Consider the following 50,953-nt stretch of genomic DNA (forward strand, 5'->3'; position numbering starts at 1 on the left):
ACAGTGTGGCTCTAGTTTGACTAACCCACGATAAACGCAGGAGGTCGGCACTTTCACCAGGGATCATTATGTCTATACGTTTCTCATGGATAGATGGAATAATCTAAAATCGCACTTCGAAAAAGATGGCTCACTGAGAGACATCATTGTAACTTCAGATTCTTATGAATCTTGGAGCCTATTTTTTGCTGCCCTAATATCTGCTGAATATTCCCACACTTTTAAACACGGTGATATTGTTTGTACTTTGCCAAATTCAATTGATTCAATTTGGGGCTTACAAAATACGGAGCCTACTTTACTTTCAATAGAAGTCGGTGAATTACTAATTAACTGCCACTTTTTCAAAAGCTATGAAATTGAATTCGATTTAGATCCTAAAGATATAAACTCTAAAAGTGACTTTGTTGTTTTACTTAACTTCTTAACATGGTTAAATAAATCAATTAAAAGTAGTGTTGTTTTAACTCACGAGAACTCCAGAGATGAGGTCATTTTTAGCGTTGAGTAAAAACGTATAACAAGCTGTTCAAGCGGGACAATGTAGTTGATCCGATTCAGTAGACACTTCATTCAAACAAGATGAGGTGTTTATGCCAGCTTATAAAACAGGTAAAAAGACTCAGCAATATTCGGTGGAGTTTAAGGCCACTGCCGTCAAATTAACTCACCTAGCGAGTGTTACAGTTAAAGGGGTAGCGGAGTCTCTTGATACCCATCCATTAATGTTACAGCCGCTCTCCGAACACTCCCGACAAGCCTATCTACCCTTTGCATATCTACTTTTGGTGTAGCTAACAATACTGTGATGTTCGCATTCAAGTTGCAGATCTAGCTTTCACAAATCTCTATTGATTCATTTGTTATTTAAATAGTAATGCGAGTAAAAAATGTTATTCTGATTTTTATAACATGACTGATAAGAGGGATCTTATGACTACACATAAGAAGAAAGGATTCACCCTGTTAGCGATTAACTTTGTAGTACTAATCATCGCTTATGTGCTGTTAAAGCTTGAGATAGGAGGCTTGCTTCCTGGGATTTTAATGGTTAGTGAGTTTTTTGTAATAATCATGATTGCAGTTCGCTATTTTGTTTATGACGAGAATGAAACGCCCCAGTCGGTGCTAGATGACTTTGCAAAAGATGTGGCTAAATCTGAGACGGATGCTTACAAAATTCGTTCAGGTCGAGATTGATGAGTTACCATTGCAGCACACGGTTTATAAATACAAACCGGCTAATAAGCTACTCCAAGGGGTAAAATGGAGCAGCCCTCAGCAAGGCTTAAGTTGTAGATTCTTTTTGTTCAAAAGCGTTTAAGAACGCCAGTGTAAACCTTACCCCTGCCATTCTCTTGTCACGCACTTTCGTCAAACTGATTGTATTGCCACCAATATATTCAATAGCTGTTTGGCTAGTTAGCTGAGAGAACGCCCCGTAAGCGACAGTAGCCTCTCGATTGCCGAACGAATAAATCATAGATAACAAGGTATTAAACGTTATGGGGAGCTGTACTTTTACATACGTTTAATGATAAAACCCACATCAAATAGTTACACAACAAGGTTCTATATAAATGAAAGGCGCAGGTGGAAGTTCTGGTGGCATTGGGCACTTTTTTATTGGTTTAGTCATGATGTGTGGTGGTTTCTACATGCTGCTAAACGCCATTTCGGTTACGTCTAACTTTGGTATGGGATCGAGGTTATATCACTTTAGTGCCTTAGGTGGATTTAGTGTTACCAGCGGTACCGTTATGATCCCTTTTATTTTTGGTGTGGGCTTAATTTTTTACAACTCGAAAAACATCTTAGGTTGGGTACTGTCTATAGGCTCTCTTGCTGCACTGTTATTTGGTGTTATATCTAGTGTTCGCTTTAGCATGCGCACCATGAGCTCTTTTGATCTTATCGTTATTTTGGTTCTTGCTGTGGGTGGTTTAGGGCTATTTTTACGCTCACTTAAAACCTTAGACGCACGTTATAGCTAGTAAAAATCTACGCTTAACCAACTAAACCAAAAGCTGCAACACAAGGTGCTTTAGCTAGCGAATTAAGACAGTGATGGCTTAACGATAAGTCGGTAATAATATTACCGACTACGCTCAGTGAATGATGAGGCCTCGAGTCACCAAAGGATGATGGCTGCAATGCATGGCCTCTAAGCGAGTAATGCTATTTGACGCCAAACGGTAGCGAATTGAACCAGACAAATTGCCTGCTAAAAACCCCGTATTCCAATCACTATAGATGTACTCGAACAACTAGCTGTGCTCGAAAGTGGTAAGTTAAATAATTGAAATTTTAACGGTATGTGTTGTTAGTCGCTGTTTAATTAACGTAAACCCACACTTCCCCGCTTTTGCTTAACCCAAGCTAAACCATCATTTTTGTATGATTATTAAGTAAGTCCCTCAATGGTGCTATCGGCATAGTTAGGCCTTTCATGCTTAAGGCCTGTATCTGAACTAAGCTCACAAATTATTTATATGTATTATTAAATTATATTAATACGATCACTTTTAATTGCTATTTATTGAGTAAGATATTGGTAGCTTATTTTCTGCTCAACTAACACTAAACAAAGAAAAGGAGATTCTATGTACCCTAGAAAGTGCTTATCCGTTGTTCTGGGTTTAATTCTTGTAGGATGTAATAGCAGCACCGATTCCCCTACTACGCCAAGCGCCCCTGTTGATCCGCCGGTGGTGATAGACCCACCCACTGAGCCCGATCCCTCTACGCCAGATCCCACCGTTCCAGAACCGAGCTTTGGTTTACCCGAAGGTGTACTCACGGTGCCAGATGTTTCATGTAGCCAAGTATTTGATTCAACATCAGCACTGGTAGATGCCACCTCAAAAGAAATGGAAGCTGGCACTACTCTTTGCTTAGCCGACGGCGAATACAGTGGTGATTTTGCATTTAGCTTTGGCGGCGCTGGCACACTAGAACAGCCCATTACCATTGCTGCACAAAATCCCGGTAAAGCGATTCTAAAAGGCGGAGAAGTGGGCATTAATATGGGCGGTTCTTACACCCAGCTGCAAGGCCTTATTTTTGATGGGGTGGAATATGGCAGTAACCTCATTGCCACCCGCTTTGGTACTAACGATTTATGTCACCATTGCCGGATTAGCGAAATCACCATTGTTGATGCTAAGGCGCAAGATGACTATGGCATTTTGGTACATATTTATGGCAAAAATGTCTGGCTTGATCATAGCGTGATTAGCGGTAAAACCGTGGCAAACCCTATGATATCGTTTAACCGTTGGGTAGATGATGCTTGGGATGAAGCCACTAAACTGGCCGAGCTTGCACAAGGCATTGTGGTGTACAACAACTACATTGCTAACCGCCCGCCAGCAAACAATAAAATGTATGCGGGCAGCAGTGATAATGATTATGAAGCGATTCGTACCGGCTTAAGTTTTACCCACCATTACCCAGGTGATTCTTTTATTGTGCGAAACGTGTTTGAACGCATTCAAGGCGAAGCCGAGGTTATCTCTAACAAGGGCTCTAATAACCTTATTGCTTACAATACCATTCGCAATAGCTATGGCTCGCTCACCAATCGCCATGGCAATAGCAACAAAATTGAACACAACTTTATTCTTAGTGAAGATTACCCGCTCGCTGGGGGAATTCGTATAGCTGACGACGGCCACTCGGTAGTGAATAACTACATTGAGGGAGCGCGTTATCAAAATACTAGCCATCATGGCGGTATTGTTTTGCTTGGTTATGATGGCGCGGGAGATGGCGACAACGGCTATCAGCAAGTAGAAAACGTGCACGTTGCCAACAACACCATTGTAGACAGCGTAAATAGCTTAAATATTGATGGTGGGGGTAAGCCTCAGCAACCAAAGAATATTTACTTAGCTAACAACTTGATAGACCACGCCATTGGGCCGGTAATCACCCAAGCTGAGCGCGGCATGCTGCCCGATTCTAACGTGGTAGGAAATATCTTTTACGGCCAATCTTTTGCCGATGATGATGCCGTAGCATTAGGCACAGCAGGCATTGAGTTTTACAGCGCCAACTTGGAAAAAGGCGAAGAAAATTTATATCGCCCTTCTGCTAGCTCCCCCAATTTGGATGCGGTAAGTGACTACAACAAAGCAGATTTTGCCAATGTTAGCCTAGATATGGACGGCCAAACACGCTCAACCATTAGTAGCGTGGGCGCCGACGAAGTACTCGCTAGCAGCATTGCCTTAACACCGTTGAGTTATGAAGACGTAGGCCCAAGTAGCTACCGTTTGAGCAAGCCACAAGCCACCATGCTTGAGACCAGCATTAGTAACCCCGCCTTTGATGATGGTTTAACAACTTGGGCCAACAGCGGCGCAGAGTTAGTGAATGGCAGTGAGGCCTTTTCGCGTAACGCCAGCGCCAAGGTGAGTGGCACTAGTCGCCTAAGCCAAACGGTTTCACTTACGGCCAATACGCCTTATGTAATATCGGCCTTTGTTAAAGGCAGTTATCAGCTTGCCTTGGGCGATTTGGTCAAGCACTCGGGTGTTGCTTCTAGCAGTAAATATCAGTGGGTAAGCGCCGAGTTTAACTCTGGCAGCGTAACTGAAGCAGACATAAGCTTAAGTTTGCCCGAGCAAATTACCACCGATACCGAACTAGCAGACGGTCACTTAGGTGAGTTTCGTAGCAACAGTGGCTCAAGTACGGTTTGGCTACAAAATGAGGGTGACAGCGCAGGCTTAGGTGATGTAGGCAGCTCTGGCGATACCGCCTTTAGTGATAGCGGCTCTGCTAGCAGTGGCTCGGCACGGATCCGCTTTAAGAAAAGCGGCACTAATCACAACTTTGCCGCTACCCCTGGTTTATCGCAAATGGTGGCGAATATTCCGCAAAATACAGATTTACGCTATTCACTTTATTACTGTGATAACAAAGGTGATAACTCATTAAGTACATTACATTACGGGCTTAAAGATTCTTCTGGCGACATTGTTGCTGAAGCTTTCGCTCATGTAAAAGATCTTAATGATGCACCACAAGGCGATGTAAAAAGCTGCTTTAAGCAGGTGAGTTTAAGTGTTAACTCTGCAGCCAATACCAGCCTAGAAGTGTTTGCTTACATGACACTAGATACCAGCACTTACAGCGAGGCTGAGATCTATGCTCACCAGCAATTTACTGACGACGAAGTGGAAGTGCGGATTGACGAATTTAGCTTAACTTACTCGGCAGCACCGAATGGCGCTAGCGAAGGTTATTTTGACGATATTCGATTAATGAGCCGCCAAGATTAGCCCACCCCAACAAAAGAGCAGTAGCTAGCTACTGCTCTTTATTGCTATTTAGCGACACGCCTATTCAATTAGTTAACTATTTGCTTAGCCATTATTGGCAAGTGTAACCAGATACAACATTGCCGTTTTTATCGTAATACTGCGGCGCATTACCAGTGCCGTTAAACGCACTTTGGTTGTAGCGAATATTAGTATTAGTACCACGTGCAGTACTTGTGCTTAAGCCACAAGGCACATTGTAAAATGACGCGGTAACTTGATAAGGATTACGCGTGGTAAATTGCGACGCATCATTGTCTTGAATCACCAAGTTAGAAAAACCAAAACCTAAGATGGTGTTCTCACCAGTGCCCTTAAAAGTATTTCTTACCAAGGTAATATTTTTACTGGCTTGTGCGTGATTTAACGGTGCGTGATGGTCTTGAAAAGACAGTACATTAATTCCAGTGGCAAAGTTACCCGACGCACCCACCGTAATGGTATTACTGTCGACAACAATATTGGCAGCGTTGTGTTCTACGTTAATGCCAGCGGTAAAGTTGTTTTCGATATCAGCTGAAGAGTTAATATCATCTTCAGTGGTACTTACAGTGTTACCAGACACACTTAAATTAGCCACTGTAGCCAGCGCAATACCAAACTCATTCGCCCCTTCCACTATGTTGGAATTAACCTGAGAGCCGTTAGCAAACACCACTGGTTTATCACTAAACTGAGCACGAGCAGCTGCATCAAAGAAAGGAATATTGGTAAAACTTGGCGGTACATACACGCCATCGTTACCGGCATCTACCGAGATACCCAAACGCACTCGATTACCACGAATTCGGTTATTAGAAATGTTTAATGTGCCGCCATTTAGCACCACGTTATTGGCATTCACATTCCATACATTGTAAACACGACCAACATCGCGAAGCAGCTCCACGCTGCGATTCACTTTTATAAAATCGTTGTTACTAATGGTGAGGTTGTGAGGGATCAAACCAGAAGACGCAATACCCACAGGTGTGTTTTCAAAGGTATTGTTCTCAATGGTGATATTAGTAATTTGCTGATAAGCATCTTCGTAAGGAATGTTAATTAATCGCGCATTTGAATGATCATTACCGGCCTCTGCGGCTACTTGCGTATTGGTATTTTGACCATTTTGGTCAATCAGCAATAAGTTGCGAATGGTTACGTTCGGGCTTTGAATATTAAACAAAGGCTGGAAACCGTCTGTAGACGTTCTTATCACCCTGCTTACTCGAAAGCCTGAATCACCTTGAATTATCACCGGTGTTTGTACATCAATCTGTTGGCCAGTAAATATACTGCCTTGAATGGTAATAACGTCAACACCAGGTCCATTATTGGCGGCATCAGCTAACCGTGCTGATAACTGAGATGCGCTATTTGCCGTAAAGTTTGCTGCGCTCACTCCATGACTAAGTGCTAAACCCGCCACCAAGGCAATTAAGCTGGGCTTGAATAGGCAACGAGGTGACAAAGATGTATTCCAATTTTTATGCGCAATCATAGACATGAATGACTCTCCTTTGGTTAAATTCAACGCAAAGCTAACACCACTCATCAACAAAAAGAACACAATTGGATTACCAATTTTATCTTTTGTTAACCTATCTGCAGAAAATTTTATTTATCTATTTTAATAATGAAACTGAGAACTCAATCACTACAATCTTCCGTAAGCAATGCTTAAGGAGCAAATAAAGCCAACTAAACCACTAATAAATAGTGAAAATACAGGCAAGAACAGTTATGGACCAATGACTTGGTTTACGCTAAGTAAAAGGGAAGTATTGTTGAATGGGGGAATCTAGAAGGTGAACAAAAAAGGTTAACCAAATTGACCTTTAGTTAACGCTGGCAGCTCTTTTGTTGATACATTAATTGATCGGCTTGCTCTAAGGCGCTTTCAATGCTTGGGAAAGCAGCAAAATCTACGTCTAATAAGCCAAAGCTAAAACGTAATTTATACGCGAGCTTATTCTCTTCTGCAGCCGCTTCTAAGTCTGCGGCAAAGCGCTGCAAAATCTCTTTGGCATCGGCAGCTTCGGTGTCGGTAAACAACACCACAAACTCATCGCCGCCCATACGAGCAAACAAATCAGACTCGCGAAACGAACCACACATTTGCTCAGCAAATAGTTTTAGCGCTCTGTCTCCTTCAGCATGACCATGCTCATCGTTAATCGGTTTAAACTGGTCTAAATCCATGTAGGCAATAGCCAAGGAAATCTTTTGGCGACGACACATGGCATAAGAGTAGTCAGCCAACTTCATAAAACCACGTCGGTTTGAAATACAGGTTAACTCGTCGGTGCTGGCCAGCTGTAAGGCTGCTAACTCTTGTTCCACCATAACCGCTAAGTCGTCTAAGGCGATTAAATCGTCGGCACTTAAACTTTTCGGTTTAGTGTCAATAATGCATAAGGTTCCAATTTTTTCGCCATCGGGGGTGGATAACGGATGACCAGCATAAAAGCGAATGTTTGGGTAACCGGTAACTAGAGGATTATCGGCAAAACGAGGATCGCTAAGCGCATCTTCAATTTGAAAGGTTTCATCACCCAATATTGCATGGCCACAAAAAGAGATGTCGCGAGGTGTTTCACTGGCATCAACGCCGAAACATGATTTAAACCACTGACGGTTTTCATCAACCAAGCTCACCAAGGCAATCGGCACGTCGAATAGTCGTTTAGCCATGCGCGTAATGCGATCGAATCGCTCTTCTGGCTGGGTGTCCAAAATATCGAGCTCTTTTAACGATTTAAGCCGACTATCTTCATTTACTGGTGTACTTGGTGCTTGCATATCCAACTTCTACATTGGCCGTAAGATTCACTATTGGCTGTTAAATCAACATCCTAGTTATCGTATTGCCGTTAACAATCATTCAAATTTAGTATCTACGGCAAGTCAATAAATGGCAAGTTTATTAATAACAAATATGTCTATATGTAACATAATTGTTAAGTAGCCTTACGAGTACCGTTCCTGCCAAGGCAGAGACATTCGCTAACATGGCGGCTTTTGTAAGCTAGGTAGGGCTTTCCATTTTGCAAGCTTGTTGGCCTTAAGCGGGCGTATTTGTCGCCAAATAAACCACCAGGTTAGACGAGAGCAATCTGTTTGCTGGGCTTGCTCTGCTAATCTGGCCCATTTATCGGTACACAGGTATTCACTCAGCTGCTGCGTAGCGCTGTACTCGGTTAATCGTAGATAGACCAAACGGCGCAACTGTTGTTGATTGTTAGACACTAAAGCCTGCACAAACATTACATTGCTAGGCAAAGGATGATGGCGGTAATAAGCCCCTATTCGCCAAAGTAACATCGCCGCTGCAAGCAACACTACAAGGCCAACAGTTAAGCCATATTGATGAGCGCGAAGCCAAGAACTCAAACTGTGTTTTACGCTAAAACTCCGCCCCGGCAGACTCAAAACCTTGAGGCTATTGCTTGATGTATCCCACCAACTTAGCGTTAACGGCGGCAACACTAACTCACCACCGCTTTGCAACAAATACACTTGCTCTTGCTGTTTAAGCGAACGGTAGTCTCCACGAGCACTACTATCGTTGAGGTGATTGGGTTTTGGGTACATTTGATAAAGCTGATTGAGCTCATTATCTAAAAGATTGGGCAACAGAATTGATAAGGTATTTTGCCCGGTGATTTGTACCCGTCGAGTAATCGCATCACCGGCAACCAACTCACTATTGCTAAGCACCCACTCTTGGCTTATTTCTATATCGCTAGCCACTGCCCACTGGTCATTTTCATTAAGCAAACCCGTTGGCATCATCGCATTGAGCCTATGTGGCTGAGTGTACACAAATCCGCTGGCCTCTTTACCTGGCGCTGTAGACACTTTAATTTGCAAAGGTATCGCGGGAAGCGTGTACTCACCAGAAGCCTGCGGATATAAGGTTAGCTCCCAGCGCTGGCGAGACCATGTTTCACCATTGCGGCGCTCGGTGTAGTTCGTCGCCAGTAAGTTACGCTGCTTAGCAATCAAGTTAGGCACATCGATATTACCAATGCGCGTTCCACCGGTGAACCAACGTGTGGTAGCCACCTCTATGTATAAAACAGCCTGCTGTTTTACAGCAACGTTTAGCACCTTATCAGAGGGTTCATCGCTATCCCCTAATGCTACCCACGACCTTACTTCCAGTTGCTTATTAGCAATCAGTGAATCTAATTCGTTGGCGATACTTGGAAAGCTACAAAATACTGTACTAACAACCAACACGAACAAGCAATAGTAAGTGTTTACCGCTCTCATCACCCTTCTCCTTTGCTTGCTAGCTCAGCCGCTTTAGACACCGCTTGTTGTTGCTGAACGCGAAATTTGCTTCTTAAAAACAACTTGGGATCGGCTTCAACCCGTTGTAACCATTTATCCGCTAATTCTTCGCTGCCAAGCAGCTGTTCAGCGGTCAGCGTTTGGCTACGCATATCATGAGCCATTACCTGCTCATCGGCGCCGTCTGAAGTTTGTGGCTGGTCATCGGGCAACGCTATAGAGCCTTCAGGCTCATCTGGAGAACTGGTTTGGCTTTCACTAAATTGGTTAATTTCATCAATGATTTTTTGCACTTCTACCAGATTATGCTGAGCAGCTGAATGGTTAGGTGTTTTATCTAAGATATACTGATAGAGATTACGAGCCGCAATATACTCACGCTGATGGGCTAAGGCGTTGGCGGCATAAAACAAAGCATTGTTAGACTCTACTTGTAGGAAGTACTGGTGCGCTAAGTCAAAGCGCTTAGCGTAGTAGTAAGCCACGCCCTTATCCAAAGGCTGAGTATAACGCTCGGCTGCTTTTTCATATTGGTATCGATTAAAATACCACTGGCCTTGTTGGTCGCTGGTTAGCCACAAGTTCATCCAAGCTTGTTGGCTTTTACTCCACAACGTTTCCTCGGTGAGCGGTGCTTGCGCCTTGCTTTCAACCATGGTTGCAAACGCATTCGGTGAGGTGACTAACGATAAACCGACACACCCCACTAAACACCATTGCACTAACCAACCGCGCCTAAACCACAGTAAAATCAAAATGCTAAATGGGAACAGTAGGTAATAGCCCATGTCTTGCCATGGCATGGCGGAGTCGCCACTTAGCTGCATGTGCCGCTCTACTTGCTGGTTTAGCCATTGAACATCGTCTGCGTCGATAGTGACTGGCTGCATACGCCCATTGCTGGCACTTGCGAGCTGCTTTAATGAGGCTATGTCGGCTTGCCCGCTATTGCTGTTGGCCATAGTGAGTATCAACAATTGCTGTGGATGTTTGGCAAAAAATTGCTGGTAAGCACTTATCGCTTCAGTATCAACGCCATCGCTAATTAACAGCACAGACCCAGTTTGTTGGCTTGCTGCAAATTGCTGTTCGATCAACGGTAATGCGCTGGCCGCAGATTTACCACTTAGTGGCATAATATCGGGGTCAATGGCGGCTAGAAATGGCGCAAACACTGCTTTGTCTTCAGTGAGTGGCATGGCTAAATGAGCAGAGCCAGCAAACACCACCAAACCGGTTTTACCTCCTGCACGCAGCGCTAATAAGTCAGAGATTTTCTGTTTTGCCCGCTCAATACGACTGGGGGCAATATCTTGCTCCAACATAGATAAACTGTTGTCGAGAACAATCAATAACGAGGCTTTATCTTCACCAAAAGGCGAGGCCTGTCGCTGCCACGTTGGGCCTGCACTCATTACAATAGCCAGCAGAGCCATTAGCGCCAATAACTTAAGCGGCAATAACTTTTTCCACCCTGCATCCCCAACAGTTAAGGCTTTACGTAGGTGTTTAGGTAACTCAACCAATGCTTGGCTCTGCTGGTCGCGCTGCCAACGAACCCATACAATGGCCGAAAATGGCAGTAAACACAGTAACCACCATGGGCGAATAAAATGAAATTGGCTTATTATTTGTTGCCAAAATAATCCATCAAACATCGGTGTTACCTCTCGCTAGCTGGCGAAAAGTCATCACTGAAAAGGCCAGTAAATACATTACTAATACCAGCGCTATTGGGTAAAAATGCACGGCTTGTTTGGGTCGGTAACTAATACTGTTAAACAACTGGGGTTCCAACTCATCAACTTGTTGGTAAGCCTCATCTAACTGTTGCTGGTCTAAGGCTTGAAAAGAGCGACCGCCACTTAAACTGGCCAAACTATTGATGACATCCATATCTAAGGCTGCTTCTCCAACCGTATTTGGATCGCCCATGGCAATGCTATGAATACGCACACCTTTAGCGGCAGCCACCTTGGCTGCATCTAAGGGCTCTACAAAGCTACCACTGTCATTACCATCGGTAAGCACTATCACCACTTTTTCGCGGTCGGCATCATCGTTATTTTCAAAGCTTTTAATTGCTAAACCCACCGCATCTCCTAAATAGGTGCTCTGCCCCGCCATTGCTACCTCAGCTTGTTGCAACAAGGCTTGCCATACCGTTAAGTCGGCGGTAAATGGGCTTTGAATAAACGCTGCATCACCAAATAAAATCAACCCCAGTCGGTCGCCTTTACGCTGTTCGGCAAAGCTATTCAGCACGCCTTTAGCGGCATCTAAACGACTAATAACTTGCCCTTGTGGCGACATAAAGTCTCGTTCATCCATAGAGCCAGAAAGATCTAATACCATCATTACATCTCGCCCTAATTGCTCTCGAGTTTGCGCTTCGCCCAATAACACCGGCTTAGCTAACGCACTAACCACTAATAACCAACTCAGTAGCAAAATCACCCGTTGCCACCAATGCGGCCGTAATTCACTGGCACCAGAGCTGGGTTTTTCATCTAAGGCTTGCAGTAAAGAGGAAAAAAACGGTACTCGAATTGCGCTTTGCTTGGTGCGATAAGCAGGCAGTAAGCGATAAACCAATAGCGGCAGTGGTAACACCAAAAACCACAGCGGTGCAGTAAACTCTAGGGTGTTGACCCAAGCAATACTAAGCATGATGCGCCGCCTGTTTGCGCCAAAACGCCCGCAGAGAAAATGCCTGAGGCCCTTGGTGGTGGTTTAACCAATGCTCGCTCAGTAGCAATAAGTCGTTCAACTGTTGCTCGCTCAACACTTGCGAAGAATCAAACAAACTACGCTGCCAGCGTTCGCCGAGTGGCTTGTTAAAGCCTCCACCGAAAAACTGATTGCTGAGTAGCGTTGACGACGGACGCTCAACCACGAGTTTTTCATCAAGCAGCCCCAAAAACTCATTGCCACTGGCTTTAGCCATACTAGGTTCCAAATAAGCCAATGCGGTTTTCAGAACAAAAAATACTCGTGTTGCTTGCTGCTCTGTCGGTAACTCGCTAACGCCAGCTAAGGCGCTTAAGGCTTCTTTTCGATAACGGTTTAGCCAACAAAAATGTATGTACTTCGCCAGGTGAAAAACCGCAAACAACACCAAACAAAGGGCGACCAATTGCCAACCTAGGGTTTGAGGCCACCAGCTAACCACTGGTAAAACATCAATTTCAGCAAAGTTTTTTAGCATGTAAGAGCTAGGCGGAATATGAGTGCTCATTTCAAGCCTCCCAAGCTTTTACAAAACTGACTAATGTGCTCACCGCTAGTATCCACTTCAATCAGCGGCAAGTTTTTTAAGGCCATTAGCTGTTTTAGCTGGCTGTGTTTTAACTCACCTTGCTTTGCCAGTTGTTGGTTAGCTTTGGCCAGCTTTGCCACACCTTGTAAGTTAATTTGCGATTGACCGTCACTCAGCACCCAATCTTTACTCTGGCTGGGCACCGCGTATTCCATAGGGTCACTAATCAATACTGCCAATACATCGTTATGTTGCTGTAGGTATTTGAATTGAGACAATTCTTGCTCGCTGGTGTGCTGCCAATCACTCAGTATCACAATGATGTTATCTTTAAGCTTTAAACGCATAAGCTGTTGTAAGCTGGCACTTAGGCTAGATGTTTGAATGTCTTTGCTGTGCGCGCTTAAGGCTTGGTTGTGTTGACTTAAACGCTCCAACGCTGCGAGTAAACGCGCTTGAGCACGCTGCGGCTTTATTGAACTAAAACTGTCACTGCCATTTATCATCCACGCTACGCGGTCGTTATCTTTCAAGCTTCGCCATGCGACTAGTGCCGCTAGTTCAGCAGCTACTACCGACTTCATGGTATCTAAAGAAGAAAAAAACATGCTACTGCCTTGGTCTACACACAGCATCACACTGCGATCTTTCTCTTCGGTATAAGCGCGTACATGTGGTTTACCGGTGCGCAGGGTCACTTTCCAATCTAGGTTTCGAATATCGTCACCTTGCTGATAATGGCGTAACTCTTCAAAGTTAAGTCCTCGCCCACGAAACTTAGAACTATGGCGGCCGCTTAATACACTGCCCGACTTTAGATGCGGCAATAAGGAAAATGCGCCAATTTGGCCGCGCAGCTTAATTAAACGAGAATACTGGGCGTAAATTCGTCCATCACTATTCGGTGATTGCGGTTTTAACAAGCCCTGATTGCTAGCCTCGACCATAGAAACTCCTAGGCAATTAACACATTATCGAGCAAGTCATTGACCAGCTGCTTGGCGTCACAACCATCGGCTAAAGCTTGGTAACTTAGGCTAACTCTATGGCCTAAAACAGCATGAGCAACAGCGCGTACATCGTCTGGCAATACATGCTTACGCCCTTTTAGCCAGGCATGGGCCCGTGCACATTTATCTAAGGCAATGGATGCGCGCGGGCTGGCTCCAACTTCAATCCATTGGGCAAGAGATGTCTCTGGGTAACGTTGCGGATGACGCGTAGCCATTACTAACGCTACAATATAGTTCTCCACTACTTCAGATACCTCAATCTCTGCTAACTCGGCTCGCCCAGCTAAAATCATCTCTGGTGAAATGTGTTCAATTTGCTGCTGTTGCTTCGCTAACTGCTTGGCCGATTCTTCGCCACGCACTAAACGAATAATCTCGCGCTCAGCCTGGTCGTCGGGGTAACTCACCTCCACTTTCATAATGAAGCGATCCATTTGCGCCTCTGGCAGCGGATACGTGCCCTCTTGCTCAACCGGGTTTTGGGTAGCAAGTACCATGAACAGTGGCGGTAGTTGATGAGTTTTATCGCCGACTGTAATGGTGCCCTCGGCCATGGCTTCGAGCAATGCTGCCTGTACTTTGGCTGGCGCTCGGTTAATTTCATCGGCCAAGACAATAGAGTTAAACACTGGGCCGGCTTGAAAACGTAGCTGGGGTTTGCCGTTTAGCTCTTGGTAAACCTCGGTGCCGGTAACATCTGATGGCAGTAAATCAGGCGTAAACTGGATTCGCCCAAAGGAGGTATCTAGCACATCTGCCAGTGCTTTAATCGAGCGAGTTTTAGCGGTACCGGGCAAACCTTCAAGCAATACATGGCCATTGGTTAGCAAACCAATCACCAGCGACTCAACCACATGACGCTGACCAATCACCGCCTGTTCAACTTGAGATATTAACGAGTTAACGGCTAATTGAGTGTGTTCCACAAAACCTCCAAAATATAAAATACTGGCATTACTTACCCCAAAGAGTGCGAAAGTAAGCCGCAAAAACTACAAGGTAGATTGAGAATATTTGTTCTGTAAATCCTGATAGATTGACGCAGGCGCTAATGATTTAAGTTTGGCTAAGCAAGGCTTTGCCAAGGGATCGTTCTGCTGGATATACAAATCACATAGGGCATAAAGATGTTGAGGTGACTGGCTGTTTTCAACGGCATGTTTAAGCAGTGTTATTGCTTGGTGCGGTGCATTTTGCTGAATAAACAAGGCATAAACATAAGAAAATTGCGGGTTATTGGGGCTAAGCTCTACCGCGCGCTTCAGTAAAATACCGGCTTGTTTAAGCTGTTGGTCTCGGTAAAAAGACAAACCCAAGCTATGAGCAATCGCACCACTTTTGGGCATTTCTTCTAAACCGCTCAATAAGGTTTTTATCGCTTTGCTGTTACTTCCTTCCACACGGTAAATCTCGGCCATTTGAATCACCGCCTGTTCAGTTTTAGGCGCTACCGATAACACTTTTTGATAGGCTTTAATGGCTGTAAGATTGCGCTGCTGATATTGAGCCACTAACGCAACTTCTAACCAGGTTGCAACGCTGTCATCAGCTTGCTGAATTTGTCTCAGGTAGTGGTCTACAGCTGGCTGAATAGCTTGTTGCTGCTGACTATTTAATTTTGACCATAGCGGCACCAGGCTTCTACCTGCCGCGGCTTGCACCTCGCCAGATGAATCGTTCACCAGTGGAGAAACCACGTCCCATTTAGCCACCTCACTCCATTGCTCAACAGCGTCAATAGACGCCAAGCGCAGCTCAACATGCTGGTCGCGGCTGGCTCGTGCAATCGCTATTAAGGCATTCGCTCCAGAAAACTGCCCTAATTGGCGAACGGCTTCGCTACGATGTTCAACTGATTTATTGATGTCTTGAGCCAACTGCGATAACGCTAATTCAGATGAGTCTTGCGTATTTTGTTGACTACTTATTGCCGGGCCACTTATTGCAAAGCACGCTAATGCGAGGTGTAAACACAAACTTTTCAGTGATAAAAACGGTGTCATTCAATGCACTCCTAAACCAGGGAATTATTCGTTACAGTGTCTGTTTCGCTAAGCGTTCCGTGCTAACTAACTGACTGTGCAACAAGTAGATCTGGTCGGTTTTAGGGAAGCGGTTATCCTGTAACCATTGGTTCAACCCATATAATAGTTCGGTTTTACTCATCTCACTGATAGACGACTGATTATCTAAGTAACCTAACAAGTTTAGGTCACTCGCCAGCTCAGGCAACGCGGCACTAGGTGCTAATAACGCTTTAAAGCTAGGATGCTCCATCATCTCTATGGTGTCGTAATTGCTTTTAGCTTGAATGTAAGCCGCTTGTGCTTTCTCGAAAGGTTCTTGGCATTCTGGTAACTGCTGCTCACGGTTTTGGCAGCCATTAAATAGCTGCGCATAGGCAGTGTAACGGCTAGACATGGTTTGGTAGGCTAAGCTGGTTTTCTCGCTTAGCGCCTCTTGCGGAAACAACTCATTTGCCGCTGCCAAAGCTGGCTGTAATAGGCCCAGCAATACTGTTACTACAATATATTTTTTCATTTTTTGTTCCGCTTACTTAAAGGTTAAGGCCATTGCCGCGCTGTTAATTTTTTTATGTACTGGGTAACCCATGGCTTTCACCATAATGGTGATGTACGGGTCTATGTGGCGATAGAATTGCTTCCAACCCGTACACAAGTAACTTAGTCCGCGCTCACCCTCTAGGGTTTTAAGTATTCGGTTTTTCGGGCACTCACCAAAACAGGCAAATTGGTAATCACATTGGCGGCATTGCTTCGGTAGGCTGGCTTCTTTGGCTTTGCCAAACTGCTGCTGTTTTTCTGAAAACTGTAGCTGCTCTAAGCTGCTATCGTTAATGTTGCCTAGTTTGTATTCGGGATAAACATAGTGATCGCAAGAAAATACATCACCGTTAGATTCAATCGCTAAACCCTTGCCACACATAGGTGCGTGGGTACATAAAGGGTTAACTCGTCCCATCCATGTTTCAATGCAAGCTTCAAAATAGGGTACGTTGATTACACCCACGTCGCTTTGAAACCACTCGTCGAATACCGCACATAAAAAGTCGCCCCATTGTTTGGCCGATACGCACCACGCTTCCATGATTGAATCTGGGTGACTAGGGTCTGTTTCCGGCATGCCTACAAACGGCGTTTCACTGGCAGACCAACATTGAGGAGCGGTATTACGAAAGCTTTTAGGTTCAACAATAGGGATGAATTGCATTTGCGGTGACTTAACCACATCACGTAAGAAGCGATAAATCTCTACTGGCGCATTGGCCGATACATTATTTACACAGGTCAGGGTGGCAAAATTGACTTTATATTTGTGCAATACCTCAAGGCCCTTCATGGTTTGGCGAAAGGTACCACGCCCCGCCTTATTGGTACGGTAGGTATTGTGGATAAGCTCTGGGCCGTCGATGCTCAAGCCCACTAAAAACTTATGCTTGGCTAAAAAACGCCCCCACTCTGGGGTTAATAAGGTGCCGTTGGTTTGTAGGTTATTTTCAATACTGACACCCGGTGGGCAGTATTTTTTTTGCAAACGCACCACATCACGGAAAAAGTCGACACCAAGCAAGGTGGGTTCGCCGCCCTGCCAATGAAATACGATTTCTGGAAAGTTATGTTGTTCGATGTAACTGCGGATATAGGTTTCTAACATCTCAGCATCCATTGCCGGACTACACCCTTTTTCGTAGTCAAGTAACTGCTCTTTTGAGAGGTAGTAACAATACTTACAATCGATGTTGCACTTTGGACCAATTGGCTTGGTCATTATGTTCATCCGTTGTACTGGTTTTCCCTGAAAAAGCTGAGCTGTTGAACTTGTCATCACGCGTTACCATCATTAATTCTAAAATAAAAAACGCTACCCCTAAATAAATTAGAGGTAACGTCCTTGTTCTCAATTTAGTCGCTAATTGCTACTTGTATTGAGCGTTCTGCCAAATGTTCATTTTCTCTACAATTTTATCGATTGAGAATGAACCAGGCTGCTGACGAGGTGGGAACTCAATAAACGTTTGTAACCACTCACCGGTTACTGCTGCGCCCATGTATAAGTATGGTACGCGGTCAAACATCCACGCTTCATAGGTTCCAGACGTTAGCATTGCGTCTTCGTAAGGGTCTTGGCGAAGGTTAATAATGTAAGGAATGCGTAGTTCTTTCATCGGGCATTGCCATACTTGAAAGCCAGTGCACTCTTGTACGCTATACAGTACTTTCCAATCACCAATACGAACACCTGATACATCGCCGCCATCGGTGACATAGAAGAAGGTTTTACGTGGCCAGTCGCTGTTATCATCAGCAGTAGTGCTTTTGCCTTCTTTCAGCTTCGGTAACAAGTTGTAACCATCTAGATGAACTTTGTAGTCTTTGCCATCAAGTTTGGTGCCTTTTTTAAGATCAGCAGCAATGTTTTCTTCGCCTACTGCCGCCATAAAGGTTGGCATCCAGTCGTTGTGAGCGCCAATTTCATTAACCACCTGACCAGCAGGGATCTGTCCTGGCCAGCGAATCATTGCTGGTACGCGGAAGCCGCCTTCCCAAGTACTGTTCTTCTCGCCGCGGTAACGCGCTGTTGCGCCATCAGGCCATGAGAATTTTTCTGCGCCGTTATCGGTGGTGTAAGACACAATGGTATTGTCGGCAATCTCTAGCTCGTCAAGCTTATCAAGTAGTTGGCCAACCATATTGTCGTGTTCAACTAAACCGTCGCCATACAAACCGCCGCGCTTAGATAAACCTTTAGACTCTTCTTTTAAGTGAGTCCAAACGTGCATACGGGTTGAGTTAAACCAAACAAAGAATGGTTTTTTATCTTGGTGTGCTTTGTCGATAAACTGCAAAGTTGCCGCTAAAAACTCTTCGTCTACGGTTTCCATACGCTTACGCGTTAATGAACCAGTATCCTCAATACGGCCATCAGCGTATGAGTGAATCACCCCACGAGGACCAAATTTTTTCTTAAACTCTGGGTCTTTTGGGTAGTCAGGGTTCTCAGGTTCTTCTTCCGCATTTAAGTGGTAAAGGTTGCCGAAAAACTCATCAAAACCATGGGCGGTAGGTAATTGCTCGTCACGGTCGCCTAAGTGGTTTTTACCAAATTGGCCAGTAACATAACCTTTGTCTTTAAGCATGGTTGCTAGCGTTGGATCTTCAGGGCGCATGCCCTCTTCTGCACCAGGAATACCCACTTTGGTTAAGCCTGTGCGCATTGGGTGCTGGCCAGTAATAAAGGCTGAGCGACCCGCAGTACAAGAGTTTTCACCGTAAAAGTCGGTGAACAATACGCCTTCATTGGCGATACGATCGATGTTTGGCGTCCAGTGCCCTGCTTGACCACGCGTATATGCGCTAAGGTTATCTATCCCAATATCATCTCCCCAAATGGCGAGAATGTTTGGTCGAGATGTATCGGTAGTGGCGAAACTCGCAGTAGCCGTAGAGGCTAACGCAAGCCCTACCGCCATTTGAATTAAGCTTCTTTTTTTAGTTATCAGCATGGAATTGCCTTTTTACAGTCATCAAAACAACAAGGAAGCGTTAATGTAGTGAGCGAGCTTTGGGCTGTAATCAGTAGAACTACGTAAAAAAATGCAGTATTCACCGCCAATGTTATTGAGATCATGTTTTTTGCGGGCTATCGCCAGTAATCGAAAAACCTTGCAGACACTAAATTGCATGCCCAGCTCTGCTTAGTTAGAATCGCCGCGAGCCCCCCATAATGCAGATAGAATGACTAAGCAGAGTTTTGACGCCCAGTTTGAGCAGTTATTGCTTACCCACACCTCGCGTTTAATCGAATTGCCCAACCAGCAATTTGAGAAGATGTTGGAGAAATCTGCTGTAGAAGCACTAGAGTTGTTTAACTTAGATAGACTAAGTTTGTACCCCGCTAGTCGGCCACAAGTAAACCTCAAGCAATACATTACTATGACTCGCGCGGCCGGCATTCCTAACTTTCAATTGTCGTTTTATGAAGACGATGCCGAGAGCTATTTTAACTCGTTGCGCAAGCTAAAAAGTATTACTACCTTTTCTGCGGATGATTTTGCTAAAACCGACAATGGCGTACTTAAACGCTTGGATAAAGAAGGGGTTCGTTGGCACGCCATTATCCCATTAGAAATTCATGGAAAGCTGTGGGGAGGTTTATCTGTAAGTAGTTACGATGAAAAGGTACAAGCCCCCGATCATGAACAGCTATTACGCTTGAAACTACTATGTCAGTTATGGGTATGTTCATGGCGCTACGCGATTTTGTCGCGTAACCTCAGCAAAGAATCTAACGAGATAAGCTACGTAATAGACCCCCTCGCAGCCTTAAGTAAACGGCAGCTGCAGGTACTTAGTCATCTGGCTGCAGGTCGTACGGCTAAGCAATGTGCTGAACTGCTTAACCTTAGTCACCGAACGGTTGAAACCCACAAGTACCGCATCATGGAAGCGATAGGCGTTAAAACCAATACTGAGCTGGTTAAGTTTGCAGCTCAGCATGATTTAATTGCCTACTAAGGCCTTAATCCAAGTTTAAAAACCTACCGCAACACCTAACCAGACGCTGGTATCAGTTTCTATTGGTGAACCGCCATTACCGTTGTAGTGTACTGCCTTTATGTAAGGTGAAATGTTAGAGCCCGCTACGTTTTGCGCATAAAAGCCGAGCTCATGTTCATTCCAGCGATGCCTGTCGTCCACAATCCCTTGCATCGCAAATACATCATCTCGCGTGACATTATGGTGGGTGTAGTCATAAGCCATAGTAATGCCATGCGTTAAATCTACCGCTATACCAGCCTTAGCTTGTAAGTCGGTATAATCGGTCGATTCGCCAAAGCTCATATCATCATAAACGACAGTGCTGCCTTTACCTTGCTCCCAAGCACCACCTAGGTAGAAGCTGAAATGCTCACCGAGTTGTTGGTTAAACAAAGCGGTAGCCATAAAATAGCTATCGCTGCTATGTTCAAATTCTTGCGGCGCGTCAAAGCGGCCATATTCCGCGGCAAACCACATATGGCGGGTATCATCAATATCGACCGTGCCGCTCACTTCTAATGCCGCCCAACCATCATCATCCATCATTAATTGCAGTCGCGCCTGTTCCGATAGCGCCATACTCACACCACCTTCCCAAACACCACTGTCGTTATACTGAAGATAGGCACCAAAATCAGGGTTATATTGATTCTCGATATCGGCGGCATTAACAGTCAATGAGGTAGCGCTTAAAACAGCTAAGGCGATTACAGATTTATTCAAAATGATTCTCTTCTTTATTTTTATAATGTCACTAGGTGACGGTATGCTAGCTCTAATCAAAGCCAAGCTATTTGGTAAATAGTCCTACCCATCGATAACCGTTTGGGCATACCGAACTACTAAATGTTAATGGAGTGTTTCGCCCATCCATCGATACGCAATAACTCCCTGTCGCAGAGCCTCGAATACTGTCAAAAGAGAAAGCATTAGCACTATTAAGCTGAACAACACTGACAAACAGGGCGATTGCTACTCTTTTATAAACACGTTTAGTCATTGTTTAATCCACAAAAAATTGCCCAAGCTCCGAGCATTAGTTTAAGAACAAGTTTTACCCGCCCTTTTCAACGCTAAAGCCAAGCAAGGCTCTACAACGGGCAATAGAATACCTAGAGAGTAGCAGTGGATTAAGGCGACTGAGTGGCAAGGATTGTTTCACTAAATGAAACAATTAAAGAATTGTAAAAAGCCGGCCATAGACTGAGATATCGCTATGGCGGCTAATACGTTTTAACGCTTCTATTTGGGCTGGATAGCTAAAAAGCCTGCAATGTGCTGATTTACTTGCTCACTGTGTTCATATTGCAAAGCATGACCCGCTCCCTGCACCAACACCAGTTCACAATGACTGCCTAAGGCTTCTTTTACTTTGCCAGCCTGTGAAACTGGTAGCTGCTTATCGGCCGTCCCCCATAGTAATAAACATGGGATATTTTTGTCTGCTAAGGCGTAATAGCTCGCCATCATAGGCTCTTGCATTAAGTCGCGCAGAGTAGCCAATAAAGCGCGCCGATAGCCAAAGTAACGTAACGGTGGCTCAAACTGCTCCGCCCAATCCAAGGCATTTTCCGGATTCGATAAATCCTCTAGCTGCTTTTTAGCCAAGTTCGGTACAAAAAAGCTGTAGGCAACATACTCGCCTATTATTGGCGTCGGCATCGGTGAGATATGAGGAGGGGTATTCAGTGGCGCGAGCAAAATCAAGCCTGCAACCCGATGTGGGTACTGCTCTGCAAAACTCACACAAATTGCCCCTCCCATCGAGAGACCCGCCAAATATACCGGCTCTTGAATCTCTTGGTCGTCTAGCAACTCTACGATTTGATCAACAAACAATTGGCGGCTGTAGCAGGTGTTAGGCCTTGCGGAGTATCCTCGACCATACAAATCAAGGCTAATCACTTGGTAACCTTGTTGAACAAGGCTATTCACATTGCGCTCCCACACATATGAGAATGCGGCAAAACCGTGCACCAATATCACCGTAGGAGCGGTTTTCTGCCCTACTCGATGAAAATGCACTACACCGAGGCTTAATTGAACATGCTGACCAGGGAGATCCTCAGGCTCCAATTCGTCAAGTTCAAAGACTTCTTGGTTACGGTAGAAAGGTAAGGCAAGGGCTGCCAGTAGCAGTAAAAACAACAAAAACTCTATCAGATATAGCATCGTCATTCCTCCACTTAAGGGGTAGAACCACTATACAATAAAGCCAGTTAAAAAGGAGTTAATGTTGCTGAAATTATGACCAAGTTAACCTCATTTCAACACTAACTCTTTATCCACACCTAATTGGTGTTATTTGTGTGATCTTAGGCGAGTATCGCGCTTACCACGGTACCTCAATACCCATTTCTTCAATTAAGCGAGCCACTTCTTTCCACGCAGATTTCTTTTGCGTCATATCAAGCTCTTCGCCAATTAAAAAGTCACGGTCGCCAGGTGCATTACCGTGGCCTAACAAGGCTGCAATAGACATCCATACATAGGCTTGTTCTGGATCTTCATCCATATTTTCGCCTTCAAAGTAGCGTAAACCTAATAGATAAGCCGCATCTTTTTGTTTGTTTAAAGCCGCTTGGTTATACCAGTATTCAGCCTGACCAAAATCTTGCTCTGTGCCTAAGCCGTCCCAGTAATGCTCAGCCAATAGAAACTGCGCTTCACCATCTTGTTGCTTAGCCGCAGCGGTTAGCCACTTAACCGCTTCCTCAGCTTGTACTCCCTGGCTGCTTAAGCCTTCACGGTACAACACCGCAAGCTGAGTCATTGCTGCTGGGTTACCCGCTGTAGCAGAAGTTAAATAATGAGCCAAAGCGGTATCGTAGCTTTGTTCTGCGCCTTCGCCCTTATGAAACTGTTGAGCTAATTCGAATTCTGCTTGAGCGCACTCTTGAGAACATTCTACGGCTGGTACTTGTTGGTTTGAACTATCACTAGCGTTATCTGAACTGCTACAACCGGCAATAAACGCCGCTGCAATACAGCTTGCTAGGCAATACATTGTTTTTTTCATTTTTTATCCTTTGTTGACCGTTGCCTAATGACCAAATAAGACAACGCGGCAAAGCTAACACACTAATCCCTTTAGAAAATAGTGAATAAATACTTATTTGCGATGAATCAACTAGGAGAGAAAAAATAAAGAAACAGGTGTTAAGATCACAAAGTTGCTGCTAATCGGCTTTAGCAGCAACCTTAAAGTGAATAAAACGTCTATTTTACGCAGTTATCAAAAAAGGTAACGGTGGCTGGCCAATCGGAAAATACCCCCACTAACTCTAGCTCTTTCTTTAGTACATTAAGTACTTCAAGTTCTGGGTAGTCGGTGTAACGACGTTCAATGGTCCACGTAATTAAGTCTAAACCTTCGGCCTTAAGCTCTTTGGCGTACTCGGTCGCTACAACCACTCCGGCTTGCTGCTCAACCAAAGACGTGTAAATTGGCGCAACAATCTTGATACCTTTAGCGGCAATCTCAGCGGGGCTTGGTACACCATCGAGTAAGTAAATAAGGTAAACCGCTTGTTCACCAAATTCTGGGTTATTAGCAATCCAAAACTCCACGTCTTCAATAGAAAAAGACTGAACGTATACTTGGCTTGGCTCAATGCCCGCCTCAATGTATTCGTCGATCATTTTCTGAGCGAACTCTTGCTGAGTAATACCAGCTGCAGCTAAGTCTTGGGCGCTAGGCGTTTTCAGTTCTGGGGTCATTTTCACACCCAGCTCCTTAAACAAGGCAATGCTCTCTTTGTGAGATAACAAGGTACCTGTATCTGCATATAAATCGCTACGAAAACTCGGTGTGGCATCCATATATTCTTCAACAGTTGTCGCCTGTTTGTTGGCGGCATCCATTTTACCTTGTAAGGATTTATACTCTGCGAGGGTGAAATCAGAAGTACGACACTCCGCAGTGGCATCTACCCCATTTACCGTATCAGCAGGTGTAAATGGAATAGAACATTTAGCCGCCAGCTCAGGCACAGCCAATACATTGGTAGTAGTATGTAAATCAGCATGCGAATGACGACACACCAACTCAGCATCTTTGGTAAAGGCAACGTCACATTCTAATACGCCAGCGCCCATACGGGCTGCGGCAACATAGCTTTCACGCGTATGCTCAGGAAACATTAATGGCGCACCACGGTGACCAATTGAAAAATCACTCACTGCGTAGCTGTTCATATCGTCTACACAAGCTTTTAGGGTGTCTTTTAACTCTCCCTCAGCAAGCTGATCCACCAAAAAGGCTGGGCGAGGACCAAGCTGTACCTTTGAAATAGCACCAGACTTAGCAATTTGTACCGGATTGTCATCGTCATTACAGGCGCTAAGAAGAACAAGTGGGCAGAGAAGCATGCCTAAGTGAGTGAGTTTCATTGGCTAATATCCTTATTTTTAGTTTATTGAGTTGGTTTACTAGCCACCCAGTTAAGTGGGGATTGATTGCAAAATGATGAACAATTGATGTTGAATTTATGTCGCTGAATTTAGTAACAAAAGACTAAATAAAAAGGCCAGCTTATTAAGCTGGCCTTGGTAGTACCTTAAGGGCTTTTAGCGATAATCAGGAATCGAGCGATTCCAAGTGACTAAGCCTTTAGCATTTGCCTTGCTTTGCCAATAGCTGGCTAATCGTGGGTTTACCTCGGTGCCTAAACCTACCCGATAATAATAGGCCAAGGTGTTAGCAGCAGGTTTTGAACCTTGTTCCGCAGCTAAGCTAAATAGTTCAAAGGCTTTTTGATAATTCTGCTCTACTCCACGCCCGTAATGATACATTCTGGCCAACCCCCACATGCCTTCGCTATTGCCGTTTTGCATGGCTTGTTCAAACATTTTCTGCGCTTTACTAAACTCTCGCTCGCCATACACGCCATGGTAATAAAGCAAACCTAATTCGCGGCTAGCGCTAGGGTGCAAACTGTCGCTGGCGACTTTGTAATAGTCAGCGGCTTTTTCAAGATCGGCTGGTTGATAAACACCTCGAGCAGTTACTTTACCAACCCAATAAGCAGATTCAGCTCGACCGTCATCGGCTAATTGCTTGTGTATTAAATAACAGCGTTGTTCTTGATTAGGTTTAGCGCACCAATTTTTAAGTTGTTGGCTAGTCAGATCTGTTTCTGCAGTGGCGTTAAATACGGTGCCGATTAGCAATATAGAGCAAGCTACACACCAAGTGATGAGTCTATTCATGATGTTTGTCCTTCAGCAATAAAGTGCATGTGGGTTAAGGTGGAAACCACGTTAACGCGATCTACCATGCAGTTTTGACACCAAGTATAAAAGCCATATATTACAGCAACATTTCAAAACTAAAATGACACAGACACCCAAAATGAAGCATTAACCACTAACTTAAAGCACCAAAATAGTAATTATTGAAAAGCATAATATATAAAATGAATACCTTAATTCGCCAACACAGCCTTACGCCACTGCAAAGGTGTTTGCTTGAACCACTTCTTAAAACTGCGAATGAAAATAGCCGGTTCTTGGTAGCCCAACATCATAGAAATATCGCCAATAGAGAGTTGGCTATCGAGCAAATAGTCGGTCGCCATGGTTTTACGTGCGCCTTCCAATAAATTGGAATAACTGGTTTGCTTCGCTTTTAAACGCTTTTGTAATACCCGCACTTGAACACCGAACAACTCAGCGACATGCGCAATGCTAGTATTGCCGTCGTATATTAAAGCGGGAAGAATCTGATAAATCAGATCATCGATATCTTCTAATCGATTCAAGGCTTCGTTGCTTTGCTTTCTTAAGGCATAACTCGGGAATACCTGGGCGCCTTTAACGTATGCCCAACGTTTATCAAACACAATGGCATTGGTGGCTTTGTTGGTTTTAATCGGGCAAGCAAACAGCTCAGACAACTCATCCACATGACTAAAAGAATGATCTAACCAAGCTTCGTTAATGCGCCACTCTTCGCCAAACAAGGTTTTAAAGGTTCGAAATACGCTGCCTAACATGGCACGGTGCATCGCATCACAATTGAATTGGTCACTAAAACACAATGAAAACTCAGCGCGTAGGGTATCCCCTTGTTCAACCAGTTCTAGTTCCGTTCCACTCGATTGAGCATTAAGAAAGGCCTTCAGCATGTGAATCATCGCCTCTAAATTTGGCATTTGCTGCACGGCCACGGCCAATACGCCTTGCTTGCGCAACGGCATAGTTAACCCGCATTGAACACTGGCCAAAGGCTTGTCGGCGTATTGATCCGCCACCGTTAGCAATTTGGTGAATTTTACCTGGCTCATCAAACCGCCTTCACGCAGCAATACGCTAGGTGAAATATCAGCCTCGGCTAACAAGCGATATTTGTCTAAGCCTTGTTGCTCTAGTAGCTCAATCACTGATTTAAGCGCTGATACCTGAAATAAGTATTCTTTCACCTTGCACTTCCTTGTCTGGCTCAATCATATAAGTATCTCGGCAATTCGTTAAAAGTCAATTTTAGATTATTGTGCGGTTAAAATAGCTGCAAGTTGAAAAGCCGAGTTGTATTTCAGATTGTTTATTTAGCTGTCCATACACAGCATATATTTAGGATCAATAATGACTAGAACACTTAAAACTATTTTTGCCATTACCTTGCTTAACCTATGCGTAAGCATGCCAGCATTGAGTAAAAGTGCTGCTGAAGAACGCGCGGAGTCAGACCAAATGGTTCAAGAAAGTTTGGCCGACTTTAAAAAAGAAAATGGCGAATTGGCCAGCAAAATTAACGGCGCGGTGGGGTATGCGGTATTTAGTAATGCAGGCATCAACTTGTTTGTTATCTCCGCTGGCGGCGGCCATGGGGTGGCGATAGATAACATCAGTGGTAAACGTACTTACATGAACATGGGCGAAGCTGGTGTAGGATTTGGTGCAGGGGTTAAAGACTTTAGAGCGCTAATGGTGTTTAAAACTCGAGAATCCTACGACAAGTTTGTAGAATCAGGATGGTTATTTGGTGCACAAGCGGATGCTTCAGCTAAAGCGGGTGACAAAGGTGGCTCTGCAGAAAGCGAAGGCGCGGTAGGCGATGTAGAAATCTACCAAATGACTGAAGCAGGTTTATCGTTAGAAGCTACCGTTAAAGGCACTAAGTTCTGGAAAGATAAAGATTTAAACTGAAATAGCTAGGTAAGCTAGCTTTAGCCAACAACTAAAGCTAGTTTTGTTAGTAAACATTTTTCACTCTCTATTTTCTATTTATCGGACACCAACTATGAAGCTATCAACATTAAGCAAAACCCTGAGTGCAACCATTATCACTATTTCTAGCACTGCTGCCTTCGCGCAACCGGTGAGCTCTTTAGACGGTTTCTTCTCTGAGCAAGGCGAACAAGTTACTCCGGCCAGTTACCCTACTGATGAAACCTCTCATCAAATGCTTAAAAACCAAGGTTTGGTAGGCGTGAATACTTTTTTGCACAAGCGCCAACTCACCCCTACCGATAACCAACCAGTAGTACGTATGAACCGCGATACCTACTATTCAATGGCAGTTGTTGATGTCTCTAAAGGTGCTAGCATCATTATTCCTAAGATGCCTGAAGGAAAATATGTATCGGTACAGCCGGTCACCGAGGATCACCGTATTCAGCCAATGTATTACGGCGCTGGCACCTATGAATTGAGCACTCACAGTGGTGACCACCTTTATTTGGTTGTGCGTTTAGACGCCACCTTAAGTGAAGAACAAGCAGCGAAGATTCAAGATCAAATGCAGCTTAAGGCCAACAGCGCTAAAGCATTTAGTGCAGAGCCGGTTAATCAGCAGTCTTTCAAGAAAGTAGAAGATGAACTCAAAGCGCAAATGCTCGCTATATCTGAGCGTGATGGTAAAAACGCCCTTACAGGCATGTTTACCGCACCAAACGACGATTCCAACAAACTGTATACCCAAGAGAAATACCAAGTAGGTGCAGCGGTTGGTTGGGGCGGCGCACAACAAGCAGACAACATTTATGAACTGTCGGGCAATTATCCTGCGGATACCTGTCATCAAGCCACCTTTAAAGACCCCAAAAACCACGCGTTTTGGTCTATTACGGTGTACAACAAAGCGGGTTTTATGTTTAACGACTTAGCCAACCTAAGTTCAAATAACGCTAAGCCAAATAGCGATGGCACGTATACCATTAGCTTTGGTTGTGGCGAAGACGCCATTAATAACATTAAGACCGCCAACGACACCGGGGTGTTTAACCTGGGCGTGCGACATTATCAGCCTAGCGACATGATTAAAGTAGATGGTTATCGCATTGTGCCACTAGTAAAAAGTGTTAATTAGGTCCAGTTAATAAGACCCAAACATCCATAAAAAAGCCGCTTAATAGCGGCTTTTTATTTACATTTAGTCGCAAAATTTGGCAATTAAATACCCGTGCTCATGGTGTACTCAAGCAAGCCAGTATGTTGCTCTATTTGTTCCCCCACTACACTAAAACCCTGCGATAAATAGAACTGGTAGCTCGCAACATTTTGCTTATAGACCGCCAAGGTTAAAATGCTGCGCTGTTGTTTAGCATGAGCAATAAGTTGCTTACCTATTCCCTGCCCTTGGCAGGCTGGATCCACAAATATTGCAGCGATATGTTTCTCACTTAAGGCGTAAAAGCCAACCACCTTACCTGCTTGCTCGTACACATAGGTTTCGGCATTAGGTAAATAAAGGTCTCGCATATTATCTAGTTGGTCTCGCCAAAAGCTGGCTTTTACAAAGTCATGTGCTTTTATCGAAGCGTCTAACCAAATATCTAACACCTGCTGAGTATCTTGATGTTGGAAAGGTCTAATCATTTTGTTGAGTCTTTGTGCGTTCTAATCAATAGATAATACCGCATTTCGACACTTTTGGCGTTTTCATCTCAATGATGTTTTGATGAATGTTCTGTGAGCAAAAAAGGTCTTAGGACCTTAATAAGGATAAGGCTTTGTGTGCGTATTTTGATGAGATAGAATAAGCACTAGTTACCTCTTAAGTGTTAAGCAGCAATGAAACTACTTGCAGATAAAACCGGTGAGCAATTCCTTACTATTCTCGAAGAAGATGGCGATAAGCTTGTTGTACAGTTTATTTCTAACGAGGGTCTTAAAAAAGGTCAGCCATTCAAAGACTCACTACGCAGCCTGTTGTTAGTGGGCTGGACACCCCGAAGCACTTCCACCGCTATTGGTTTATATCGCTTTAAGCAAGGTTATCTAGAAGATGCCCATGTGAGCTTTGCACTGCATCAGCTTTACCCTCTTGGTCGAAAAGTAAAACTGCCTTCGGGAGAAATAGCCCAAATAGCCAGCTATGCCAATACCCATAGCGACGGCTATTACATGTACTTAAGAAACACCCGTGACCAACAATTAAGCCGTTTAAAAATAACTCCAGATTGGCAATTGCTGCCTTCTACAAAGTTACTTGCTTTGCCGTACTTCCCTAAGCCTAAAACTCAACAAGAGCTTGATGTGATTAGCGATTACGACAAATGGGCTTGTGGATTTTAAGGCCGCTGTTTAGCCTTAATTATTGAAATTCTTCACCGTGGTTTTCTAAAGTACGTAGTTGGCATTTTTCACATTCAACATATCGGTCAACAAGGTCTAAGGACGCGCCCACTGCGCTAGCAGTGCCGCCAAAAAAACCTTCTAAAAAGGCTTTAAATTGCTCCATTTTACTGCTGCCATATTTAGAAGGCTTTTGTTTAACGATTTCTTTGTGTTCGGTTACTTTCTCACACTGTTGGCAAAATTGTCTGGCCATACTTCAACTCCATGTTAACTTCTGATAAAACCTTAAGCCATTAAATACAAAGAACAATTCCGTCCTATCATCACCTACTAACAGATTGTGTTAGCAAGCTTTAAAGAGAAATATTCTGTACTTACCCCAAAGCATTATCTAGAAAATATCAGCAAACTCAAATTTAATTGATAAAAACATCATAAGCAAAGATGACACAGATTAAAGAAACGACCAATACAGTATTTAAACCCGCACTTAGTGCCCTTCATTCTCCATTTCCTCTACAAAATCATCGAGTTCTTTTCCAGGGGAGTGACTAAATACGCGTTCTAGGTGGGTGAGTTCGGTGATTCTATCAATGCGGAAATTGCGAAAAGCGTCGCGCAATTCACACCATGCTAATAGCGTCCAAGTACCGCGCCAAAAGTAGATAGCTAAGGGGCGTATGATGCGCTTGCTATCATCGGCCTTGGCATCTTTATAGCTAATCTCTAAGTATTCACGTTGCTGAGCAGCAATACGTAGGGGATCGAGATATTTAAATTCATCCCTATCAATGTAGAAATCGGGGGCGAACATGAGTGATTGGTAAGCCTGTAAGCGCTGTGGTAACACCGCTTCCACTTTTATCATGGCCTGCTTGGCCGCCGAGGAAAGTTCTTTACCCGCCCAGGTTTGCACCATTCGCATGCCAATTTGAATGGCTTCTAGCTCGTGTTCGTTAAACATGAGCGGTGGCACATTCACCTCTTGGCGTAATAAATAACCTACACCCGCTTCGCCTTCAATAGGAATGCCACTTAAGCAAAGGTCTTGTATATCTCGGTAGATGGTTCGGGTGGAAACTTCGAGGCGCTCGGCTAAATCTTGGGCGGTGGTTAAACGCCGCATTCGAAGGATTTGTACTATTTGAAATAGCCTGTCTGCCCGTCTCATAGTTTTTCCATTTTGCTTGAAGAGCAAACACTAGCCCAGACCTGCAGGCTGAGCTAGCTAAATTTGCTGCGCATCATTCAATCTTTACTAATTTGAGTTTATTCAACCTTTGACCATAAACCTACTTTGTTACCTTCGCTGTCTACAAACAAAGCAATGTAACCATGCTCACCCTCGTTAATCGCAGTAAGCGGTAGCAAGATTTGCACACCAGCGTCAGTGATTTTATTTACTAGCGGGCTAAGTTTTTCACTTAAGTGCAAGTACAAAGTACTGCCATCTAAACTTGGCTTCATCATTTCATGTTTGCATAGGCCAATGCTGGCGGCTTCTGGATCTTCGGTCTCTAGAATGGCCATCTCCATATCGCCCATATTCTCACGGCGAAAGGTTAAGTCGAAGTGCTCAGCGTAAAAGGCTAAGGCGCGGTCCATATCGGCGACGGCGATCTCGCCCCAAACTAACGGTGCTACTGCTAACATAATTAACTCCTTGCTGTTACCTACTTAGCCCCCATGGCCAGCAGGTGTTAACACTATAAACACCCCCTACTGACAGCTTACTGTCAGTAGGGTTGCAGCAGTCTGGTTTTATTTCCCTTACCCAAATCTTGTTCTAGCGCTAAGAGTTGGCAACTAGTGGGTAATGCATAGTGCCAAGCTATTGAATATAAGCGGCTTATTTGCAAAAATTCTGGCGACAGATTTATCACTATTAACACAAGGAAATGTGAGTGGCTAAGTATGAGCTAGTAAGTTTAGGCGCGCAAAATGGCAATAATCGTGATAACTACGTGGTGGCTAAGCTATGTAAAGCCTTAGACATTACACCAGCAGCGGCGCAAAAATACCTGCTAGAAGGCAATGTGCTTAAAGAGAACCTGTCTTTAAGTTTGGCCAAAAGTTTAGCCGAAGTTTTTAGTGAGCATGGCTTACAGGTAGAGCTTAGAGAAATGGCCATCAGTGATGCAGAGTTAGCTAAAGCTAAAAGCCATACCGAGACGACTAAGCAAAATACCACTCCCAAACTAAAAGCCGATTTTATAAAACTATTAAGCGGCGAATTCCCGCGCTCTAGCGTAAGCCGTGAATACCGTATTGGTATGGTATGCACCTTACTTATCAGTATGATTGCGCCGGTTATTTACTTAGCCATGTTACTGGGCTTAATTAGCTTCTCAGTGTTTTACTTCTCTGTACTGGTCAACAACATTGGTGATTTTTCTAATGGCATAGCGATTCAAGCGTTACTGGTGGTGCCCTACTTTATTGTTGCCGTACTGATCTTGTTTTTACTTAAACCCTTGTTTGCCACTTACCAACAACCCAAACGTTACCGCCTTCAAGCAAAAAGAGCCCCCGCCCTTTTTAACTTGGTATATGTAATGTGTGACAAGCTTTCAGTGCCTCGCCCTAGCGAGATTTGCTTAGACACCGAGGTAAATGCTTCGGCTGGCGGCTTAGACGGGCTAATGAGCTTACGTAATGGCGAACTGCGCTTAACTATAGGTTTACCCTTGTTAACCGGTATGAATATGCGCCAGCTTAGTGGTATTTTAGCCCACGAATTTGGCCATTTCGCTCAGGCGCAAGCAATGCAAACGCGCTACATTGTGCAAACCACTAACAACTGGTTTTACAGCCGCGCATACCACGCTGATGAGTGGGATTTACGCCTAGAAAAATGGGCTACGCAAGAGCACATGCCCTTGGTTATGCATATAGGGATTATCGCCGCTAAGTTCTCGATTCGCCTTACTCGCTTTATATTTAGTGGCCTGTTTAAACTTAACTTTCGCTTAACCCAATATATGTCTCGCGCCATGGAGTTTGACGCCGACAGCTACGAGAGTCGCTTTGTTGGCAGCGATCAGTTTAAGAACACCGCCATTGAGTTACGCAAACTCGCGCTAGCCGCCCAAAAAGTATCAGATACCAATAAATTAGCGTGGAATGACAACAAACTACTCGCCAATATACCGTTGGCGATTGCCAATTTAGCGGCACAAACCAGCAAAACGCAGTTGAGTAAAATTGAGCAACAAATTCAACGTGGCGAAAGCTCTCCTTGGGATAGCCACCCGGCGGATATAGACCGCATAACATTTGTTACAGAGCGTAACGACAAAGGGATATTTAAGAGCGAGTTACCGGCATCGCTGTTAATTACTGATATAGAGACCTTGTGTGAATCGGTTAGTGCTTTTTCTTACACCAGCCAAGGCATAAAACAACCCAGTAATTACATGGTAAGTAATGATACGCTGATTGAAAATGAGCAACAAAAACAGCAAAGCGGCGAATACCTAAAACTGTTTTTTGGCGATATGTATAGCGGACGCTTTTTCAATCTTTCTACCCTGGTAGAAAGTAAACCTCAGGGTTTAGCCGATTGCATCGAGCAAATAAATACTCGCTATGCTCACGTTGCCACTCAAGAACAAGACTACTTTAAGCAGCTAAACACCTTGCGAGTAAGTTCACTGCTCAAGATTTACTACGAAGCTAATCTCCCCGTAGAGCCTAAAGACTTTGATTTACCTGCCAATAACCGAGTAGATATTGCGAACCTTATTACCGAATCAAAAGCCGCAATAAAGCAACACCAAAATGAGTTTAAGCACTTTGATAAGCTGCTTTATCATCGCATCTTTTTAAGCCGCGCTTTAATGTCTGCGCAGCAAAGTGCCAGATTAGATAGCCTGCTCAGCGCGCTGCAAGGCATGGCCAAGTTAGATCCCATTATTAATAACCTCGAGTGTTTTCACTTTATACTCGACACCCTAGTTAATTTGGACGACCAGTGGCAGGACAAGATTCATTCACGCTTGTTAGGCCAAGCTAACTTATGTGCCTTGGAATCAAACCGTTTAGCCATTGAAGCCAAAAACGTCAGTCTGCCAGACCCTAAATACCCCAACCTTGCAGAGTTTATTGAGGGTTGGAGTGGTGGCGTGCTTGAGTTTTCACCAACAACGCCTCCATCGCAATATATGTATATTTGTGAGCAAAGCTATAAAGCCGCTAGGTACAAACATTATTGGCTGTGTGCCGAACTCAGTCAGCTGTGCATGGAAGTACAACCTGCGCTTGAGCACCCTCTCCTTACCCCATCAAAAGAGGCACAGCTGGAATGTGTGTAGTAGCTGGATAGGGAAAACAATCGCTGTGGGTAGATAAACGCCCCAGCGAATTTAAACTGAAAACGAACAATTTTGTACAAAACCTTCAGCTTGATCTACGTTATGATGAACGCTCAATCGGGCCAGCAAGGAGGTAAGCCAATGGCAGCAGAACAAGCACGTTATCAGCTTGCCGAAGAGCTGGGTGGCATAGAAATTCTTAATGCCCGCTACGAGAAACAAAACTTTTCTCGCCATAGCCACGAAGGCTACACAATAGGTGTGATTCAATCTGGTGCTCAGCAATTCTACCGTACTGGCGGCAACCATATTGCGCCGCAAAATAGCATTATTTTGGTGAATGCCGATGAAGTTCATACTGGTTGCTCAGCCTCTGAAGGCGGATGGTCCTATCAAGCTATGTATCCTACGCCCGAACAATTTGAACAACTCAGCCAAGAGTTAGGTATTAAGTCTCAGGGGGCGCCTTATTTCTCACAAGCCGTGGTAGAAGATGCGCTGGTGGCTAATTCGTTACGCAATACCATTGCTACTCTTGAGCACTCCAGCAATCGCTTATTACGCGAGAGCATGGTCTATTCTAGCTTGAGTTTATTGTTGTCTAGGCACAGTAAAACTCGCCCGCTATCGGTGCTAAAGAAGGTGGCTGACAGCAAGCTAAGCGTAGTGAAGCAGTTTTTAGATGAACAACCCGAAGCAGACGTATCCTTAAGTGAACTGGCAAACCTGGTTAACTTAAGCCCTTGCTATTTAGTTAAACAGTTCTTAAAGCAATATGGCATTCCGCCCCATGCTTACCAAATTCAGGCTAGACTGCGTTTGGCCAAATCCTTTTTACGCCAAGGTAACAAACAACTCGATGTAGCACTACATTGCGGTTTTCATGATCAAAGCCACTTTAGCCGCCACTTTAAACGCGCTTTAGGCATTACGCCTGGCCGTTACGCTAAAGAATTTCAGGTTTAGGCCTTTCCAACCAGCCGCTTTTTTCAAGGAACAATGTGAATAGTACAGAAACCATTCTTCATCTCAATTGGCCAAGCAAGTGTAAAGCTTTTGCCAAAGGCGCGTTAGCCGTTTTACCCTTAACCATAGCGGTTATTCCCTGGGGTATTTTGGCAGGCTCTTATGCAGTAGAAGCAGGCTTAAGCCCGCTGCAAAGCCAAGCAATGTCGGCCATTTTATTTGCGGGCTCTGCCCAACTGGTCGCTACTGGCATGTTTAAGCTGGGTGCTGGATTAATGAGTATGTTGCTCACCACGATGCTTATCACTTCTCGGCATTTTTTGTACAGCATGGCCATGCGCCCTCAAATTAGCCCTTTACCCTTAAAGTGGCGTTTGTTGTTGGGGTATTTACTTACCGATGAGCTGTTTGCCATTGCCAATAAAAACAAAGGACAACGCTTTGATCCTTGGTATGCACTGGGGGGCGGTTTAAGCTTTTATTTGGGGTGGAACATAGCTTCGGCGGTGGGCATTATTGCCGGCGCTAACATTGAAGGTCTAGATAGCTGGGGCTTAGATTTTGCCATTGCCGCTACCTTTATTGCCATTGTGGTGCCTAACATCAAGCAGCCATCTGGCTTATTGTGTGTATTAATTGCCTTGGTTAGCTCGGTGGTGTGCGAGTTATTGGCGATTCCGGGTGGTTTGCTCATCTCGGCGATCTTAGCCATGGGTTTGGCTACCCTGTATGCAAAATGGCGAGGAGAAGAACAATGATTTGGTTAAGTATTTTTGCCATGGCGGCCATTGTATTTGCTAGTCGTTATTTGTTTCTAGAGCCCAAAATACCGTTGCGCTTAAGCAAAACGGCGCTGCAATTCTTAAGTTATTCCGCGCCAGCGGTGCTTACCTCTATATTTGCTCCTATTGTATTTATTCGTGAAGAAGAGCTAAGTATTGGCCTAGATAACCCTTACCTACTGTGCGCGATACTCGCGACTATTTTAGCGGTAAGCACCCGCAATGCTTTAATCACCACAGTAATCAGCATGGCAGTATTTTTTGTTATAAACTAAAAATAAAATAGCTATATATATTGTGAATATTGAATTATCGCTCAAAAACCAGCCGATTAATTCTATAATCTGCTATAATCCTCTTCCACCAATGCACATGTAAGTGATGTATTGGCGCATATAGGCGCTAATATCACGTGCTTTATTTGGCTGTTTACTCCGCGTGGCTCAATCCTACGCAAAGCTTACACATTCATAGATAACCTCGAGTTTGAACGAATGGTACAGCAGTCACCGCTATTCAGTGTCCTGAATACGCGATCCAATATAGAGTTTTTATGAACACTGCTAAACAAATCAACCCACCCGTTTTTTACTCATCGTTAATTATTGCGTTAACGATTGCCCTATTTGCTGCGATCTTCCCTGATATCTCTGGCGCTAGCTTTAATCACATTCAAACCTGGCTAAGTACAAACGTAAGTTGGCTTTACGTATTGTCAGTCGCTATTTTCTTAATGTTTGTTGTATTTGTTATGGTAAGTCGGCTCGGCGATATTAAATTAGGCCCCGACCACTCTGAACCTGACTACAGCAATGTATCTTGGTTTTCTATGCTATTTTCCGCAGGAATGGGCATTGGTTTAATGTTCTTTGGTGTTGCCGAACCCGTAATGCACTACATGTCTCCGCCAGTGGGCGATGCCATAAGCATTGCCGCGGCGCAAGACGCCATGCGTATAACCTTCTTCCATTGGGGTTTGCATGCTTGGGGCATTTACGCAGTAGTCGCTTTAGCATTGGCCTATTTTAGCTACCGCCATAAACTGCCTTTACTGCCTCGCTCTGCCTTGTACCCACTGATTGGCGATAAAATTCATGGCCCTATTGGCCATGCTACCGATACCTTTGCGGTGGTAGGCACCCTATTTGGCGTAGCTACTTCATTAGGCTTTGGCGTTCAGCAGCTAAACGCTGGCCTACATTATCTATTTGGTTTACCACAAACCGAATGGATACAACTGGTACTCGTAGTCGTGGTTATCGCCTTAGCCACGGTGTCGGTAGTGCTAGGTTTAGACGGCGGCATTAAGCGGCTATCTAATCTCAACATTATTCTGGCAGTTGCCCTGCTGGTTGCAGTATTAATCTTTGGCCCTACCGAGTTGTTATTACAATCTTACGTGCAAAATACCGGCACCTATATGAGTGAGTTGGTGAACAGTACTTTCAACTTATACGCCTACGACCGTAAAGAAGATTGGATTGGCGGCTGGACCTTATTGTATTGGGGTTGGTGGGTATCTTGGTCTCCGTTTGTGGGAACCTTTATTGCGCGGGTTTCTCGCGGCCGCACTATTCGTGAATTTATAGTAGGCGTACTATTTATTCCTACTGGTTTCACCTTTTTATGGATGACCGTATTTGGTAATACCGCCATTCATATGATTGCTGGTGACGCTGCTAGCTCACTAGCTTTAGCAGTGAACAATGATGTAGCCACTGCCATTTTTGTGTTCTTTGAACAGCTGCCACTCTCGTCGTTATTATCGGCCATTGCGGTACTGCTTATTACCACCTTCTTTATTACCTCTGCAGATTCTGGTGCCTTGGTGATTGATACTATTACCGCTGGCGGTGAAACCAATACACCAGTATGGCAACGTATTTTCTGGACCTCAGTAATTGGTTTTATTGCCGCTGCATTGTTGTTTGCTGGTGGGTTGTCGGCACTACAAACCTTAACCATTGCCTCGGCATTCCCGTTCATGTTTGTTTTATTGTGTTTCTGTTATGGCTTATTTAAAGCACTTAAACACGACTACATGCTGCAAAATAGTGTGCAAACCCACAATACTTCAGTGCAATTTTCAAAAGCTAATATCTCTTGGAAAGAACGCCTAGATTCGTTGTTAGTTCACCCGCTTAAGCCAGAAGCCGAAAACTTTGTTAGTGACGTAGTGCGCCCAGCACTAACCCAATTAGTAACGCAATTTACCGAGAACGGGCTTAACGCTAAATTGATTGAAGACAGCGACAAGATTCGCTTAACGATTTACAAAGAAGAAGCGGAGAACTTTGCTTACGGGGTGCGTTTACGTCACTTTATGCTACCAAGCTACGCCGATGAAAAGCACAACGATTACTACCGAGCCGAAGTGTTTTTACTGCAAGGCGGTCAGCAATATGACGTATTTGGCTATACCGAAGACCAAATTATTGCAGACGTTATTAGCCAGTATGAACGCCACTTACACTTTTTATACTTGGCCAGCTCTGAGATTTTAGAGAAAGAAGAGAGCCCAATGCAACAAGCTCAGCATGAGGCACAAAACGCGAGCTAACATATGAAAATATAAAAAGCCGGATCTTTTGATCTGGCTTTTTTATTTAGTTCTAGGGTGAAAGCCTAGTCTTCTAGCCATGCTAAGGCGGATTGCTCGTCTTTAAATACTTGCACCTCACCAGCAATAAACCACTTACCTACTTTTGAGGCCCACTCAAGCCACTGCTGATGGCCTAATATGGCAATTTTTTCAAAGCTATGGCCATGTTTCAATCCCAGTTTTAAATCATCCCAGGCAGCGCGCATTTCCCAGCCTTCAAGCTCACTGGCATCAAAAAAACCACGAATTTGAGGGTGTTTAACCTCAGCTAAAGCCGATTCAATAATCGGCGTGATGGTTTGATAATCTTGATGAGTAAGGGTGCCACAAGCTTTAAATGAGACCAGCAAGCGCGTTTCTAGCCGCTCAATGCCCACTGTTATACCGTGTCTGCGAATAGTCATAAGTGCTTCCTTGTTCAGCTAAACTCGCACTACCAGTATGGTAAAGATTGGCGCACACTCAAGCCGAATTGCTTGGCATTAACAACAAGCAATAAAACCCGCGTTTAGGTTTGATGTTTAGCCGATTTAAATGCAAGATCCTACAGATGAAAGATGAACCTCTACACATTCCACTGCCCTCGTTAATTCGTAGAATTGGCGGTAACAATGCCAAACTAGCCAAACAACTGGCAGACGCAAATAGCTGTGCAATAAAGCGTATTCGCCGCTCACGTAATTGGCAGCTAATAGGCTCGGAACAAGCCGCTATAAAACTGTTAAAAAGCTTAAGAGACTTGCAAGATGAAGGCATGCGCTACTTAGTGACTAAGCTAGATGAGCAGCTCAAGGCTTTTCAAGAACAGCAAGAGCCTAAACACGAAAGATTACTGCGTTTAGTGAGTGAGAAACCTAATATTACTTTAAACGAACTCATCGAACGAACAGATTGTACGCTGGCAGAAGCAAGGCTAGCGCGATTTGAATCGGAGCTATAACTTAGCGACAGAAAAAGCCATGACCGATTGTCATGGCTTTAGTTGTGAATCAATCAACCCTAGCTTTTAGTTAGCGAAAATTTATCCGCATTCCATTGCCAGTCACCTGCTTCACCGATACTCATAATACGAATAGTATGCTGGCCTTCGCTCAACGTCACGCTGTCGCTGATTAGGTTAGCCACAAATTCATCCCAAGAGCCGTTATTGCTAATGGCAGCCGTTACTACTGATTGCCCATCGACTAAAACCTCAATGCCCGCATTAGGCATTGTTGTGCCAGCATCAATGCTTAAACGATAAACGCCAGCCTCATTAACGCTAATCACGTAGTCGGCATAATCACCGGTTTGATTGAAGTTAATCGCTGAACCACCATTAACGCTGTAGGTTTGGAAGCCATCATAGGCGCCTCCTGTTACGCTAAAGCTTTCGGCTTCTATCTCTATGACCTGTTCATCGGGGGCAGGGTCGGTGCCGGGCTCAGTGCCACCACTACCACTAATGGGTGTAAACACTAGGTTGTCGGCGTTCCATTGCCACGCATTGGGTTCACCAACACTAATTAAGCGAATAGTTTGTTCACCACTAGCGTCAATCAATAGATTGTCTGCGATTACAAAGTCTTGAAAAGCATCCCAACCACCGGTGGCATTAATGCTAGTCACGCCCGCAGATTGACCATTAACAAACAGCTCTACACCGGCATTAGCCATGGTTGTACCTGCTCGCAATGTCACTGTATAACTAGCCGCAGCCAACTCCACTGTATAGTCTGCGTAGTCGCCAGTTTGGTTAAAGTTGATACCTTGGCCGCCGGCAATGTCATACACCTCAAAACCACCATTATCGCCTCCAGTTGCGACAAAGTTTTGAGCTTGCAGTGTCACTGCAACTGGGTCTGTGCCACCGTCACCTGGATCTGTGCCACCGTCACCTGGATCTGTGCCACCATCACCTGGATCTGTGCCGCCGTCACCTGGGTCTGTGCCGCCATCACCTGGATCTGTGCCGCCGTCACCAGGGTCTGTGCCGCCATCACCTGGATCTGTACCACCGTCACCAGGGTCTGTGCCGCCATCGCCTGGGTCTGTGCCGCCATCACCAGGGTCAACATCACCCTCTAATACTTGAGTAAAGTGCGCGCGGGCGCCATTCCACTGCCAGCCAGAACTACCTGAACTCATCACTCGAACAGTATGAGTACCGGGTTCTACCTCAAACGAGCCTGCCAGATCAGTGCGTTTATTCACGTTCCAATTCCCTGAGGAAGCAATGTCACCGCTAAGAACTTCAACACCATCAATGAATATCGTTACACCAATGCCGTTAGCAATGTCGGTGCCAGCAGAGACTCCTGCCATGTAAGTGCCACCACTGCCAAAATCAACGTCAAAGAAGTCTCCATAGTCGCCACGGGTATTAAAGGTGATTACGCCATTGCCTACGCCCCAGCCAAACACGTTGTCGTTCTCAACCGCTTCCCCGTCTTTACCGGTTGCACCGTAGTTAACCAACTCCAAATCAAAACGCTTACCAATTTGCAGAATATCTGCACTAACACTAATGCTCTTGTTTGGAAGGTCGGCATGGGAACCAGTGAAGGTGACACTACCAGCTGTTTTGGTTGTGACCATGCCAGAGCGATTGATATCAGCAACACTTGGGTCGCTAGATACCCAGTTCATTTGCTTATCGGTAACATTGCTTGGAGTAAATTGTGGAACTAAAACGTAAGGAATATCACTTTGAATCTCGATATGGCTCTGCTTAGCCGCTATGTCTTGCAAAGTGATCACTTCAGGCGAACCACTGACAGGGTTGCCCCATTTTTCACGATACGCTTCGCTACCGCCGTATTCTGCAGCTACACGATTCTCACCGGGTTTTCCGTTTAAGCCGTCACCGCTTTTAATGGTGGGATCCATAAAGTAACGACCACGCCAATTTTGCTCAGTTTGTTCGTTTGTCCACACTCTCACGTATTCAATCTGGTGAGCAAAATCTAGCTCATTGGCACTTGGCATACCAAACCAATCAGGCATAGTTTCGGTATCCAACAACAAGTACAGCGGTGTATGGTAGTAACGGTTTTTCATTGAGCGAATAGGCTTGCCGTCGAAGTACCAGATGATTTCCTCCGGTCCCCAGTAAAAACCGTAGACATGAAAATCATCAGCAAAATCAATGTCGGCTTTCCAGTGGCCACCGTTTTGATACGCAGTGTATTCATTGCCTTCTTCATTCACGTAAGACATTTCTTCGCCTTGGTGAATAAAGACCCACGAGTTCATATTGTAATAAGGCGCCCATTCTGAGCGTCGACCTGACTGCTCATAAACATCTAACTCCAATTTACTCTTAACGTGGCCCGGCTCGTTAAACTGCGATAGAAACTCTTTATCTTCTAAGGTTTCGGCATACAGCCAGAAGCCACTAGAGCCAATGCCCACTTTAGATTTAACTTCAAAATAGCCATAACGAATAGGGTTTACGTTTTGCACACTGGCCGACGTCCAACCGTAGTACCACTCATTCCAAAAGCCGTGTGGCGTATAGGTTTCGTCGCTGCTAATGCTAAGGTGTAGCTTGCCGCCTTCTTGCTTAACATTTTTAGGCGCAAATACTGCTGGTGCTCTTCCACCCCAAATATGATTGTTAGGTAACCATTTACCGGCTTCTTTGCCGATAAGGTTGTACTCATTAAACTGAGGGCTATCAAATTCATCACTAAGTTCTTCTACCTTTGTCCAACCACCTTGGTTGGCTAAATCTGATAGCGGATAGTTTTGATGTTCAGGGCTAGTACGCTTAACTGCATCGGCAGGATCCCAAGGAGATAAGCCATTTCCGGGCACTTGTTCAGGCTCTTCATAAGCTTCTTCTGTCAATTGGCCGTCAGCATCGTAGTAGCTATCGGGGTATTGATGAAATGAGCCTTCCCAGGGGGTATAGATTGCGTTCACTGGTGTACTGCTAAATACCAGTGCCACAGCACTAGATACTGCGAGAGCAATTGGCGTCTTGGGCCATTTGGTAAACATGATCTTCGTCCTTAAATATCACCGCTGTATTGCGGCATAAATGATTAGTGCAAACTTACGCAGCACCGATTAGCTCACCACGAGGGTGAGATCAGTTAGCACTAAACCGGCCACCCAAATGGTGGTGACCAAAGAACGTATAAATTAGGAAAATCTATGCAAAAACAGTGAATAGCCACCGAAATTGAAAAGCTAGTTGACCTATTACTTGTATATTTTTGTTTTTATTTGTGGTGTTGAAAACGCCAAAACCCTTTTTGAAAAGGCTACCAACGATCAACAGTGACCTTTTTACCAACAATTATTTATTTTATGAACAAAAATATTAATAACAATCAGTCGAATAAAAATTCAAATATATTATTAAATTAGCAGTATCTGTTTAACTGAGGGATTTGAAAGCCGTATCAGCAGTGTCAAATTCGCTACACGCTAAGCCAATTGCGGCCAAAGTCGCTCTACCTGCTGAAGCGTACCTGCGTAAGGTAAGTGCTCACAACGGCCAAACCCACTGAGTTGACGTAACTTAAATTTGGTAGACCAAGGGCTGGTAATGCCAGTTAAGAAGCGGCAGGCCATAATCGGGCTTAGCTTGACTTTGTTGCCCGTACTAAGGTGCTGGTGTAACGCCTGTAAGTCACTCAGTATTTGCTCGTCGTTTAGTGCAACGCTTGCGGTGGAATAGGTCAATTTAGCCACTTGACCTCGGCACACGCTGCAATGCCCACATTGCTGGGGCGCATTGTTATCATCAAAATAACGCGCTAACTGATAGCTTAAGCAGCTATCTAGCTCAAAAAAGCGAACGAGCTGAGCGATCCGTTTTATCTCTTTGGTTTGGGTATCATTAAAGTAAGCACTTAAACGGCTAGCCAGTTCTGGCTCTGCTAAGGCTTGGGTATTCACTTGATACACCTCGGTAATTTTTTTGGTTTCCAGCTCAATTAAGCCCTGCTCCGCCAAATACTCTAAGGCGGCAACCACTCTTGAACGCTCGGCTTGGTATTGCTGATACAGCGTATCAAAATTAAGGCTTCCCCAAATTTTCTTCATTTGGGTATGTTCAAAAATGGCTTGAATGAATTGCAAGCGCTCGCCAGAAAAGCGCGCTAATACGGCATTTTTGTCTTGTAAGAATTTGTATTTAAAATCGGCATAATAGGCATATAACGGTTTAACTAAACCTTGTATTTCTAACTGCACCAACAAGGTTTTTAAGGGTAATTGGCGAATATTGCTTAGGTTGCACAGGGTATTTATTTGCACTTCCCACTGCTGGTTTTGGCTTTCTTCTCGAATATTGTTTAGCACACTCTCCACGCCGCTTAATTCTGGCGTATCACCATAAACAAAGTTCTCTACCGTGGTTAAGCCGTCTAAATTTGCGAGCGTTAAACACTGCGACAATTGCCCATCGCGCCCTGCTCGGCCAATTTCTTGGCTGTAGTTTTCTATAGATTTGGGTAAGTCGTAATGCACCACAAAACGAATATTGCTTTTATCTACCCCCATGCCAAAGGCAATGGTGGCTACCACCACTTGCACCTTGTCATTCATAAAATCATTTTGAGTTTGCTGGCGCTGTTCGTTAGCAAAACCGGCATGGTAGGCCACCGCATTTATGCCTTGCTGCTGTAGGTGTTTAGCCACCTCTTCTGCGGTGTGCTGCAAGGTAACGTAAACAATTCCTGCCCCGCTTTGCTGGCTAACAAATTGGCTTAAGGTTTGATGTCTATCAGCACTGCTACAGGCTTGCACCGACAAATCTAAATTAGCGCGATAAAAACCAGTTTGTACAATGTCTTGCTCATTAATCGCAAACCGCGCGGCCATATCTAACTTTACTTTTTTAGTAGCAGTGGCTGTTAACAGCAGCACTAAAGGGATATTAAGCTCTTGGCGATACTGCGGCAGTTTTAGGTAATCCGGCCGAAAGTTATGGCCCCATTCAGAAATACAGTGCGCTTCGTCTACCACTAACATCGACATAGGCACCGATTGAATAAACTGGCGAAAACGCTCGTTTTTGAACCGCTCAACCGAGACCATCAAGATCTTGGTTTTACCGCTGCGAATATCGCTCATTACCTGCTTGCTTTGCTCTGGGCTTAGGGTTGAATCTAAACTGGCTGCGGCGATTCCCTTAGCGTGTAAAAACTCCAACTGATCTTTAATCAACGCCAATAAAGGTGATACCACCAAAGTAAGGTGTGGCAGTTGTAAAGCGGTGAATTGGTAACACAAGGATTTACCCGAACCGGTGGGAAATATCGCTAAACACGAGCGCTGTTCCAGCAAACGTTCTACCACTGGGGCTTGCCCGTGGCGGAAGCTTTCAAAGCCAAAAGTTTGTTGTAACTGGGATAATAAAGCGTCGCTCATGTTGTATTTACTCGTTGAGTGTTTAAAAAGAAAATTTAGTTAAAAGCATCGTACAAAGCGTGCGCGGCTAAGCCAGTAAACACGCTAATAGCCACACTTAACAAAGTGCCCAGCATAACGTATTCGGTGAGTTTGCGGTCTGACTGCCCGGTTAAGTCACCAAATCTAAAGATTGATTTGGCCGCCACAATAAAACCAATGGCAGCAAACTGGTGCAGCAACACACAGGTTACTACTAAGCAGCGCTCAACCATGCCAATTGCCTGGCCAGCCATAGGCAAATTTTGCTCTGGTTGATGGGTTATGGGGCTCCAACGCTGTAGAACTAAGGCCAACAATTTAGAACTTGGGCTAAGTATCAGTAGATATGCTAAAGCAATAACTAAAGGGCCTGGTTCTAGTAGTTTTTGGCTTAACTCGTCTACCTGTTCCCATGACTGCGTTAACTCTACCACCAGCAGCAATAACACCAGTATTTGCGCTAATTGTCGGCCTATAAAGTAGCGGCTTGTATCGGGTAAATACGCGCTCACGCCACTAATTAATACACTTGCCACCAGCAGCGCTGCGGTTGCTACCAGTAAAGACACACTGGCACCTATTAAAGCCCACGCCAGCAATATAAATATCAGGCTAAGAACCAGTGCTCGACCATATAAATTGGGCGCAGCAAATTTTAATTGCTGAATATTGCTAGCCCAGTTAGCAGGCATACAATAAAACTCAAACAAGACATAGGCCAAGCCGATGCTAAGAGCGAATTGTGCTAGCTGTTCCATAGTAAAACTCATCCATAAGTTGTTTAAAAAAGTGTTTGTACTCGTCTAACAATTGATATTGCGATTGATTAAGCAGCTTGGTGGCATTTACCCGCGAACTGCTTAGTTGCTCGGCCAAGGCTGCATGGCTAGGCTCGGCCAATTGCCAATATAAGAATAAGGCCTTGGCCTGCCTAACGGTAAGTTCTTGTATTTGACGATCGGCAAACTTGGTTAACAAGGCAATACGCTGCACAAACTGCTCATTGTTATTAAAAATGCCTAAGTAATGGCGCTTTAAACTATCCAGCCCGCGCCCAGAGAGAATAAAGGCTTCGCCATTTGAGCGAGAAACATACTCCGCCAGCGGGTCAATTTTACCAATACCAATGCCTATTCGCGCATCAAAATTTTGTGCATTACTGCCATAAGCTTTTAAACCTAAGCGAATGCTTAACGCGCACTCTAGGGCCTTGCGTGGGTCGTTTAGCACTAACTGAAAAGCATCACCTCGAAAAATCTCGTAGCGACACTGATACTGCTCACTCGCTTGCGCTAAGTGTTCACTTAAACGTTGTAAAACTTTGGCGAAGTCTTCGCTACTCAGCTCACTAGAGCCCACTAAGTCTCCGGTAAGCACTGCTACTTGTTGCATATTCAGGCCTATATTTACTGACAGAACAAAAGTAACCTAAATTAGTTACTTAATCAAATGTAACCATTTAAAGTTACTTATACTTAAGTAACTCCGTTATTCAAGCTTTCGCGCTCGATGGTACTTACTTCAAACAGGTGATTTTGCTGGTAATTCACACACCAGAAAACATCATACAAATATAGGCAAACAACGCCGTAGCGAACTAACAAAAACAATCACTTAACCACTAAGTTAAACGCTGAGTAAACCTTTATATCAAAGCTTAGCCAACAAAAACCTACCTCTACTCACACTGCCAGCCCAATAGTACAAAATACTCATCAAGCAAGATTCACTCTCGCATTTGTATGACTAGTTCACAAAATAAGCATTTTTGTATTATAAAATTACCTTTTGCAAGGCGTAGCTGATTTTTTAATCACTAAGCTCGCTAACATTAAATTTCATAAGTTGATTATCAATTTTATGACATGGCCATTTACTTAACAGAAGCAGGTAAGCAGTAGGTCTACAAATAGTGGGGCAAGCTAAGGATAAAACCGCTCGTCTTAGTTTACCTAAATGTACATTTACTTTAGCAACAAGGTTTTCCAATTAAGGATATTAGTGATGAAACCTATTGATAAACACGCTGCATCGAACAAGTTCCTGTTAAACAACAATGCCCTGAAAAAATCAGTGTGCTTTGTTGTTCTAGCGTTATCTTCTTCGTTAGCAACTGCTGCAACGTTCAACATGCAAAAAAATGAAACGGGCTACTCTATAGACGGAAACGGCGGTGCCGTTGACGGGCAGCAGCTATACCTATGGACCACCAACACCACCAATACCAACCAAAATTGGGTGCAAATTAGCCATGGAAGTGGTTACTACTCCTATAAAAAAGAAGGCACCAGCCTGTGTTGGGACGGCGGTTCTGGCGGTGCAAACAATCAAGCCGTTACACTAGAAGTATGTGACGCCAGCAATTACGACCAACACTGGAAGAAAGTTAAAGTAACCAGTGGTACCGAAATCTACCGCATCGAAAAACGCAATGCTCCGGGCTACTCGATTGACGGTAATAATGGAGCAGCAAAGCGACAATCACTCTATCTTTCGCCCTCAAGCAGCAGTGTTAACCAGCAATGGGAACTCACCAGAACTGATACTACATCTGGTGGCGGATCAGGTGGCGGCAGCGGCAGTGGTGACTACAACTTAGATGCTTCTAAAGCACCTTCTGCAAATTTTGATTTATTGGATTGGTATTTGAGCATTCCAAAAGATGAGGGTGATGGTTACGCCACCTCGATAAAAGAAGTTGAGCTAGCAGCCAGTTACGAAGATGCCTATTTTTACACCGGTAGTGATGGCGGCATGGTGTTTTACACGCCGGTTAAAGGGGTAACCACCTCAAGCGGCACAAAGTATGTACGCACCGAATTGCGTGAAATGTTGCGCCGCGGAAATACCTCGTATTCTACCAGCGGTAAAGACAACAACTGGGCGTTTTCAAGCATACCAAGCAGCAGCCAAAGCGCCTTTGGCGGGATTGACGGCACGCTAGACGCCACCTTAGCGGTAAATCACGTAACTACAACCAGCTCAAACAACGAGCACGTTGGCCGTATTGTCATTGGCCAAATTCATGCTGAAAAAAATGAACCTATCCGCCTTTACTACCACAAGCTTCCTGGTAACAGTAACGGCGCCATTTACTTTGCCCACGAAACGTCGAAATCAGACGGTGGTAACGAAACGTGGTACAACCTACTTGGCAGCATGGTCTCGTCAAACGGTGATTTAAGCAGTACTTCAAACCCTTCTAGCGGCATTGGCTTAAACGAAGAGTTCTCTTATACCATTACGGTGAATGGCGACTCGCTGATCGTAAAAATCAGCCAAAACGGCAGCCAGCTCGCCAGTAAAACCGTCAACATGTCGGGCAGTGGTTACGATGACTCGGGCAACTACATGTACTTTAAAGCCGGTATCTATCTGCAAGATAACAGCAGTAACGATAGCGACTACGCCAAAGTTACCTTTTACAAGCTAAGTAATACCCACAATAACTACAACCCGTAAGTTAAGTGTTTTAGGTATTTAGCCAACAAACCAAAGGCCGCTAATAGAGCGGCCTTTTTTAAATATTGATGTGGGCTTTGCCGAAAGACAATAAGCCTGAACATAAGTACTAAAAATGAACCGTTCTGCATCAGTGATGCTATCTCATTTTCGCCTCACAAGGTATTACCACTCCCCTCCCCAGATAGTGCGATTTACCCTAAACGTTTCTTTCTTTGGGTGGGAAAATACTGTGATTATACTCATGTGATATGCAATTCCTCCTTTCCACAGGCGCTTGCATTCTTTTCTGCTGATGTATTTGTCATTTTTCGAGCTAGGCGGCTGATGACGCTCAGGAAAGATGATAATCTGTCTTTTATCAAATGTATGATAAGAGGAAAAATGCATTGTTTAAACAAGGAATTTTTCCTCTTATTAAGCTGTTAAGCCTCTTTATATGTTTGTTCGACAATTCAAGGATCCAGAATGATTAGATTAATGAAAGTTGCAATAACAGGTTTTAAAGGAATCTCGGATAGGGTCGAAATACCTGCAAAAAACTTTAACGTAATTGTAGGGAAAAATGATGCAGGTAAATCAACTGTTCTAAAAGCTCTAGATTTGTTCCTTAACAATAAGCAATATATCGCAGATAATTTAAACAATCGCACTGAACAATTTTCAGAGATAGAGCTGTTTTTTTCGCCTCAAAATACGCAGATCATCGTAGATGAAAATGTTCAAACAACGTTTGAAGATGAAGAACTAATTGATCAAGATGGATTTATTCATATTTCAAAACGCTGGGATGGTACTAAAACAGGGAAGATTTCCCCAGAATATTTTGTTACAAGAAAGTCTTACAAAGAGTTAGACTTTTTCTCACTAACAGAAGCAAAACTGATAAAGCTATGCCGTGATAATGATCTTGAAGCAGAGCCCGGTTTAATGACAAATCCTGTAACAGGAGAAGACCATAATAATGCAGAAAAACGTCGACGATTAAAGTCCATCTATATAGAAAAAGCTTTTGAATTTGAGTATATACAAGAAAAATTACCTACCTCTGGGCAAACTAGACTTAAAAAAACTGAGCAAGCTATAAAGAAATGTCTACCACAATATGAATATTTTTTAGCTGACTCACCTCTTTCTGAAAGTGATAGCACCATTCAAAAATACTTTAAAGATATGGCATTTCAAGTCATTCAAAACCAAGTTGACACTAATGTTCTAGAGCAAACGGTAGTTACTCAACTACAAAGTGTGTTGTCAGGAATAACAGAAAAAATAAATGCTGTCGTCCCTGAAAGCGAACAGGTAAAAGCGAAAATTGATTTTGATTGGAGTAAATTAATTACTACAGGCTTTGAAAGTGATGGCTCCGAAGGTTCTATTCCCCTCTCTGCTAGAGGTGATGGATTTAGACGAATTACTATGATGTCTTATTTTGAATATCTTGCAGAAGAAAAGCATGGTGATCATCAGAACATAATCTTTGCATTTGAAGAACCGGAAACATTTTTACATCCTTCTGCGCAAGAAAATCTATTTGAAAAATTGAATGATATATCTAATGCAGGGTACCAAGTATTTATGACTACCCACTCTCCTGTTTTAGTATCTAAAACACAACGCGAAGATCTCCATCACATTTATAAGGAGCAAGGGAATTACCAGTTAAATTCAAATGTAACTAACTATAAAGAAATTGCCGATGACCTTGGTGTTACTGTCGACAATCAATTTGTTTCTATGTTTGATAATGCAAAGTGTCTGCTTTTGGTTGAAGGCGTAGATGATTGTAATGCTTTTTCTCATGTTTCAAAAATCTATCATGAAAATGGTCTAAATTGTAAACCGCTTGATGATATTGGGGTAATTGCAATTCCAGTTGGTGGATGTGGAAGTATTAAGCATTGGGTCTCTTTAGATCTACTTACAACTTTAAATAAACCTTTTTATATATATTTGGATTCAGATAAGGAAGCAGAGCAGGATAACTCTCCTAATGCAGATAAATTGGTTGAATATGGTTTTGTGGAGGGAGAAAATTTCTCTGTGACTAGGAAACGAGAAATAGAAAACTATATGTCTCCTGATGCTCTAGAACGACTAGCTCCTGGTTGTGGTATTTCGTTTACTGATTGGTGTGATGTAAAAGGGAAAGCAAAGCAAAATGATATGAGGGTTGCTTTAGGCGGGAAAAAAGTAGCGAACAAGCATTTTAGTTCTTTAAGATTTGAAGAACTTGTTTCAACCTTTAACCCCAATGGAGATGATGATGAGTTTTTAGGGCTTTACAATAAACTTGCAGAGCTAGTGAACGAGGCTTAACAAGTCGTTTAAACGGACAAAAAACAGTTGGCTTTTGTTCGTGCCTCACAAATTGTAGCCAACTATTTTTCGCCGCTTAACGAGGCGCTGGAGGATCCCCTCATAAATCTTTCAGTCCCGCAGAGTGAGTCAACCAGCGAAACTCGTTAATTGCCCAGCG

General features: G+C 44.1%; 44 protein-coding genes and 1 pseudogene. 17 read left to right on the forward strand and 28 right to left on the reverse strand.

Annotated features, from left to right (window positions below):
* Nucleotides 1–85 precede the first annotated feature (85 nt).
* The 4 genes and pseudogenes from Q4592_RS20515 to Q4592_RS20530 all read left to right on the forward strand — a co-directional run bounded on the left by Q4592_RS20515 (nt 86) and on the right by Q4592_RS20530 (nt 1,994).
* On the forward strand, nt 86–511 hold the full coding sequence (locus tag Q4592_RS20515) for a hypothetical protein (RefSeq protein ID WP_303516592.1): 426 nt from the start codon (nt 86–88) through the stop codon (nt 509–511).
* Between the two features lie 82 nt (nt 512–593).
* A pseudogene (locus Q4592_RS20520) lies at nt 594–731 on the forward strand (transposase); the annotation flags it as partial.
* Between the two features lie 202 nt (nt 732–933).
* Nucleotides 934–1,200 (forward strand): hypothetical protein, encoded by a 267-nt coding sequence (locus Q4592_RS20525; protein ID WP_303516594.1) that lies wholly within the window; start codon nt 934–936, stop codon nt 1,198–1,200.
* A 380-nt stretch (nt 1,201–1,580) separates the two neighbouring features.
* Nucleotides 1,581–1,994, forward strand: a complete 414-nt coding sequence (locus tag Q4592_RS20530) for a hypothetical protein (RefSeq protein ID WP_303516595.1) — start codon at nt 1,581–1,583, stop codon at nt 1,992–1,994.
* Nucleotides 1,995–2,108: 114 nt separating this feature from the next.
* Here Q4592_RS20530 and Q4592_RS20535 read toward each other — a convergent pair whose 3' ends face one another.
* Nucleotides 2,109–2,267 carry a hypothetical protein gene (locus Q4592_RS20535; protein ID WP_303516596.1) on the reverse strand — a complete coding sequence of 53 codons (159 nt, stop codon included), beginning with the start codon at nt 2,265–2,267 and terminating at the stop codon, nt 2,109–2,111.
* A 336-nt stretch (nt 2,268–2,603) separates the two neighbouring features.
* Here Q4592_RS20535 and Q4592_RS20540 point away from each other — a divergent pair, with 336 nt between their 5' ends.
* Nucleotides 2,604–5,288, forward strand: coding sequence for a polysaccharide lyase 6 family protein (locus Q4592_RS20540; RefSeq protein WP_303516597.1), 2,685 nt, complete (start codon nt 2,604–2,606; stop codon nt 5,286–5,288).
* A gap of 91 nt (nt 5,289–5,379) precedes the next feature.
* Here the strand turns inward: Q4592_RS20540 and Q4592_RS20545 are convergent, their stop codons facing one another.
* From Q4592_RS20545 to Q4592_RS20600, 12 genes are all read right to left on the reverse strand, one after another.
* A complete protein-coding gene (locus Q4592_RS20545; protein WP_303516599.1) occupies nt 5,380–6,816 on the reverse strand; it encodes a hypothetical protein in 1,437 nt (478 codons plus the stop codon).
* Between the two features lie 335 nt (nt 6,817–7,151).
* On the reverse strand, nt 7,152–8,111 hold the full coding sequence (locus Q4592_RS20550; RefSeq protein ID WP_303516601.1) for a sensor domain-containing diguanylate cyclase: 960 nt from the start codon (nt 8,109–8,111) through the stop codon (nt 7,152–7,154).
* 204 nt (nt 8,112–8,315) lie between these two features.
* Complete coding sequence (locus Q4592_RS20555) at nt 8,316–9,587, reverse strand: hypothetical protein (RefSeq protein WP_303516603.1); 1,272 nt, start codon at nt 9,585–9,587, stop codon at nt 8,316–8,318.
* Nucleotides 9,587–11,266, reverse strand: a complete 1,680-nt coding sequence (locus tag Q4592_RS20560) for a VWA domain-containing protein (protein ID WP_303516604.1) — start codon at nt 11,264–11,266, stop codon at nt 9,587–9,589. The genes Q4592_RS20555 and Q4592_RS20560 overlap by 1 nt, the downstream gene beginning before the upstream one ends.
* Nucleotides 11,259–12,278 (reverse strand): VWA domain-containing protein, encoded by a 1,020-nt coding sequence (locus Q4592_RS20565; RefSeq protein WP_303516606.1) that lies wholly within the window; start codon nt 12,276–12,278, stop codon nt 11,259–11,261. The genes Q4592_RS20560 and Q4592_RS20565 overlap by 8 nt, the downstream gene beginning before the upstream one ends.
* Nucleotides 12,271–12,846: a DUF4381 domain-containing protein gene (locus tag Q4592_RS20570; protein ID WP_303516607.1), complete on the reverse strand. Its 576-nt coding sequence runs from the start codon at nt 12,844–12,846 to the stop codon at nt 12,271–12,273. The genes Q4592_RS20565 and Q4592_RS20570 overlap by 8 nt, the downstream gene beginning before the upstream one ends.
* A complete protein-coding gene (locus Q4592_RS20575; RefSeq protein WP_303516609.1) occupies nt 12,843–13,814 on the reverse strand; it encodes a DUF58 domain-containing protein in 972 nt (323 codons plus the stop codon). Before Q4592_RS20575 ends, Q4592_RS20570 begins: the two co-directional genes overlap by 4 nt.
* Nucleotides 13,815–13,822: 8 nt before the next feature.
* Nucleotides 13,823–14,806 carry a MoxR family ATPase gene (locus Q4592_RS20580; RefSeq protein ID WP_303516610.1) on the reverse strand — a complete coding sequence of 328 codons (984 nt, stop codon included), beginning with the start codon at nt 14,804–14,806 and terminating at the stop codon, nt 13,823–13,825.
* 66 nt (nt 14,807–14,872) lie between these two features.
* Nucleotides 14,873–15,883 (reverse strand): hypothetical protein, encoded by a 1,011-nt coding sequence (locus tag Q4592_RS20585; protein ID WP_303516611.1) that lies wholly within the window; start codon nt 15,881–15,883, stop codon nt 14,873–14,875.
* 31 nt (nt 15,884–15,914) lie between these two features.
* Nucleotides 15,915–16,421 (reverse strand): hypothetical protein, encoded by a 507-nt coding sequence (locus tag Q4592_RS20590; RefSeq protein ID WP_303516613.1) that lies wholly within the window; start codon nt 16,419–16,421, stop codon nt 15,915–15,917.
* A gap of 12 nt (nt 16,422–16,433) precedes the next feature.
* Nucleotides 16,434–17,669, reverse strand: coding sequence for an anaerobic sulfatase maturase (locus Q4592_RS20595; RefSeq protein ID WP_303516615.1), 1,236 nt, complete (start codon nt 17,667–17,669; stop codon nt 16,434–16,436).
* A 148-nt stretch (nt 17,670–17,817) separates the two neighbouring features.
* The gene (locus Q4592_RS20600) at nt 17,818–19,398 is read right to left on the reverse strand and encodes an arylsulfatase (RefSeq protein ID WP_303516656.1); all 1,581 of its coding nucleotides are present in this window, start codon (nt 19,396–19,398) and stop codon (nt 17,818–17,820) included.
* A 238-nt stretch (nt 19,399–19,636) separates the two neighbouring features.
* Between Q4592_RS20600 and Q4592_RS20605 the strand changes: the two genes are divergently transcribed.
* Entirely contained in the window at nt 19,637–20,416 is a 780-nt protein-coding gene (locus Q4592_RS20605) for a response regulator transcription factor (RefSeq protein ID WP_303516617.1), read from the forward strand.
* Nucleotides 20,417–20,431: 15 nt separating this feature from the next.
* On the opposite strand, the gene Q4592_RS20610 is transcribed toward Q4592_RS20605, so the two are convergent.
* The 6 genes from Q4592_RS20610 to Q4592_RS20635 form a co-directional block, all read right to left on the reverse strand.
* Nucleotides 20,432–21,163, reverse strand: coding sequence for a hypothetical protein (locus Q4592_RS20610; protein WP_303516618.1), 732 nt, complete (start codon nt 21,161–21,163; stop codon nt 20,432–20,434).
* A gap of 519 nt (nt 21,164–21,682) precedes the next feature.
* The gene (locus Q4592_RS20615; RefSeq protein WP_303516619.1) at nt 21,683–22,612 is read right to left on the reverse strand and encodes an alpha/beta fold hydrolase; all 930 of its coding nucleotides are present in this window, start codon (nt 22,610–22,612) and stop codon (nt 21,683–21,685) included.
* 160 nt (nt 22,613–22,772) lie between these two features.
* Complete coding sequence (locus tag Q4592_RS20620; protein WP_303516621.1) at nt 22,773–23,459, reverse strand: tetratricopeptide repeat protein; 687 nt, start codon at nt 23,457–23,459, stop codon at nt 22,773–22,775.
* Nucleotides 23,460–23,659: 200 nt separating this feature from the next.
* Nucleotides 23,660–24,832, reverse strand: coding sequence for a glycerophosphodiester phosphodiesterase family protein (locus Q4592_RS20625; RefSeq protein ID WP_303516623.1), 1,173 nt, complete (start codon nt 24,830–24,832; stop codon nt 23,660–23,662).
* 177 nt (nt 24,833–25,009) lie between these two features.
* Nucleotides 25,010–25,651 (reverse strand): tetratricopeptide repeat protein, encoded by a 642-nt coding sequence (locus Q4592_RS20630; RefSeq protein WP_303516625.1) that lies wholly within the window; start codon nt 25,649–25,651, stop codon nt 25,010–25,012.
* A gap of 215 nt (nt 25,652–25,866) precedes the next feature.
* The gene (locus tag Q4592_RS20635; RefSeq protein ID WP_303516627.1) at nt 25,867–26,862 is read right to left on the reverse strand and encodes an AraC family transcriptional regulator; all 996 of its coding nucleotides are present in this window, start codon (nt 26,860–26,862) and stop codon (nt 25,867–25,869) included.
* Nucleotides 26,863–27,025: 163 nt separating this feature from the next.
* On the opposite strand from Q4592_RS20635, the gene Q4592_RS20640 reads away from it, so the two are divergent.
* Together Q4592_RS20640 and Q4592_RS20645 are read left to right on the forward strand one after the other, a co-directional pair.
* A complete protein-coding gene (locus Q4592_RS20640) occupies nt 27,026–27,589 on the forward strand; it encodes a YSC84-related protein (protein ID WP_303516628.1) in 564 nt (187 codons plus the stop codon).
* A gap of 94 nt (nt 27,590–27,683) precedes the next feature.
* The gene (locus tag Q4592_RS20645; protein ID WP_303516629.1) at nt 27,684–28,751 is read left to right on the forward strand and encodes a DUF1254 domain-containing protein; all 1,068 of its coding nucleotides are present in this window, start codon (nt 27,684–27,686) and stop codon (nt 28,749–28,751) included.
* A gap of 83 nt (nt 28,752–28,834) precedes the next feature.
* On the opposite strand, the gene Q4592_RS20650 is transcribed toward Q4592_RS20645, so the two are convergent.
* Nucleotides 28,835–29,260 carry an N-acetyltransferase gene (locus Q4592_RS20650; protein WP_303516631.1) on the reverse strand — a complete coding sequence of 142 codons (426 nt, stop codon included), beginning with the start codon at nt 29,258–29,260 and terminating at the stop codon, nt 28,835–28,837.
* A 195-nt stretch (nt 29,261–29,455) separates the two neighbouring features.
* On the opposite strand from Q4592_RS20650, the gene Q4592_RS20655 reads away from it, so the two are divergent.
* Nucleotides 29,456–29,959, forward strand: a complete 504-nt coding sequence (locus Q4592_RS20655) for a hypothetical protein (protein WP_303516632.1) — start codon at nt 29,456–29,458, stop codon at nt 29,957–29,959.
* Nucleotides 29,960–29,978: 19 nt separating this feature from the next.
* Here Q4592_RS20655 and Q4592_RS20660 read toward each other — a convergent pair whose 3' ends face one another.
* The 3 genes from Q4592_RS20660 to Q4592_RS20670 form a co-directional block, all read right to left on the reverse strand.
* Complete coding sequence (locus Q4592_RS20660; RefSeq protein WP_303516633.1) at nt 29,979–30,215, reverse strand: hypothetical protein; 237 nt, start codon at nt 30,213–30,215, stop codon at nt 29,979–29,981.
* Between the two features lie 237 nt (nt 30,216–30,452).
* Nucleotides 30,453–31,133: a YafY family protein gene (locus Q4592_RS20665; RefSeq protein WP_303516635.1), complete on the reverse strand. Its 681-nt coding sequence runs from the start codon at nt 31,131–31,133 to the stop codon at nt 30,453–30,455.
* Between the two features lie 98 nt (nt 31,134–31,231).
* Entirely contained in the window at nt 31,232–31,615 is a 384-nt protein-coding gene (locus Q4592_RS20670; RefSeq protein ID WP_137672713.1) for a VOC family protein, read from the reverse strand.
* Between the two features lie 251 nt (nt 31,616–31,866).
* Here Q4592_RS20670 and Q4592_RS20675 point away from each other — a divergent pair, with 251 nt between their 5' ends.
* The 5 genes from Q4592_RS20675 (at nt 31,867) to Q4592_RS20695 (ending at nt 38,583) form a co-directional block, all read left to right on the forward strand.
* The gene (locus Q4592_RS20675) at nt 31,867–34,275 is read left to right on the forward strand and encodes a M48 family metalloprotease (protein ID WP_303516637.1); all 2,409 of its coding nucleotides are present in this window, start codon (nt 31,867–31,869) and stop codon (nt 34,273–34,275) included.
* Between the two features lie 141 nt (nt 34,276–34,416).
* Nucleotides 34,417–35,241 carry an AraC family transcriptional regulator gene (locus tag Q4592_RS20680; protein ID WP_303516639.1) on the forward strand — a complete coding sequence of 275 codons (825 nt, stop codon included), beginning with the start codon at nt 34,417–34,419 and terminating at the stop codon, nt 35,239–35,241.
* Nucleotides 35,242–35,276: 35 nt separating this feature from the next.
* Nucleotides 35,277–35,999: an AzlC family ABC transporter permease gene (locus tag Q4592_RS20685; protein ID WP_303516640.1), complete on the forward strand. Its 723-nt coding sequence runs from the start codon at nt 35,277–35,279 to the stop codon at nt 35,997–35,999.
* The gene (locus Q4592_RS20690) at nt 35,996–36,298 is read left to right on the forward strand and encodes an AzlD domain-containing protein (RefSeq protein WP_137672709.1); all 303 of its coding nucleotides are present in this window, start codon (nt 35,996–35,998) and stop codon (nt 36,296–36,298) included. The genes Q4592_RS20685 and Q4592_RS20690 overlap by 4 nt, the downstream gene beginning before the upstream one ends.
* A 278-nt stretch (nt 36,299–36,576) precedes the next feature.
* Complete coding sequence (locus Q4592_RS20695; protein WP_303516641.1) at nt 36,577–38,583, forward strand: BCCT family transporter; 2,007 nt, start codon at nt 36,577–36,579, stop codon at nt 38,581–38,583.
* A gap of 65 nt (nt 38,584–38,648) precedes the next feature.
* Here the strand turns inward: Q4592_RS20695 and Q4592_RS20700 are convergent, their stop codons facing one another.
* Complete coding sequence (locus Q4592_RS20700) at nt 38,649–39,029, reverse strand: STAS/SEC14 domain-containing protein (RefSeq protein ID WP_303516643.1); 381 nt, start codon at nt 39,027–39,029, stop codon at nt 38,649–38,651.
* A gap of 146 nt (nt 39,030–39,175) precedes the next feature.
* Here Q4592_RS20700 and Q4592_RS20705 point away from each other — a divergent pair, with 146 nt between their 5' ends.
* Nucleotides 39,176–39,565 carry a ribosome recycling factor family protein gene (locus Q4592_RS20705; protein WP_303516644.1) on the forward strand — a complete coding sequence of 130 codons (390 nt, stop codon included), beginning with the start codon at nt 39,176–39,178 and terminating at the stop codon, nt 39,563–39,565.
* Between the two features lie 59 nt (nt 39,566–39,624).
* On the opposite strand, the gene Q4592_RS20710 is transcribed toward Q4592_RS20705, so the two are convergent.
* From Q4592_RS20710 to Q4592_RS20725, 4 genes are all read right to left on the reverse strand, one after another.
* A complete protein-coding gene (locus tag Q4592_RS20710; protein ID WP_303516646.1) occupies nt 39,625–42,609 on the reverse strand; it encodes a carbohydrate-binding protein in 2,985 nt (994 codons plus the stop codon).
* A gap of 432 nt (nt 42,610–43,041) precedes the next feature.
* Nucleotides 43,042–44,991 carry an ATP-dependent DNA helicase RecQ gene (locus Q4592_RS20715; RefSeq protein ID WP_303516648.1) on the reverse strand — a complete coding sequence of 650 codons (1,950 nt, stop codon included), beginning with the start codon at nt 44,989–44,991 and terminating at the stop codon, nt 43,042–43,044.
* A 35-nt stretch (nt 44,992–45,026) separates the two neighbouring features.
* Nucleotides 45,027–45,770: a DUF3307 domain-containing protein gene (locus Q4592_RS20720; protein ID WP_303516649.1), complete on the reverse strand. Its 744-nt coding sequence runs from the start codon at nt 45,768–45,770 to the stop codon at nt 45,027–45,029.
* Nucleotides 45,742–46,404 carry a hypothetical protein gene (locus Q4592_RS20725; RefSeq protein WP_303516651.1) on the reverse strand — a complete coding sequence of 221 codons (663 nt, stop codon included), beginning with the start codon at nt 46,402–46,404 and terminating at the stop codon, nt 45,742–45,744. Before Q4592_RS20725 ends, Q4592_RS20720 begins: the two co-directional genes overlap by 29 nt.
* Nucleotides 46,405–47,016: 612 nt before the next feature.
* Between Q4592_RS20725 and Q4592_RS20730 the strand changes: the two genes are divergently transcribed.
* Both Q4592_RS20730 and Q4592_RS20735 read left to right on the forward strand, forming a co-directional pair.
* Nucleotides 47,017–48,474 (forward strand): polysaccharide lyase family 7 protein, encoded by a 1,458-nt coding sequence (locus Q4592_RS20730; RefSeq protein WP_303516653.1) that lies wholly within the window; start codon nt 47,017–47,019, stop codon nt 48,472–48,474.
* Nucleotides 48,475–48,942: 468 nt separating this feature from the next.
* Entirely contained in the window at nt 48,943–50,793 is a 1,851-nt protein-coding gene (locus Q4592_RS20735; RefSeq protein WP_303516655.1) for an ATP-dependent endonuclease, read from the forward strand.
* The last annotated feature ends 160 nt before the right edge of the window (nt 50,794–50,953 follow it).

Origin of the sequence: Agarivorans sp. 1_MG-2023 (assembly GCF_030548385.1) — a bacterium.
In the GTDB taxonomy this organism is placed as follows: Bacteria; Pseudomonadota; Gammaproteobacteria; order Enterobacterales; family Celerinatantimonadaceae; genus Agarivorans.

Excerpts from the sequence above, each read along its gene's own strand:
- Q4592_RS20710 (WP_303516646.1), bottom strand. The coding sequence starts at position 42,609 with ATGTTTACCAAATGGCCCAAGACGCCAATTGCTCTCGCAGTATCTAGT.
- Q4592_RS20560 (WP_303516604.1), bottom strand. The coding sequence starts at position 11,266 with ATGTTTGATGGATTATTTTGGCAACAAATAATAAGCCAATTTCATTTT.
- Q4592_RS20625 (WP_303516623.1), bottom strand. The coding sequence starts at position 24,832 with ATGAAACTCACTCACTTAGGCATGCTTCTCTGCCCACTTGTTCTTCTT.
- Q4592_RS20575 (WP_303516609.1), bottom strand. The coding sequence starts at position 13,814 with ATGGTCGAGGCTAGCAATCAGGGCTTGTTAAAACCGCAATCACCGAAT.
- Q4592_RS20705 (WP_303516644.1), top strand. The coding sequence starts at position 39,176 with ATGAAAGATGAACCTCTACACATTCCACTGCCCTCGTTAATTCGTAGA.
- Q4592_RS20530 (WP_303516595.1), top strand. The coding sequence starts at position 1,581 with ATGAAAGGCGCAGGTGGAAGTTCTGGTGGCATTGGGCACTTTTTTATT.
- Q4592_RS20550 (WP_303516601.1), bottom strand. The coding sequence starts at position 8,111 with ATGCAAGCACCAAGTACACCAGTAAATGAAGATAGTCGGCTTAAATCG.
- Q4592_RS20515 (WP_303516592.1), top strand. The coding sequence starts at position 86 with ATGGATAGATGGAATAATCTAAAATCGCACTTCGAAAAAGATGGCTCA.
- Q4592_RS20570 (WP_303516607.1), bottom strand. The coding sequence starts at position 12,846 with ATGAGCACTCATATTCCGCCTAGCTCTTACATGCTAAAAAACTTTGCT.
- Q4592_RS20595 (WP_303516615.1), bottom strand. The coding sequence starts at position 17,669 with ATGACCAAGCCAATTGGTCCAAAGTGCAACATCGATTGTAAGTATTGT.
- Q4592_RS20540 (WP_303516597.1), top strand. The coding sequence starts at position 2,604 with ATGTACCCTAGAAAGTGCTTATCCGTTGTTCTGGGTTTAATTCTTGTA.
- Q4592_RS20680 (WP_303516639.1), top strand. The coding sequence starts at position 34,417 with ATGGCAGCAGAACAAGCACGTTATCAGCTTGCCGAAGAGCTGGGTGGC.
- Q4592_RS20730 (WP_303516653.1), top strand. The coding sequence starts at position 47,017 with ATGAAACCTATTGATAAACACGCTGCATCGAACAAGTTCCTGTTAAAC.
- Q4592_RS20555 (WP_303516603.1), bottom strand. The coding sequence starts at position 9,587 with ATGAGAGCGGTAAACACTTACTATTGCTTGTTCGTGTTGGTTGTTAGT.
- Q4592_RS20735 (WP_303516655.1), top strand. The coding sequence starts at position 48,943 with ATGATTAGATTAATGAAAGTTGCAATAACAGGTTTTAAAGGAATCTCG.
- Q4592_RS20715 (WP_303516648.1), bottom strand. The coding sequence starts at position 44,991 with ATGAGCGACGCTTTATTATCCCAGTTACAACAAACTTTTGGCTTTGAA.
- Q4592_RS20525 (WP_303516594.1), top strand. The coding sequence starts at position 934 with ATGACTACACATAAGAAGAAAGGATTCACCCTGTTAGCGATTAACTTT.
- Q4592_RS20585 (WP_303516611.1), bottom strand. The coding sequence starts at position 15,883 with ATGACACCGTTTTTATCACTGAAAAGTTTGTGTTTACACCTCGCATTA.
- Q4592_RS20590 (WP_303516613.1), bottom strand. The coding sequence starts at position 16,421 with ATGAAAAAATATATTGTAGTAACAGTATTGCTGGGCCTATTACAGCCA.
- Q4592_RS20655 (WP_303516632.1), top strand. The coding sequence starts at position 29,456 with ATGAAACTACTTGCAGATAAAACCGGTGAGCAATTCCTTACTATTCTC.
- Q4592_RS20720 (WP_303516649.1), bottom strand. The coding sequence starts at position 45,770 with ATGGAACAGCTAGCACAATTCGCTCTTAGCATCGGCTTGGCCTATGTC.
- Q4592_RS20660 (WP_303516633.1), bottom strand. The coding sequence starts at position 30,215 with ATGGCCAGACAATTTTGCCAACAGTGTGAGAAAGTAACCGAACACAAA.
- Q4592_RS20665 (WP_303516635.1), bottom strand. The coding sequence starts at position 31,133 with ATGAGACGGGCAGACAGGCTATTTCAAATAGTACAAATCCTTCGAATG.
- Q4592_RS20620 (WP_303516621.1), bottom strand. The coding sequence starts at position 23,459 with ATGAAAAAAACAATGTATTGCCTAGCAAGCTGTATTGCAGCGGCGTTT.
- Q4592_RS20640 (WP_303516628.1), top strand. The coding sequence starts at position 27,026 with ATGACTAGAACACTTAAAACTATTTTTGCCATTACCTTGCTTAACCTA.
- Q4592_RS20545 (WP_303516599.1), bottom strand. The coding sequence starts at position 6,816 with ATGTCTATGATTGCGCATAAAAATTGGAATACATCTTTGTCACCTCGT.
- Q4592_RS20615 (WP_303516619.1), bottom strand. The coding sequence starts at position 22,612 with ATGCTATATCTGATAGAGTTTTTGTTGTTTTTACTGCTACTGGCAGCC.
- Q4592_RS20695 (WP_303516641.1), top strand. The coding sequence starts at position 36,577 with ATGAACACTGCTAAACAAATCAACCCACCCGTTTTTTACTCATCGTTA.
- Q4592_RS20670 (WP_137672713.1), bottom strand. The coding sequence starts at position 31,615 with ATGTTAGCAGTAGCACCGTTAGTTTGGGGCGAGATCGCCGTCGCCGAT.
- Q4592_RS20630 (WP_303516625.1), bottom strand. The coding sequence starts at position 25,651 with ATGAATAGACTCATCACTTGGTGTGTAGCTTGCTCTATATTGCTAATC.
- Q4592_RS20605 (WP_303516617.1), top strand. The coding sequence starts at position 19,637 with ATGACTAAGCAGAGTTTTGACGCCCAGTTTGAGCAGTTATTGCTTACC.
- Q4592_RS20700 (WP_303516643.1), bottom strand. The coding sequence starts at position 39,029 with ATGACTATTCGCAGACACGGTATAACAGTGGGCATTGAGCGGCTAGAA.
- Q4592_RS20725 (WP_303516651.1), bottom strand. The coding sequence starts at position 46,404 with ATGCAACAAGTAGCAGTGCTTACCGGAGACTTAGTGGGCTCTAGTGAG.
- Q4592_RS20650 (WP_303516631.1), bottom strand. The coding sequence starts at position 29,260 with ATGATTAGACCTTTCCAACATCAAGATACTCAGCAGGTGTTAGATATT.
- Q4592_RS20690 (WP_137672709.1), top strand. The coding sequence starts at position 35,996 with ATGATTTGGTTAAGTATTTTTGCCATGGCGGCCATTGTATTTGCTAGT.
- Q4592_RS20565 (WP_303516606.1), bottom strand. The coding sequence starts at position 12,278 with ATGCTTAGTATTGCTTGGGTCAACACCCTAGAGTTTACTGCACCGCTG.
- Q4592_RS20645 (WP_303516629.1), top strand. The coding sequence starts at position 27,684 with ATGAAGCTATCAACATTAAGCAAAACCCTGAGTGCAACCATTATCACT.